Origin of the sequence: Agromyces neolithicus (genome assembly GCF_039529735.1) — a bacterium.
GTDB lineage: Bacteria > Actinomycetota > Actinomycetes > Actinomycetales > Microbacteriaceae > Agromyces > Agromyces neolithicus.
Map to the genome: position 1 here is coordinate 57,147 of NZ_BAAANJ010000004.1, position 54,886 is coordinate 112,032.

General features: G+C 70.5%; 58 protein-coding genes (1 of these 58 running past the window's edge). 31 read left to right on the forward strand and 27 right to left on the reverse strand.

The window, feature by feature from the left end:
* Positions 1-182 precede the first annotated feature (182 nt).
* From ABD164_RS05565 to ABD164_RS05590, 6 genes are all read left to right on the forward strand, one after another.
* Positions 183-641 (forward strand): SRPBCC family protein, encoded by a 459-nt coding sequence (locus tag ABD164_RS05565; RefSeq protein WP_344294282.1) that lies wholly within the window; start codon positions 183-185, stop codon positions 639-641.
* A 247-nt stretch (positions 642-888) separates the two neighbouring features.
* Positions 889-1,137, forward strand: coding sequence for a MoaD/ThiS family protein (locus ABD164_RS05570; protein WP_344294284.1), 249 nt, complete (start codon positions 889-891; stop codon positions 1,135-1,137).
* Positions 1,138-1,151: 14 nt separating this feature from the next.
* The gene (locus ABD164_RS05575; protein ID WP_344294286.1) at positions 1,152-2,447 is read left to right on the forward strand and encodes a molybdopterin molybdotransferase MoeA; all 1,296 of its coding nucleotides are present in this window, start codon (positions 1,152-1,154) and stop codon (positions 2,445-2,447) included.
* Positions 2,448-2,513: 66 nt separating this feature from the next.
* Complete coding sequence (locus tag ABD164_RS05580) at positions 2,514-3,791, forward strand: molybdopterin molybdotransferase MoeA (RefSeq protein ID WP_344294288.1); 1,278 nt, start codon at positions 2,514-2,516, stop codon at positions 3,789-3,791.
* Positions 3,788-4,264: a cyclic pyranopterin monophosphate synthase MoaC gene (gene moaC / locus ABD164_RS05585; protein ID WP_344294290.1), complete on the forward strand. Its 477-nt coding sequence runs from the start codon at positions 3,788-3,790 to the stop codon at positions 4,262-4,264. The genes ABD164_RS05580 and moaC overlap by 4 nt, the downstream gene beginning before the upstream one ends.
* Complete coding sequence (locus tag ABD164_RS05590) at positions 4,261-5,307, forward strand: DUF6457 domain-containing protein (protein WP_344294292.1); 1,047 nt, start codon at positions 4,261-4,263, stop codon at positions 5,305-5,307. The genes moaC and ABD164_RS05590 overlap by 4 nt, the downstream gene beginning before the upstream one ends.
* A 28-nt stretch (positions 5,308-5,335) precedes the next feature.
* On the opposite strand, the gene ABD164_RS05595 is transcribed toward ABD164_RS05590, so the two are convergent.
* Together ABD164_RS05595 and ABD164_RS05600 are read right to left on the reverse strand one after the other, a co-directional pair.
* A complete protein-coding gene (locus ABD164_RS05595; RefSeq protein ID WP_344294294.1) occupies positions 5,336-5,842 on the reverse strand; it encodes a MogA/MoaB family molybdenum cofactor biosynthesis protein in 507 nt (168 codons plus the stop codon).
* A 22-nt stretch (positions 5,843-5,864) separates the two neighbouring features.
* The gene (locus ABD164_RS05600) at positions 5,865-7,082 is read right to left on the reverse strand and encodes an MFS transporter (RefSeq protein WP_344294297.1); all 1,218 of its coding nucleotides are present in this window, start codon (positions 7,080-7,082) and stop codon (positions 5,865-5,867) included.
* A 294-nt stretch (positions 7,083-7,376) separates the two neighbouring features.
* Here ABD164_RS05600 and ABD164_RS05605 point away from each other — a divergent pair, with 294 nt between their 5' ends.
* The 4 genes from ABD164_RS05605 to narI are packed head-to-tail and all read left to right on the forward strand — an operon-like array spanning position 7,377 to position 14,227.
* The gene (locus ABD164_RS05605) at positions 7,377-11,057 is read left to right on the forward strand and encodes a nitrate reductase subunit alpha (RefSeq protein WP_344295062.1); all 3,681 of its coding nucleotides are present in this window, start codon (positions 7,377-7,379) and stop codon (positions 11,055-11,057) included.
* 34 nt (positions 11,058-11,091) lie between these two features.
* Positions 11,092-12,735, forward strand: a complete 1,644-nt coding sequence (narH, locus tag ABD164_RS05610; protein WP_344294299.1) for a nitrate reductase subunit beta — start codon at positions 11,092-11,094, stop codon at positions 12,733-12,735.
* Positions 12,732-13,472: a nitrate reductase molybdenum cofactor assembly chaperone gene (gene narJ / locus ABD164_RS05615; RefSeq protein ID WP_344294301.1), complete on the forward strand. Its 741-nt coding sequence runs from the start codon at positions 12,732-12,734 to the stop codon at positions 13,470-13,472. Before narH ends, narJ begins: the two co-directional genes overlap by 4 nt.
* Entirely contained in the window at positions 13,469-14,227 is a 759-nt protein-coding gene (gene narI / locus ABD164_RS05620) for a respiratory nitrate reductase subunit gamma (RefSeq protein WP_344294305.1), read from the forward strand. Before narJ ends, narI begins: the two co-directional genes overlap by 4 nt.
* Before the next feature lie 43 nt (positions 14,228-14,270).
* Here narI and ABD164_RS05625 read toward each other — a convergent pair whose 3' ends face one another.
* Together ABD164_RS05625 and ABD164_RS05630 are read right to left on the reverse strand one after the other, a co-directional pair.
* Positions 14,271-14,990, reverse strand: a complete 720-nt coding sequence (locus tag ABD164_RS05625; RefSeq protein ID WP_344294308.1) for a phosphatase PAP2 family protein — start codon at positions 14,988-14,990, stop codon at positions 14,271-14,273.
* 92 nt (positions 14,991-15,082) lie between these two features.
* Entirely contained in the window at positions 15,083-16,369 is a 1,287-nt protein-coding gene (locus ABD164_RS05630) for a multidrug effflux MFS transporter (protein WP_344294311.1), read from the reverse strand.
* Between the two features lie 193 nt (positions 16,370-16,562).
* Here ABD164_RS05630 and ABD164_RS05635 point away from each other — a divergent pair, with 193 nt between their 5' ends.
* The 4 genes from ABD164_RS05635 to ABD164_RS05650 all read left to right on the forward strand — a co-directional run bounded on the left by ABD164_RS05635 (position 16,563) and on the right by ABD164_RS05650 (position 21,413).
* A complete protein-coding gene (locus tag ABD164_RS05635) occupies positions 16,563-17,924 on the forward strand; it encodes a GNAT family N-acetyltransferase (RefSeq protein WP_344294313.1) in 1,362 nt (453 codons plus the stop codon).
* 225 nt (positions 17,925-18,149) lie between these two features.
* Positions 18,150-19,211, forward strand: a complete 1,062-nt coding sequence (locus ABD164_RS05640; protein ID WP_344294315.1) for a sugar ABC transporter substrate-binding protein — start codon at positions 18,150-18,152, stop codon at positions 19,209-19,211.
* 127 nt (positions 19,212-19,338) lie between these two features.
* Positions 19,339-20,118 carry an ATP-binding cassette domain-containing protein gene (locus ABD164_RS05645; RefSeq protein WP_344294317.1) on the forward strand — a complete coding sequence of 260 codons (780 nt, stop codon included), beginning with the start codon at positions 19,339-19,341 and terminating at the stop codon, positions 20,116-20,118.
* Positions 20,115-21,413 carry a sugar ABC transporter permease gene (locus ABD164_RS05650; RefSeq protein WP_344294319.1) on the forward strand — a complete coding sequence of 433 codons (1,299 nt, stop codon included), beginning with the start codon at positions 20,115-20,117 and terminating at the stop codon, positions 21,411-21,413. Before ABD164_RS05645 ends, ABD164_RS05650 begins: the two co-directional genes overlap by 4 nt.
* A 61-nt stretch (positions 21,414-21,474) precedes the next feature.
* On the opposite strand, the gene ABD164_RS05655 is transcribed toward ABD164_RS05650, so the two are convergent.
* Positions 21,475-22,599: an AI-2E family transporter gene (locus ABD164_RS05655; RefSeq protein WP_344294321.1), complete on the reverse strand. Its 1,125-nt coding sequence runs from the start codon at positions 22,597-22,599 to the stop codon at positions 21,475-21,477.
* 106 nt (positions 22,600-22,705) lie between these two features.
* Here ABD164_RS05655 and ABD164_RS05660 point away from each other — a divergent pair, with 106 nt between their 5' ends.
* The gene (locus ABD164_RS05660; protein WP_425545910.1) at positions 22,706-24,151 is read left to right on the forward strand and encodes an MDR family MFS transporter; all 1,446 of its coding nucleotides are present in this window, start codon (positions 22,706-22,708) and stop codon (positions 24,149-24,151) included.
* Between the two features lie 154 nt (positions 24,152-24,305).
* Here the strand turns inward: ABD164_RS05660 and ABD164_RS05665 are convergent, their stop codons facing one another.
* The 6 genes from ABD164_RS05665 to ABD164_RS05690 all read right to left on the reverse strand — a co-directional run bounded on the left by ABD164_RS05665 (position 24,306) and on the right by ABD164_RS05690 (position 30,129).
* Positions 24,306-25,742, reverse strand: coding sequence for a lipase maturation factor family protein (locus tag ABD164_RS05665; protein WP_344294323.1), 1,437 nt, complete (start codon positions 25,740-25,742; stop codon positions 24,306-24,308).
* Between the two features lie 136 nt (positions 25,743-25,878).
* Complete coding sequence (locus ABD164_RS05670) at positions 25,879-26,277, reverse strand: nuclear transport factor 2 family protein (RefSeq protein WP_344294325.1); 399 nt, start codon at positions 26,275-26,277, stop codon at positions 25,879-25,881.
* A 75-nt stretch (positions 26,278-26,352) separates the two neighbouring features.
* The gene (locus ABD164_RS05675) at positions 26,353-27,417 is read right to left on the reverse strand and encodes a cation diffusion facilitator family transporter (protein ID WP_344294327.1); all 1,065 of its coding nucleotides are present in this window, start codon (positions 27,415-27,417) and stop codon (positions 26,353-26,355) included.
* Positions 27,414-27,833, reverse strand: coding sequence for an ArsR/SmtB family transcription factor (locus ABD164_RS05680; RefSeq protein WP_344294329.1), 420 nt, complete (start codon positions 27,831-27,833; stop codon positions 27,414-27,416). Before ABD164_RS05680 ends, ABD164_RS05675 begins: the two co-directional genes overlap by 4 nt.
* A 139-nt stretch (positions 27,834-27,972) precedes the next feature.
* On the reverse strand, positions 27,973-29,433 hold the full coding sequence (locus ABD164_RS05685; protein WP_344294331.1) for a phytoene desaturase family protein: 1,461 nt from the start codon (positions 29,431-29,433) through the stop codon (positions 27,973-27,975).
* 3 nt (positions 29,434-29,436) lie between these two features.
* Positions 29,437-30,129 (reverse strand): NUDIX hydrolase, encoded by a 693-nt coding sequence (locus ABD164_RS05690; RefSeq protein WP_344294333.1) that lies wholly within the window; start codon positions 30,127-30,129, stop codon positions 29,437-29,439.
* Positions 30,130-30,187: 58 nt separating this feature from the next.
* Here ABD164_RS05690 and ABD164_RS05695 point away from each other — a divergent pair, with 58 nt between their 5' ends.
* On the forward strand, positions 30,188-31,006 hold the full coding sequence (locus ABD164_RS05695) for an MBL fold metallo-hydrolase (protein ID WP_344294335.1): 819 nt from the start codon (positions 30,188-30,190) through the stop codon (positions 31,004-31,006).
* Between the two features lie 4 nt (positions 31,007-31,010).
* On the opposite strand, the gene ABD164_RS05700 is transcribed toward ABD164_RS05695, so the two are convergent.
* On the reverse strand, positions 31,011-31,580 hold the full coding sequence (locus ABD164_RS05700; protein ID WP_344294337.1) for an NADPH-dependent F420 reductase: 570 nt from the start codon (positions 31,578-31,580) through the stop codon (positions 31,011-31,013).
* Positions 31,581-31,682: 102 nt separating this feature from the next.
* Here ABD164_RS05700 and ABD164_RS05705 point away from each other — a divergent pair, with 102 nt between their 5' ends.
* From ABD164_RS05705 to ABD164_RS05725, 5 genes are all read left to right on the forward strand, one after another.
* Complete coding sequence (locus ABD164_RS05705; protein WP_344294339.1) at positions 31,683-32,204, forward strand: MarR family winged helix-turn-helix transcriptional regulator; 522 nt, start codon at positions 31,683-31,685, stop codon at positions 32,202-32,204.
* Positions 32,205-32,279: 75 nt separating this feature from the next.
* The gene (locus ABD164_RS05710) at positions 32,280-32,903 is read left to right on the forward strand and encodes a ClpP family protease (protein WP_344294340.1); all 624 of its coding nucleotides are present in this window, start codon (positions 32,280-32,282) and stop codon (positions 32,901-32,903) included.
* Positions 32,900-33,490 (forward strand): ClpP family protease, encoded by a 591-nt coding sequence (locus tag ABD164_RS05715; protein ID WP_344294342.1) that lies wholly within the window; start codon positions 32,900-32,902, stop codon positions 33,488-33,490. Before ABD164_RS05710 ends, ABD164_RS05715 begins: the two co-directional genes overlap by 4 nt.
* Before the next feature lie 46 nt (positions 33,491-33,536).
* The gene (locus ABD164_RS05720) at positions 33,537-33,977 is read left to right on the forward strand and encodes a helix-turn-helix transcriptional regulator (protein ID WP_344294343.1); all 441 of its coding nucleotides are present in this window, start codon (positions 33,537-33,539) and stop codon (positions 33,975-33,977) included.
* 10 nt (positions 33,978-33,987) lie between these two features.
* Positions 33,988-34,398, forward strand: coding sequence for a VOC family protein (locus ABD164_RS05725; RefSeq protein ID WP_344294345.1), 411 nt, complete (start codon positions 33,988-33,990; stop codon positions 34,396-34,398).
* A 38-nt stretch (positions 34,399-34,436) separates the two neighbouring features.
* Here ABD164_RS05725 and ABD164_RS05730 read toward each other — a convergent pair whose 3' ends face one another.
* From ABD164_RS05730 to ABD164_RS05750, 5 genes are all read right to left on the reverse strand, one after another.
* Positions 34,437-34,907 carry a helix-turn-helix domain-containing protein gene (locus ABD164_RS05730; RefSeq protein ID WP_344294347.1) on the reverse strand — a complete coding sequence of 157 codons (471 nt, stop codon included), beginning with the start codon at positions 34,905-34,907 and terminating at the stop codon, positions 34,437-34,439.
* A gap of 79 nt (positions 34,908-34,986) precedes the next feature.
* Positions 34,987-35,478, reverse strand: coding sequence for a MarR family winged helix-turn-helix transcriptional regulator (locus ABD164_RS05735; RefSeq protein WP_344294348.1), 492 nt, complete (start codon positions 35,476-35,478; stop codon positions 34,987-34,989).
* A 105-nt stretch (positions 35,479-35,583) separates the two neighbouring features.
* Positions 35,584-35,886 carry a DUF1540 domain-containing protein gene (locus ABD164_RS05740; protein ID WP_344294350.1) on the reverse strand — a complete coding sequence of 101 codons (303 nt, stop codon included), beginning with the start codon at positions 35,884-35,886 and terminating at the stop codon, positions 35,584-35,586.
* A gap of 190 nt (positions 35,887-36,076) precedes the next feature.
* Complete coding sequence (locus tag ABD164_RS05745) at positions 36,077-36,268, reverse strand: hypothetical protein (RefSeq protein ID WP_344294352.1); 192 nt, start codon at positions 36,266-36,268, stop codon at positions 36,077-36,079.
* A gap of 246 nt (positions 36,269-36,514) precedes the next feature.
* Positions 36,515-37,153: an NAD(P)H-binding protein gene (locus ABD164_RS05750; protein WP_344294354.1), complete on the reverse strand. Its 639-nt coding sequence runs from the start codon at positions 37,151-37,153 to the stop codon at positions 36,515-36,517.
* An 84-nt stretch (positions 37,154-37,237) separates the two neighbouring features.
* On the opposite strand from ABD164_RS05750, the gene ABD164_RS05755 reads away from it, so the two are divergent.
* Positions 37,238-37,708 (forward strand): NUDIX hydrolase, encoded by a 471-nt coding sequence (locus ABD164_RS05755; protein WP_344294356.1) that lies wholly within the window; start codon positions 37,238-37,240, stop codon positions 37,706-37,708.
* A gap of 28 nt (positions 37,709-37,736) precedes the next feature.
* On the opposite strand, the gene ABD164_RS05760 is transcribed toward ABD164_RS05755, so the two are convergent.
* Positions 37,737-38,429: an NAD-dependent deacylase gene (locus ABD164_RS05760; protein ID WP_344294358.1), complete on the reverse strand. Its 693-nt coding sequence runs from the start codon at positions 38,427-38,429 to the stop codon at positions 37,737-37,739.
* 219 nt (positions 38,430-38,648) lie between these two features.
* On the opposite strand from ABD164_RS05760, the gene ABD164_RS05765 reads away from it, so the two are divergent.
* Entirely contained in the window at positions 38,649-39,614 is a 966-nt protein-coding gene (locus ABD164_RS05765; RefSeq protein ID WP_344294360.1) for a transposase, read from the forward strand.
* Between the two features lie 12 nt (positions 39,615-39,626).
* On the opposite strand, the gene ABD164_RS05770 is transcribed toward ABD164_RS05765, so the two are convergent.
* From ABD164_RS05770 to ABD164_RS05780, 3 genes are read right to left on the reverse strand one after another with little or no spacing between them, the layout of a single operon-like run.
* Positions 39,627-40,238, reverse strand: a complete 612-nt coding sequence (locus ABD164_RS05770; protein ID WP_344294362.1) for a class I SAM-dependent methyltransferase — start codon at positions 40,236-40,238, stop codon at positions 39,627-39,629.
* A gap of 31 nt (positions 40,239-40,269) precedes the next feature.
* Positions 40,270-41,109 carry an alpha/beta fold hydrolase gene (locus ABD164_RS05775; protein WP_344294364.1) on the reverse strand — a complete coding sequence of 280 codons (840 nt, stop codon included), beginning with the start codon at positions 41,107-41,109 and terminating at the stop codon, positions 40,270-40,272.
* Positions 41,110-41,115: 6 nt separating this feature from the next.
* The gene (locus ABD164_RS05780; RefSeq protein WP_344294366.1) at positions 41,116-41,310 is read right to left on the reverse strand and encodes a hypothetical protein; all 195 of its coding nucleotides are present in this window, start codon (positions 41,308-41,310) and stop codon (positions 41,116-41,118) included.
* A 223-nt stretch (positions 41,311-41,533) separates the two neighbouring features.
* Here ABD164_RS05780 and ABD164_RS05785 point away from each other — a divergent pair, with 223 nt between their 5' ends.
* A complete protein-coding gene (locus tag ABD164_RS05785) occupies positions 41,534-42,664 on the forward strand; it encodes a trans-sulfuration enzyme family protein (protein WP_344294368.1) in 1,131 nt (376 codons plus the stop codon).
* A gap of 69 nt (positions 42,665-42,733) precedes the next feature.
* Complete coding sequence (locus ABD164_RS05790; protein ID WP_425545911.1) at positions 42,734-44,002, forward strand: endonuclease/exonuclease/phosphatase family protein; 1,269 nt, start codon at positions 42,734-42,736, stop codon at positions 44,000-44,002.
* Positions 44,003-44,083: 81 nt separating this feature from the next.
* Here the strand turns inward: ABD164_RS05790 and ABD164_RS05795 are convergent, their stop codons facing one another.
* A complete protein-coding gene (locus ABD164_RS05795; RefSeq protein WP_344294370.1) occupies positions 44,084-45,106 on the reverse strand; it encodes an NAD(P)-dependent alcohol dehydrogenase in 1,023 nt (340 codons plus the stop codon).
* Between the two features lie 146 nt (positions 45,107-45,252).
* Here ABD164_RS05795 and ABD164_RS05800 point away from each other — a divergent pair, with 146 nt between their 5' ends.
* The gene (locus tag ABD164_RS05800; protein ID WP_344294372.1) at positions 45,253-45,948 is read left to right on the forward strand and encodes a TetR/AcrR family transcriptional regulator C-terminal domain-containing protein; all 696 of its coding nucleotides are present in this window, start codon (positions 45,253-45,255) and stop codon (positions 45,946-45,948) included.
* Between the two features lie 352 nt (positions 45,949-46,300).
* On the opposite strand, the gene ABD164_RS05805 is transcribed toward ABD164_RS05800, so the two are convergent.
* Positions 46,301-46,948, reverse strand: a complete 648-nt coding sequence (locus ABD164_RS05805; protein ID WP_344294373.1) for a histidine phosphatase family protein — start codon at positions 46,946-46,948, stop codon at positions 46,301-46,303.
* A 143-nt stretch (positions 46,949-47,091) separates the two neighbouring features.
* Between ABD164_RS05805 and ABD164_RS05810 the strand changes: the two genes are divergently transcribed.
* The 3 genes from ABD164_RS05810 to ABD164_RS05820 are packed head-to-tail and all read left to right on the forward strand — an operon-like array spanning position 47,092 to position 49,338.
* Positions 47,092-47,850 carry a nuclear transport factor 2 family protein gene (locus ABD164_RS05810; protein ID WP_344294376.1) on the forward strand — a complete coding sequence of 253 codons (759 nt, stop codon included), beginning with the start codon at positions 47,092-47,094 and terminating at the stop codon, positions 47,848-47,850.
* Positions 47,851-47,903: 53 nt separating this feature from the next.
* Positions 47,904-48,665, forward strand: coding sequence for an EI24 domain-containing protein (locus ABD164_RS05815; RefSeq protein WP_344294378.1), 762 nt, complete (start codon positions 47,904-47,906; stop codon positions 48,663-48,665).
* A 25-nt stretch (positions 48,666-48,690) separates the two neighbouring features.
* A complete protein-coding gene (locus tag ABD164_RS05820; RefSeq protein ID WP_344294380.1) occupies positions 48,691-49,338 on the forward strand; it encodes a uracil-DNA glycosylase in 648 nt (215 codons plus the stop codon).
* On the opposite strand, the gene ABD164_RS05825 is transcribed toward ABD164_RS05820, so the two are convergent.
* On the reverse strand, positions 49,328-50,074 hold the full coding sequence (locus tag ABD164_RS05825) for an IclR family transcriptional regulator (RefSeq protein WP_344294382.1): 747 nt from the start codon (positions 50,072-50,074) through the stop codon (positions 49,328-49,330). The genes ABD164_RS05820 and ABD164_RS05825 overlap by 11 nt on opposite strands.
* A complete protein-coding gene (locus ABD164_RS05830; RefSeq protein ID WP_344294384.1) occupies positions 50,074-51,249 on the reverse strand; it encodes an adenosylhomocysteinase in 1,176 nt (391 codons plus the stop codon). The genes ABD164_RS05825 and ABD164_RS05830 overlap by 1 nt, the downstream gene beginning before the upstream one ends.
* 132 nt (positions 51,250-51,381) lie before the next feature.
* On the opposite strand from ABD164_RS05830, the gene ABD164_RS05835 reads away from it, so the two are divergent.
* Positions 51,382-52,845 carry an NAD(P)-binding protein gene (locus ABD164_RS05835; RefSeq protein ID WP_344295067.1) on the forward strand — a complete coding sequence of 488 codons (1,464 nt, stop codon included), beginning with the start codon at positions 51,382-51,384 and terminating at the stop codon, positions 52,843-52,845.
* A complete protein-coding gene (locus ABD164_RS05840) occupies positions 52,842-53,957 on the forward strand; it encodes a phage tail sheath family protein (protein ID WP_344294385.1) in 1,116 nt (371 codons plus the stop codon). Before ABD164_RS05835 ends, ABD164_RS05840 begins: the two co-directional genes overlap by 4 nt.
* A gap of 100 nt (positions 53,958-54,057) precedes the next feature.
* Here ABD164_RS05840 and ABD164_RS05845 read toward each other — a convergent pair whose 3' ends face one another.
* Together ABD164_RS05845 and ABD164_RS05850 are read right to left on the reverse strand one after the other, a co-directional pair.
* Positions 54,058-54,549 carry a cupin domain-containing protein gene (locus tag ABD164_RS05845; RefSeq protein WP_344294387.1) on the reverse strand — a complete coding sequence of 164 codons (492 nt, stop codon included), beginning with the start codon at positions 54,547-54,549 and terminating at the stop codon, positions 54,058-54,060.
* 102 nt (positions 54,550-54,651) lie between these two features.
* Positions 54,652-54,886 carry the 3' portion of an epoxide hydrolase family protein gene (locus ABD164_RS05850; RefSeq protein ID WP_344294389.1) on the reverse strand. It continues 929 nt past the right edge of the window, so the window shows 235 of its 1,164 coding nt (coding positions 930-1,164); the start codon falls outside the window, past its right edge; the stop codon is at positions 54,652-54,654.

The following is a 54,886-nucleotide window of genomic DNA, read 5'->3' on the forward strand; positions in this document are numbered from 1 at the left end:
GGTCGTGGTTGGCGCCAAGTATGTACCTCATGACGCGTCTGCGCCGCCGATGGTGGTTCATCTGTCGCTGAAGGAGTCGGCATCGTCCTCGGCGGCGTCCCGCCGGAACCCGATCCGACGAATCCGCTCCAACGGTGACCGTGCGCTCTACAATCGGCCTCAGGCAGAGAACGGGGAATCACATGTCCACCACTGCGTCCGATGGAGTCGCTTCGACGACCCGCACCACGTTCAGTCGCTCCACCCGCATCGCCCAACACATCGACGCCGACGCCGCCACGGTATGGCGACTGCTGACCACTGCAGCAGAGATCCCGAGGTGGAACTCGACGGTCGTCTCCCTGGATGGCCAGATCGCCCTCGGCTCGAAGATCAAGCTCGTCTCAACACTCGACCCGAGCCGCACGTTTTCGTTGAAGATCAAGGAGTTCGAGCCAAACTCGCGCCTGACGTTGGGCAATGCGATGTTCACTCGCACGTGCTCCCTCAGCGGCGAGGCTGGCGGCACGCGAGTGGTCGTCGTCGAGCGCATCGGCGGCCCGTTCTACCCGTTCGTCGCCCGGAAGATCCCGCCCTTGGACGAGAACTTCGAGCAGGTCAACGCCGACCTGAAGAAGGCAGCGGAAGCCGCGGCGTCCTAAGGAACGACCGCGCTCGCCGCGCCGCAGATGGAATCCAGGTCTGCACCCCCGCACCGTCGCCGCGGATCGCGCGAGACCACAACCGATCTCCGTGGCCCTGCGCCATGCGCACGCCGACGTCACCCAAGCAGATACCCAGAGCATGTGTTCGAGGGTTCTGCGCCAGATTCCGGGTGCCGACGTCTCGCGGCGCCGTATTCGCGGTCGACCCGACCGTGGCCATGTCGCGCCGAGTAGCATCATGGCCATGACACTCGTGACCGTTCGGTACTTCGCCGCCGCCGCCGACGCGGCCGGCGTCGAAGAAGAGCGGCTCGAACTCACCGGCGGGGCAACCCTGGGTGCACTGCGCGACGAACTGATCGCGCGCTACGGCACCTCGATGGAACGGGTGCTGCGCTCGGGTTCGTTCCTGGTCGACGGCACGGTGCGGCGCGAGGCGGGACATCCGCTCGCCGACCGGGTCGACATCCTGCCGCCGTTCGCCGGCGGCTGAGCCTCGGAGGCACGATGCGCACGTTCGTCGAACACCAACGCGCGGTGCGCGAGCTGCTCGCCCCGCTGCATGCGTCGCTCGAGGCGGCCGACGATGCAGAGGTGCTCGCGCTCGACGCCGTCGCAGGCCCTCACGGCCGAGTGCGCGCCCATGGGCGGGTACTCGCGCACGACGTGCTCGCCCCCGGCGACCTGCCCGCGTTCGCGAACTCGCAGATGGACGGGTACGCGGTCGCTTCGGCCGACCTCGCGGCCGCCCGGCCCGAGAAGCCCGTCGAACTGCCCGTCGGGCGCACCACCGCGGCGGGGGACCCGATCCGAACGCACGCGCGCGGCACGGCGTCGCCCGTGATGACGGGCGCGGCCGTGCCGCTCGGCGCTGACGCGATCGTGCCCGTCGAGGCGGCCGATCCCGCGCGATTCCCGGGCCTCGGCAACGGCGCCCACGACGTGCCGGCCGGCACCACCGTGCGGTTCGCGCACCCGGTCGAGCCGGGCACGTTCGTGCGCGCGATCGGCACCGACGTCGCCCGCGGCGCCGTGCTGCTTCCCGCGGGCACGCGCCTCGGGCCCGCCCAGCTCGGCACGCTCGCCGCCGCCGGCATCACCGAGGTCGCGTTGCGCCGCCGCATCACGGTGCTGCTGCTGTCGACCGGGCACGAGCTGCGCCCGGCGGGCGCGCCGCTCGAACCGGGGCAGATCCACGATGCGAACACCCCGATGCTTCGCGCCGCGATCGAAGAGGCCGGCGCGCTCGTGCGCGACGCGCTCACGCCCGACGACCCCGACGCCGTCGTCAACGCCCTCGAGGCCGAAGCCGGACTCGTCGACCTCGTGATCACGACGGGCGGAGTGAGTGCCGGTGCGTTCGAGGTCGTGCGCGACGCGCTGGCTGATCGGGGCGTCGAGTTCGTGAGGGTCGGCATCCAGCCAGGGGGCCCGCAGGGACTCGGCCGGGTCATCCTCTCGCCCGGAACCCCCGGCGTGCCCGTCGTGACGTTCCCCGGCAACCCGGTGAGCGCACTCGTCTCGTTCGAGCTGTTCCTGCGACCCGTGTTGCGCGCGTTCGCCGGCCTCGCCCCCGACCGCCCCCGCGCGCACCTCAAGCTCGCCCACCCGGTGACCTCGCCCATGGGCAAGCACCAGGTGCGCCGCGGCGTCATCGACGGCAACGGCGCGGTCGAGGTCGGAGCACCGAGCTCGCACCTGCTGCATGCCTACGCGAATGCGACCGTGCTGGTGCACCTGCCGGTCGGCGTCGACGAACTGCCGGCCGGCGCGCCGGTCGACGTCTGGAGGATCGATGACTGAGTCGCGCCGCTCGATGCCGCCGCGCCTGGTACGACCGCGCCTGGTACGACCGTGCCCGATGCGGCGATGAGCGCCGGCGAGGTCGAGACGGTCGACGCGCACCTCGCGCGCGTGCTCGGCGCCGTGCATCCGCTCGCGCCCGTCGACGAGCCGCTCACCGCGGCCCACGGGCGCGTGCTCGCGGTCGACGTGCGCAGCCGGCTCGACATTCCGCGGTTCGACAACTCGGCCATGGACGGGTACGCCGTGCGGCACTCCGACGTCGCCGCGGCGAGCGCCGGGCACCCGGTGACCCTGCGGGTGGTCGCCGAGGTCGCCGCGGGCGGCGCCGACGATCCTGCGATCGGCCCTGGCGAGGCGGTGCACATCATGACGGGCGCGCCCCTGCCGAGCTCGGCCGATGCCGTCGTTCCCATCGAGCACACCGACGCCGGCCGCGACACGGTGATCGTCTCGGTGCCGCCGAGAATCGGGGCGCACGTGCGACGCGCGGGCGAAGACCTGCGCGCAGGCGACCCCGTACTCGCCGCCGGGGTGCGGCTCACGGCGGCGCGCGTCTCGGCCCTCGCCGCGGCGGGGCACGCACGGGTCGTGGTGCAGGCGACTCCTCGCGTCGGTGTCGTCTCGACGGGAAGCGAACTCGTCACCCCGGGTCATCCGCTCGCACGCGGACAGATCCCCGAATCGAACTCGCTGCTGCTCGCGGGGCTCGTGCGCGGGGCAGGCGGCGACGTCGCGCACATCGCGACCGTGCCCGACGACGAGTCGGTGCTCGACGACGAGCTCGCGCGCTGCCTCGACGCAGGCCTCGACCTCATCGTGCTGTCGGGCGGCGTGAGCGTCGGCGCGCACGATGTCGTCAGGGCAGCCCTCGGCGAGCTGCGCACCGTCGGATTCCACACCATCGCGATGCAGCCCGGCAAGCCGCAGGCGTTCGGGATGCTCCGGCGCGACGACGAGACGCCGATCCCCGTGTTCGGGCTGCCGGGCAACCCCGTCGCCACCGCCGTCTCGTTCGAGGCGTTCGTGCGGCCCGCGCTGCGGCGGCTGCAGGGGGCTGCCGACGTGCACCGGCCGCGCATCGTCGCCGTCGCGGCGGAGAGCTGGCGCGTGCCGCGCGCGAAGGTGCAGTACATGCCGGTCGCGGTCGTCACGCCCGCAGAGGCGGGCCCGCCCGGATCGGCGGTCGATACCCGCCCGCGCGTGCGGCCCGCGACCAGCGGCGGCTCGGGCTCGCACCTCGTCGGGGGCCTCGCCGCCGCCGACGGCTACGCGATCGTGCCCGCCGAGGTCGACGAGGTTCGCGTGGGCGACCCCGTGACTGTCATGCTGGTGACCTCATGAGCGAGCAGCCATTCACCCACCTCGATGCCCGCGGCGAGGCCCGCATGGTCGATGTGACGCAGAAGAGCCCCACCGTTCGCAGTGCCACCGCGACCGGACGCGTCGTGTGCGGCCCCGAGGTCGTCGCGCACTTGCGCGACGGCAGCGCACCCAAGGGCGACGTGCTCGCCGTCGCGCGCATCGCCGGAATCCAGGCCGCGAAACGCACCGCCGAGCTGCTGCCGCTCGCGCACGTCATCGGCGTGCACGGGGTGGTCGTCGACCTCAGCGTCGACGACGTCGGTGTCGCGATCAGCGCGACGGTGCGCACGGCCGACCGCACCGGGGTCGAGATGGAGGCGTTCACCGCCGTGTCGGTCGCGGCCCTCGCGATCGTCGACATGGTGAAGGGCATCGACAAGTCGGTGTCGATCGAGGGCATCCGGCTCGAGGCGAAGACGGGCGGCAAGTCGGGCGACTGGCACCGCGTGTGAGCGATTCATCCGCGAGCTGGTCGTCCATGGGCGGCGACGACGGCCTCGCGTTCGATGCGATCATCCTCGCCGGGGGCAGATCGTCGCGGCTCGGCGGCTCGCCGAAGGCCGAGCTCGTCATCGGGTCGCGACGACTCGTCGACATCGCGGTCGATGCGGCGTCCGCGGTCGGCGCACACCGCACGGTCGTGGTCGGCCCCGACGGGCTCGTCACAGCCCCGGTGATCACCGCCCGCGAACAGCCACCGTTCGGCGGACCCGTCGCCGGCCTCGCCGCGGGGCTCGCCGCACTCGATCGCCTCGACGCCGACGCCGCGGCATCCGCTCGCAGTGAAGCCGAACCCGAACCCGAAACCGCAACCGCAACTGCAACCGACCCCGATGCCGACGCCACCGCCGGTCGCACCGAACCCGCCGACCATTGGGTGCTCGCGCTCACGTGCGACCTGCCACTTGCCGCCGCGGCTGCGGCCGAGCTCGTCGCTGCAGCACGCACCACGACCGGCGCGACGCAGGGCATCTGCCTCGACGACGGGCGACCGCAGTGGTTGCCCACCGTCTACCGACGCGACGTGCTGGCCCGGGCGCTCGCCGAACTCGGCGACCCGCACGGCGCATCGATGCGCGCACTCGCCGACCATCTGGCGCTGACCACCATCCCCGACCCGGGCGGCCTCACCATCGATGTCGACACATGGCAAGATGTCGAACGCGCGAGAACGCCGGCGGAGCCTACTGACGAAGCATCGCCATCACCGCGCGCGGAAGGAGCGGGAATGCCGAACACGTCGCAGTCCCCCGAGTCGCTCGACCGGTGGCTCGCCGCCCTCGCGACCGAGCTCGGCATCGAGCCTGCCGACGTTCCCATCGGCGAGATCCTCGACCTCGCACGCGACGTCGCACACGGCGTCGCACGCCCCGCCGCCCCGCTCAGCGCTTTCGTCGTCGGTCTCGCGGTCGGTGCGGGCAACGGCTCGCTCGCCGAGCTCTCGGCACGCGCGACCGCCCTCGCCGAGGGCTGGTCGTCCGACGAGCCGGCCTGACGCGCACGGCCCGCGGCGCTACGCCGCCTCAGTGATCGCCGCCGTCGAGCTGTGCGATCAGGTGCGGCACCAGAGGGATCAGCACCTCGAGCCCGTCGGCGACGCCGCCCGTCGAGCCGGGCAGGTTCACGACGACCGCGCGCGGTCGGCCGGCCGGCGCGGCGATGCCGACGAGCCCGCGTGAGAGCACGGCAGCGGGCACGGCGGATGCCCCGTGCCGGCGGATCTGCTCGGAGACCCCGGGCAGTTCGGCGGCGAGCAGGGGCCGCGTGCCCTCGGGGGTGAGGTCGCGAGGGCCGACGCCCGTGCCACCCGTCGTGACCACCAGGCGGAACCCCGCCGTGAGCGCCGCAGCGATCGCCCCCTCGACCGAGGCGGCGCCATCAGGCACCACGGCGACCTGCACAGCCTCGAACCCGGCCTCAGTCAGACGGGCGATCGCGGCCGGCCCCGAGGCATCGGCTCGCTCGCCGCTCGCCGACCGGTCGGAGACCGTGATCACGGCCGCCCGCATGCGCTGCGCATCGTCTGCCATGCACCAAGGCTAGGCCGTTCGCTCAGGAGCCGGGCCGCGCGTCGCGCAGCATGCCGGCGACGACGAGCGCGAACGCGCCGACGAGCACGAGCAGCCACAGCCCGAGCGCATAGGAGTTCGTCTCGGGGTTGTACGTGGCGCCCATCACCAGGGGCGGGAAGTAGCCGCCCAAGCCGCCGGCCGCTGCCACGACTCCCGTGACCGCGCCCACCTTGTCTTTCGGCGTCGACGGGCCGACCCAGGCGAAGACTCCTCCCATGCCGAGCCCCATCGCTGCGGCCATCGCGATGAAGACGACCCCGGTGAGCACCCCCTCCGGCGGCTGCTGTCCGACGACATAGGCGAACGCCACGATACCGGCGAGCGACACGAGTGAGACGATCTTGGGCCCGAAGCGGTCGGCGAGCACACCGCCGACCGGGCGGGCGATCACCGCCGCGACGGCGAACATCGCCGTGCGAGTGCCGGCGCCGATCGCATCGACGTCGCCGGGGTAGATCGTGGTGAGGTACTTCGGCAAGAAGGTCGAGAAGGCGACGAAGCCGCCGAAGACGATCGCGTAGAGGAACGACATCTCCCACGTGATCGGCAGCCGCAATGCTCCCATGACCTTCGGAATGAGCGGCTGGCGGCTCGGTTCCCACACCGGCGAGTCCCGCAGGAACAGCCACACCACGATCGCGGTCGCCACCATGATCGCGGCGATGAGCAGGTGGGTCGGCAGATAGCCGATGCTCTCGGCCAGGCGCGGTGTGAAGAACGCCGAGACCGCGGTGCCGATCATGCCCATGCCGAACACGCCCGTCGCGAACCCCCGGCGCCTCGGCTCGTACCAGGCGCTCGAGAACGGCACGCCGACCGCGAAGATCGTGCCGGCCACGCCGAGTACGAAGCCGGCCACCATCAGCAGCGGAAAGCTCTTCAGGATGCCGGCGAGGGCGACAAGCAGCACCGGCGGCACCGAGGCGAGCAGCACGAAGGTGAACATCTTCCGCCCGCCGAAGCGGTCGGTGAGTGCGCCGACGACGATGCGACCGAGTGCACCGACCAGCACCGGCATGGCGAGCATGAGCGAGATCTGCCCCTCGTCGAGTCCCATCTCGGTCGCATACGTCTGCTGCAGCGGCGCGATCAGCATCCACGCCCAGAAGCCGATCGTCGAGGCGAGGGTCGCCAGCAGCACCTGGCCGAACTGGCCTCGCAGCTCGGTGCGTCGAGGTTGCGTCGAAGTCGCCGTCATGTTGCCCCCTCGCTGTGCGAAATCGTTCGGCCGCGCTGCTGGTGCGACCATATCGGCGCGATTCGTGCTCCGCCAGCATCGTCGGCGGGGTTTTTCGCACCGGTTCGCGCGCGACCGGGCGGCGCGCCTTCCGAGGCCCTCGCCCGATGGGCATAATGGGGCGAAGACCGCGGCCGGTGACGCCGAAGTTCCCGGTGACACCCGCCGCCCGTTCAGGGAGGCCCCGTGAGCCACGCGCCGAGCACTTCGAGCCAACCCGCGAACGACGGCCCACTCGCCGACTCCCTGCTGAGGATGGGGCGATTCCTGAGACGCGGCGAGGTCTCGGAGGACATGCGCTCACTGTTCCTCGAGGGCGGGCGGCAGGGCGACATCTTCTACCGCGACCGGTGGTCGCACGACAAGGTCGTGCGCTCCACCCACGGCGTGAACTGCACGGGCTCATGCTCGTGGAAGGTGTACGTGAAAGACGGCATCATCACGTGGGAGACTCAGCAGACCGACTACCCGTCGGTCGGTCCCGACTCCCCCGAGTACGAACCACGCGGATGCCCCAGAGGCGCCGCCTTCAGCTGGTACACGTATTCGCCCACGCGCGTTCGGTACCCGTACATCCGCGGCACGCTGCTCGCGATGTACCGCGAGGCGAAGGAGCGTCTGGGCGACCCCGTGCTCGCGTGGGCCGAGCTCACGGCCGACCCCGAGGCATCCGCTCGCTACCGGCGCGCCCGCGGCAAGGGCGGGCTCGTGCGCGCCACCTGGGACGAGGCGGCCGAGATCGTCGCCGCCGCGCACGTGCACACCATCAAGCGGTACGGCCCCGACCGGGTCGCCGGGTTCTCGCCGATCCCGGCGATGTCGATGGTGTCGCACGGCGTCGGCGCGCGGTTCATGAACCTCATCGGCGGCACCATGCAGTCGTTCTACGACTGGTACGCCGACCTGCCCGTCGCCAGCCCGCAGGTGTTCGGCGACCAGACCGACGTGCCCGAGTCGGCCGACTGGTGGAACGCGAGCTACCTCATGATGTGGGGCTCGAACGTGCCCGTGACCCGCACGCCCGACGCGCATTTCATGACCGAGGCCCGCTACCGAGGCCAGAAGGTCATCACGGTCTCGCCCGACTACGCCGATAACACGAAGTTCGCCGACGAGTGGCTCGCCCCGCATCCCGGCACCGACGGTGCGCTCGCGATGGCGATGGGCCACGTGATCCTGAAGGAGTTCCTCGTCGACCGGCGCACGCCGCGCTTCGCGAGCTACCTCAAGCAGTTTGCGGATGCCCCGTACCTGATCGCCCTCGAAGAGCGCGGTGACGCGTGGGTGCCGGGCAAGTTCCTCACCGCCGCCGACCTCGGCGGTTTCGGGGCCAAGGTGGCCAATGCGTCGTTCAAGACGGTGGTGCTCAATCAGCAGAGCGAACCGGTCGTGCCGAACGGATCGCTCGGCCATCGCTTCGGCCCCGACGACGAGGGCCTCTGGAACCTCGACCTCGGCGACGTCGACCCGCTGCTCTCGATCAGCGACGGAGCAGTGTGGCGCGGGGCATCCGTCGCCGTCGACCTGCCGCGCTTCGACGTCGCGCCCGAGCCGGGCGCCGAGCACGAGGGAGGCGCGGGTTCGGTGCGTCGCGGCGTGCCCGTGGCCACCGTCGAGGGCACGACGGTGACGACGGTGTTCGACCTGCTGCTCGCGCAGTACGGCGTCGGTCGCGAGGGCCTCCCCGGCGAGTGGCCGACCGGCTACGACGACGCGAGCTCCCCCGGCACACCCGCCTGGCAGGAGGAGATCACCAGCGTGCCCGCCGAGAAGGCCGAGCGCATCGGCCGCGAGTTCGCCGACAACGCCGAGCGATCGGGCGGTCGGTCGATGATCCTGATGGGCGCGGGCACGAACCACTGGTTCCACTCCGACACGATCTACCGCACGTTCCTCGCGCTCACCACGATGACCGGATGCCAGGGCGTGAACGGCGGCGGCTGGGCGCACTACGTCGGCCAGGAGAAGGTGCGCCCGCTCACGGGCTACAACCAGTACTCGAGCGCGGCCGACTGGGTGCGGCCCGCACGCAACATGATCGGTACCGCGTTCTGGTATCTCGCCACCGACCAGTGGCGTTATGACGGGCTGCCGGCCGACCAGCTCGCGTCACCGCTGGCGAAGGGCCTCTTCGCCGGCCGCACCACCGCCGACTGCCTCGTCGAATCGACCAAGCGCGGCTGGATGCCGAGCTACCCCACCTTCGACCGCAACCCGCTCGATCTCGTCGACGAGGCGAGGGCCGCGGGCGCAGAACCCGCGCAATACGTCATCGACAGCCTCAATGACGGCACCCTGCACTACTCGGTCGAAGACCCCGATGCTCCAGAGAACTTCCCGCGCGTGCTCAACGTGTGGCGCGCGAACATCCTCGGCTCCTCGGGCAAGGGCAACGAGTACTTCCTGAAGCACCTGCTCGGCACCGATGCCGCGGTGCGGGCACCCGAGGCAGAGGGCGATCGCCGGCCACGCGACATCCGATGGCGCGACGACGCCCCGATCGGCAAGCTCGACCTGCTCGTCACGACCGACTTCCGCATGACCTCGACGACGCTGTTCAGCGACATCGTGTTCCCCGCGGCCACCTGGTACGAGAAGTACGACCTGTCGTCGACCGACATGCACCCCTTCGTGCACTCGTTCAACCCCGCCATCAAACCTCCGTGGCAGACGAAGACCGACTTCGACATCTTCCACACGATCGCCGCGCGCATGAGCGAGATGGCCGTCGAGCACCTCGGCGTGCGGCACGACCTCGTGGCCGTGCCACTGATGCATGACACGCCCGATGCGATGGCGACCCCGCACGGCACCGTGCGCGACGACGCGCCGCTCGTGCCGGGCGTGACGATGCCCAAGCTCGTGGTCGTCGAACGCGACTACCCGGCGCTGGCGGCACGGCTCGGCTCGCTCGGCCCGCTCACGACCAAGCTCGGCATGGTGACGAAGGGCGTCACCTTCGACCCGACGCCCGAGGTCGAACAGCTCAAGGCGTCGAACGGCGTCGTCACGTCGGGGCCGAACATCGGAGCCGTGCGCCTCGACACCGATGCGCGGGCGTGCGAGCTGATCCTCGCCCTGTCAGGCACGACCAACGGCCGGCTCGCGGTGCAGGGCTTCCGCCAGCTCGAGCAGCGCACGGGGCAGGAACTCGCGAGCCTCGCCGTCGACCACGAGGGCTCGCGCATCACGTTCCCCGACGTGCAGTCGCGCCCCGTCAGCGTGATCACGTCGCCCGAGTGGTCGGGCTCGGAGCACGGCGGCCGCCGCTACAGCGCGTTCACCGTGAACGTCGAGCACAAGAAGCCCTGGCACACCCTCACGGGCCGCATGCACTTCTTCCTCGACCACGACTGGATGGCAGAGCTCGGCGAGAACCTTCCCGTCTACCGTCCACCGCTCGACCTGCACCGGCTCTACGGCGATGCGCGCGTCGGCTCGACGGAGCCCACCGGCGCACCCGGGTCGGAGGGCCACGCCGAGGTCGCGGTGCGCTATCTCACGCCGCACTCGAAGTGGTCGATCCACTCGGAGTACCAAGACAACCTGTTCATGCTCTCGCTCTCGCGCGGCGGCCCGACGATCTGGATGAGCCCGCAGGATGCCGCGAAGATCGGCGTGCGCGACAACGAGTGGATCGAGTCGTACAACCGCAACGGCGTCGTCGTCGCCCGAGCGATCGTGTCGCACCGAATGCCAGAGGGCACGGTGTTCATGTACCACGCGAAGGACCGCACGGTCGATGTGCCGCGCACCGAGACGAGCGGCCTGCGCGGCGGCATCCACAACTCGCTGACCCGGGTGCTCCTGAAACCGAGCCACCTCATCGGCGGCTACGCCCAGCTCTCGTTCGCCTTCAACTACCTGGGGCCGACCGGCAACCAGAGAGACGAGGTCACCGTGATACGGCGGCGCAGCCAGGAGGTCACGTACTGATGAGAGAACGCGGTCTGATGAGGGGTGCAGTCTGATGAAGGTCATGGCCCAGATGTCGATGGTGATGAACCTCGACAAGTGCATCGGATGCCACACTTGCAGCGTCACCTGCAAGCAGGCGTGGACCAACCGGTCAGGTGTCGAGTACGTGTGGTTCAACAACGTCGAGACGAGGCCGGGCATCGGCTACCCGCGCGGCTATGAAGACCAGGAGAAGTGGCAGGGCGGCTGGGTGCGCAACAAGCGCGGCCGGCTGAGCCTCAAGGCGGGCGGACGTCTCTCGAAGTTCGCGCGCATCTTCTCGAACCCGAAGCTGCCCGAGATCCACGACTACTACGAGCCGTGGACCTACGAGTACGACATGCTGCTGAACGCCCCCGCGGGCGAGCACACTCCGGTGGCGAAGCCGAAGAGCCTGCTCGACGGCCGCGACATGAAGATCGAGTGGTCGGCGAACTGGGACGACAACCTCGGCGGCTCAGGCGAGACCATGCACGACGACCCGATCCTGAAGCACATGTCCGAGCACGTGGCATCCGAGTTCGAGCAGACCTTCATGTTCTACCTGCCGCGCATCTGCGAGCACTGCCTGAACCCGTCGTGCGTCGCGTCGTGCCCCTCTGGCGCCATGTACAAGCGCGTCGAAGACGGCATCGTGCTCGTCGATCAAGACGCGTGCCGCGGCTGGCGCATGTGCGTGACCGGATGCCCCTACAAGAAGGTCTACTTCAACCACAAGACCGGCAAAGCCGAGAAGTGCACGCTCTGCTACCCGCGCCTCGAGGTGGGGCTGCCGACGGTGTGCTCCGAGACGTGCGTGGGCCGGCTGCGGTACCTCGGGCTCGTGCTCTACGACGCCGACCAGGTCGCCACAGCCGCAGCTGTGAAAGACGAGAAGGATCTGCTCGACGCGCAGCGCTCGGTGTTCCTCGACCCGCACGACCCGGCCGTGGTCGAGGCGGCGCGCGCAGAGGGCATCCCCGAGGACTGGATCGAGGCGGCCCAGGCCAGCCCGATCTGGCGGCTCATCAACGACTACAAGGTCGCCCTGCCGCTGCACCCCGAGTACCGCACGATGCCGATGGTCTGGTACATCCCGCCGCTCTCGCCCGTCGTCGACGTCGTGGCGAGCTCGGGCAACGACGGCGAGGACGCACCGACCCTGTTCGCCGCGATCGACAAGCTGCGCATTCCGATCGAGTACCTCGCCGGGCTCTTCACGGCGGGCGACGTCGCCCCGGTCGAGGGCGTGCTGCGTCGCCTCGCCGCGATGCGGTCGTACATGCGGGGCATCAACCTCGACGAAGGGCGCGACGAGGAGATCGCGAACGCGGTCGACATGACCGGCACCGAGATCGAGGAGATGTACCGCCTGCTCGCGATCGCGAAGTACGAAGACCGCTACGTCATCCCGAGCGCGCACACCGAGCAGGCCGCGCAGCTCGAGGAGCTCGCGTGCTCGCTCGACTACGACGGCGGGCCGGGCATGGGCGGCGGGGGCCCGTTCGGCGCCGCCAGCGGCGGCGAGGTGCCCGTGGCGGTCGAGAACTTCCACGTGCTGAAAGACCGTCAGACGGCCGACCGGCCGTCGACCCCCGGCCGGGTGAACCTGCTCAACTGGGATGGCAACGGCGCACCGCCCGGGCTCTTCCCGCCGACCGGGAAGGATGAGCCATGACCCCCAGGTCGAGCCCTCGGATGCCGCCGCAGATCCAGCTGCGCAACATGCCCGAGCCGCTGCAGCCCGTCACCCTGACCGCCGAGCAACGCGCGCGGGCGCACATGATCGCGTCGCTGCTGCTCGACTACCCCGACGGGGCATTCCATGAGCGGATGCCGCAGCTCGCGGCATCCGTCGCCGGACTGCCTGCACCGATCGAGGCGGCATTCACGGCCTTCATCGAGGCAGCAGATGCCGCGGGGCCTGAGCAGCTCGCGCAGGACTACGTCGTGACGTTCGACCTGAAACGCAAGTGCTGCCTGTACCTCAGCTACTACGCGGCGGGCGACACCCGCAAGCGCGGAACTGCGCTGGTGACGTTCTTGGATGCGTATCGCGCCGCAGGCTGGGAGTTCGACGCCGACGAGCTGCCCGACTTCCTGCCGGCGGTGCTCGAGTTCTCGGCCGTCAGCGACTCGCCCGTCGCCGAGCAGCTGCTCGCGGCGCATCGCGACGGCATCGAGGTGCTTCGGGCCGCACTCCTCGCGCAGCAGAGCCCGTGGGCGCGAGTCGTCGAGGCCGTGTGCCTCTCGCTGCCCGAGATCGACGAGGCCGCGCGCGACCGGGTGCTCGCGCTCGTGAACGAGGGTCCGCCCACCGAGACGGTCGGCCTCAGCTTCGGCGCGCCGACGTTCCTCGGCAACCTCGCACCATTCGCCCCGGGTGGGGCCGCGAACGAGGAGGTGCGGGTGTGAACGCGCTCGACATCCTGCTGTGGGTCGCCTTTCCGTACGCGGCATTCGCCGTGTTCGTGGTCGGCCACATCTGGCGCTACCGCTACGACCAGTTCGGCTGGACCACCCGGTCGAGCCAGGTGTACGAGAACCGGCTGCTGCGCTGGGGCTCGCCGATGTTCCACCTCGGCATCCTGTTCGTGCTCGCCGGGCACGTGATCGGGCTGCTGATTCCCCGGGAGTGGCTGTACGCGATCGGCATCGATGAGCACATCTACCACCTCGGGGCGACGACGCTCGGCACGATCGCCGCCGTCTTCACGGTGGCCGGGCTCGCGATCCTCGTGTACCGACGTCGCACGACGGGTGCCGTGTTCCTGGCGACGACCGTCATGGACAAGGTCATGTACGCGCTGCTCGGCGCGACGCTGGTCTTCGGCTCGATCGCGACGATCATGTTCCAGGTGTTCGGGCCCGGGTACGAGTACCGTGGCACGGTCGGCCCGTGGGTCCGGAGCCTCATCCTGCTGCAGCCGCAGCCCGAGCTCATGGTCGACGTGCCGCTGATGTTCCAGATCCATGTGCTGCTCGCGACGGCATTGTTCGCGCTCTGGCCGTTCACGCGGCTGGTGCACGTGTTCTCGGCACCGGTGGGGTACCTGTTCCGCCCGTACATCGTCTACCGGTCGCGCGACGCGGCGCGCCCCGGACGACCCACCCGTCGCGGCTGGGAGGGCATCGAACAGCCCGACGAGAAGAAGCTGCACCGGCTCTGAGCCCGCCACGCTCGCGCCCCCCAGGGATCGACCGTTCGGGCGATCACCGCACCGGCGGCGTGGCCCGCGGCTGCGCATGAGCGTTCTTGCGCGCCGAGACGCGCTCAGTTCTCGCGTGCCGTTCGCGCTCGAGCGGCACCGCGAACGCGGCCCACAGCACGAGCGCGACACCCGCACCGACGAGCGCACCGCCGATCGTGTCTGAGAGCCAGTGCGCGCCGAGGTACGTTCTGCTGAGCGCCATGAGCACCGTGTAGACGGCGCCGAGCACCCACACCCACACGCGCGGGAAGATCACGCCGAACGCCACTGCGATCGTCGCTGCGTTTGCCACGTGTCCCGATGGGAACGACCCGAAGTCGGAGGCGACGATCATGTCGTCGGGGCGCGCGCGGTCGAAGGAGTTCTTCAACAGTTGCACGACTCCCGCGCTCGCCGCCGAGCCCACGATGAAGTACCCCGCGGCCCAGGGCCGGCGCGCGACGAGCAGCGCGACGGCGGTGCCGACCGGCACGAGGAAGACCGCGACCCGGCCGCCACCGATGAAGTTCATGAAGTACGCGAACACGTCGCCCGCCGGCCCGCGCACACTCACCATCACGGCGGCCCACGCCTCATCGACGGCCACGATGAGACCGGCCGACCCGTACGTGATCGCCAGGCCGAGCAGCACCGCGGCGACGAGCGACGCGATGCCGATGGCGAGCGGCCCTCGCCACCCGTGTCGTCGGAACTGCGTCGCGCGGTCGTCGCGTTCGGTCATGCCCTCACGCTATCGGGGCGCGCACCCGAAAGGCATGAACGGATGCCCCGGCACACGGGCTGCGTCATTCCCCGCGACATCCGCTCGCCGTTTCAGTCGCTGAGCGCAGGAACCGATCGCGGCCGCACGAGCGCCCACAACGCGACGATCGCCACCAGCGCGGCGAGCGCCATGACGAACGCCATCGGCACCGCGCTGCCGACGCCCATGAGGCCGATGAGCGGAGAAATGGCGCCCGCGAGGCCGAAGTTCAGCGCACCGAGCAGCGATGCAGCCGTGCCGGCCTCGGCGCCGTGGTGCGCGAGGGCGAGCACCTGCACCGCGGGGAACGCGAAGCCGCACGCGAGGATGAAGAACCACAGCGGGATCAGGGTGCCCCAGAGCCCGGCGCCAGAGGCGTCGAGCGCCATGATGGCACCGGCCAGCAGGAACTGCGCCGTGGTCGTGCCGGCGAGGATCCACTGCGGTGGAACGGGTCCGCGCATCAGTCGCGAGCTCGTCTGCACGCCGATGATGACGCCGACCGAGTTCACGCCGAAGAGCAGGCCGTATTCCTGCGCGCTGAAGCCGTAGACCTCTTGGAAGAGGAACGACGACGTCGAGAGGTAGCCGAACAGGCCCGTGAAGGTCATGCCGCCGATGAGCGCGGCCCCCAGGTAGACGCGGTCGCGGAAGAGCACGGCGTACCGCTGGCGCAGCGTCGAATGACCGGCGACGTGTCGCTTCGACGCGGGCAGCGTCTCGACGATGAAGAACGCGACGCAGGCGACGACCACGGCGCCGTAGACCGCGAGCACGACGAACACGCCGCGCCAGTCCATGACGGCGAGCAGTTGCGAACCGATCACCGGTGCGAGCACGGGTGCAAGGCCGTTGACGAGCGCGAGCCGCGAGAGCATGCGCACGAGCGGCTTGCCGCCGAACAGGTCGCGCACCATCGCCATGGCGACGACACCGCCCGCGGCCGCACCGAAGCCCTGCAGCAGGCGGAACACGCTGAGCCACACGATGTCGGGCGCGAACGCCGCGCCGACCGAGGCCGCGATGTGCAGCGCGGTCGCGAGGATGAGCGGCAGCCGTCGGCCGACCTTGTCGCTCCACGGTCCGACGATGAGCTGGCCGAGGCCGAAGCCGATCATGGTGCCGGTGAGGGTGAGCTGCACGGCCGTCGCAGAGACGCCCAGCTCGGCCTGCATGACCGGGAACGCCGGCAGGTAGAGGTCGATCGTGAACGGGCCGAGCGCGGTGAGCGCGCCGAGCACGAGCACGTACACGAGTCGCTGCCGCCTCGTGAGCAGCTCACCCGGATGCGACGACACGACGGGGGTCGACCGGGTGTCGTCGGGCCGGATGATGGGAATGGAGCTGGTGACGGACATGCGCGTTCCTGGTGGGGGTGTGGTGCCGGAGACGCGCATCGTCGGGCGCCGGTGGAGTGGGAGAAGACAGCATGCGGCGCCGTCTTCGGATGCGATCGTCGAAAAACTCGACCTCGAATCGATTCGACCGCGGAGTAGTCTACCGCGTTCGATCGACCCGGTCGACGCACGGCGTCGCGGATAGGCTGGGGGGATGTCCTTCGATCTTCGGGCGATACCGCTCGACGCCACGGCGCTGCGCACGCTCGCGGCCAAGGGTCTCGAGTACCGACTGGTCGACACGAACGACGTCGCGGCGGCCACGGCATGGGTCGAGGCCGATTTCCGGGGATTCCACAATGCGCGTCCGCGACAGGTCAGCGTCGACTACGACCTCGCGGTGATCGCCGACCGTCGCGTGCAGGGCGTGTACGACCCCTCGATCGCCGACCCCGCGATCCCGGTCGCGACCGTCTCGAGTTGGCCCACAGGGCTCAGCGTGCCCGGTGGGCGCAGCGTCGACGCCTGGGCCGTCAGCTCGGTCACGGTCTCTCCGACCCATCGCCGGCGCGGCATCGCCCGCGCCCTCATGCTCGCCGAGCTCGAGAACGCCCGCGCCGCGGGTGCCGCGCTTGCGGTGCTCACCGCCAGCGAGGCGACGATCTACGGTCGCTTCGGGTACGCCCCGGCGACGCGTGCGGCCACCGTGCACGTCGACCGTCGCCGCACCCACTGGATCGGGCCCGATGCCCCGGGGCGCGTGCACTTCGTCGCCGCCGAAGACCTTCGCACGATCGCGCCGGCGCTGGCCCGTCGCGCGGTCGCCCGCACAACCGGCGAGATCGACCGGTGGCCCGGCATCCTCGACCGGGCGCTCGGCCTCGTCGACCCTGACAGCGAGAGCTCGCGGCGCAAGCGCGTCGTGCGCTACGACGACGAGCACGGCAATCCGCAGGGCTTCGCCGTGTTCCAGGTGCTGCGCGATCCGAACGAGCACGGCATCGTCGAGTTCGACTTCCTCGCCGCCGCGACCGACGAGGCCGAGCGCGAGCTCTGGCGGTTCCTCGTCGAGCAGGACTTCGTCACGAGCGTGCGCGGCCTCCTGCGCTCGGTCGACGAGCCGCTGCCATGGCTGCTCGAAGACCCCCGGGCCATCACCGTCTCCGACGTGGCCGACCATCTCTGGGTGCGCGTGCTCGACCCCGTCGCCGCGCTCGCCTCGCGCCGCTACGGCACGGCCGGCACGCTCGCCATCGAGGTCACCGATCCGCAGGGCCACGCAGCAGGCCTCTATGAACTCGTCGTCGACGAGCGCGGGCGCGCCGAGGTGGCGCGTATCGACCCCGACCGTGCGTCGGGCACGGGCACGGGCACTGGCTCGGCTTCGGGGTCGGCTCCCGGTATCCGCCTCGGCGTGCACGAACTCGGAGCGATCTACCTGGGCGGCGTGCGACCGTCGGTGCTCGCCCGCGCGGGTCGGGTCGCCTCGTCTGCGGCGTCGGCGGGGCGCGCGATCGAGCTCGCCGACCGCATGTTCCTCGGCCAGCGCACGCCGCACCTCAGCATCTGGTTCTGAGACGTCGGCCGGCGGCCGCACCCCCAGAACGCGGGCTTGCGAGAGAGCGCTCCCCCGCGCATCCGCGTGAGTCCGGGGTTCCAGCGCAGCAGGGTCGCGGTGGTTACACAAGCGTTATCTTTCAAAATGTTCGGCACGGCCACAAATGCGGCATCATGGCCTTGCCTCCGCCAATGCCGACGGAGACACCACGAGGGGTCACCTCACCTTGAGAAGGGGAGAGCCATGAAGAAGCCTTCATTGGTCTCTACTGCGGCGGTCATCGGCGTCTCGGCGTTGCTGCTTGCAGGATGTTCGAACGGCGGGGGCGGTGGAGAGAGCACAGACGACGCGACGGCATCGCGCGCCTGCGTGATCCTTCCCGATGCAGCCTCGTCGCCTCGCTGGGAGAACAACGACCGTCCGTACCTGCAGGAGGGGCTCGAGGCTGCCGGCTTCGAGACCGACATCCAGAACGCGCAGGGCGACACCAACAAGTACGCCACGATCGCCGACCAGCAGCTGAGCAAGGGCTGCGGCGTGATGTTGCTCGTCGACTACAACGGCGCCGGCGCAGCCGTTGCCGAGAAGGCCAAAGCCGAGGGCATCCCGGTCATCGCATACGACCGCCCCATCGAGGGCGCCGACTACTACGTGTCGTTCGACAACTTCGAGGTCGGACGCCTCGAGGGCCAGTCGATCGTCGACGGCCTCGCCGCCGCCGGCAAAGACCCGGCGAGCGCCGTCGTGGTCTACATGGGCGGCGACCCGGCCGACGGCAACGCGAAGATGTTCCACGACGGTGCCGTCGAGGTCATGGAGGCTGCGGGCATCACCCCGGCCGCCGAGCCCCCGGGCATCTGGGACGGCGAGAAGTCGGCGACGAACTTCGAGCAGGCCCTCACCTCGCTCGGCGGCAAGGTCGACGCGGTGTGGGTGGCGAACGACACGAACGCCGCGGGTGTCATCACGATCCTCGACAAGAACGGCCTCGTCGTTCCGGTCTCGGGTCAGGACGCATCGATCGCCGGTCTGCAGAACGTGCTGCTCGGCAAGCAGACCGCCACGGTCTACAAGCCGATCAAGCTCGAGGCAGACGCCGCGGTCGAGCTGGCGGTCGCCCTGCTCGGGGGCGAGACGCCGACCGCTGACCAAGAGCTCGAAGACGGCACACCGTACGTGGCCGTGACGCCGCAGCTCGTCGGCCCCGAGCAGGTCGTCGATGTCGTCGACGCCGGTGACGCCGACCCGGCCGAACTCTGCCAGGGCGAAGTCCAGGCGAAGTGCGCCGAGTTCGGCATCGAATAGTCGCAACGACGCGGGGCCCCGCCTTCGGCAGCTCGATCGCCGCAGAGCGGGGCCTCTCTTCCCCCTCCCGCGTTCGGCACCCGAGTGCCACACTGAGATCCAGACAGCGTCGTCGAAAGGAACCGGCATGAACACTGGCGCAGATCCGGGCGGCGCGGTCGCGCCGATCATCGAACTCGAAAGTGTCGTCAAGAGCTTCGGCCCAGTGAGCGTGCTCAAGGGCGTCGACCTCGTGGCCTACCCCGGAAAGGTCACCGCGCTGGTCGGCGACAACGGTGCCGGTAAGTCGACCCTCATCAAGGGGCTCGCCGGAGTGCAGCCGTACGACGGCGGCGAGGTTCGCTTCGACGGTGAGCCGATCAACCTGCACACCCCGCGCGATGCGGCCCGACTCGGCATCGAGGTCGTCTACCAAGACCTCGCGCTGTGCGACAACCTCGACATCGTGCAGAACATGTTCCTCGGCCGCGAAGAGACCGGCTTCGGCACGTTCGACGAGGGTCGCATGGAGAAGGAGGCGTCCGACACGCTGCGCTCGCTCTCGGTGCGCACCGTCAAGTCGGTGCGCCAGAAGGTGGCGAGCCTCTCGGGCGGTCAGCGGCAGACGGTCGCGATCGCTCGCGCGGTGCTCAAGAAGGCCCGCGTCGTCATCCTCGACGAGCCCACCGCGGCGCTCGGCGTCGCACAGACCGAGCAGGTACTGCACCTCGTCACGCGGCTTGCCGAGCAGGGCGTCGCGGTGATCATCATCAGCCACAACCTCGCCGACGTGTTCGAGGTGGCCGACCACATCAACGTGCTCTACCTCGGGCAGATGGTCGCTTCCCTCGACGCCAAGCAGACGTCGCGCGACGATGTCGTCGGTTACATCACGGGCACCAAGACCCAGCAGGGAGTGACCGCATGAACGCGAACCCGACGCCGCCCGGCACGGTTGCCCCCGCGCCCGACACCTCGGCGAGCGATGTCGCTCCCGACCTGATCGGCAGCGGCCAAGAGGGCACGGTCGGCGATCAGGTTCGCGCCTACTTCCAACGCGTGCGAAGCGGTGACATGGGCGCGCTTCCGGCCGTCGGCGGCTTCGTCGTCCTGACGATCCTGTTCAGCTTCCTCAGCCCGTTCTTCCTCACCGAGCGCAACTTCGCGAACCTGCTGACGCAGGCCGCCACGTTGGTCATGCTGGGTATGGCGCTCGTGTTCGTACTGCTGCTCGGCGAGATCGACCTGTCGGCCGGTGTCACCAGCGGCATGACCATGGCGCTGTTCATCGTGCTCGTGAACGTGCATGCCGTGCCGTGGCCGATCGCGCTGGCCGTCGCGTTCGCCGCCGGCATCCTCACCGGTGCGCTGATCGGGTTCTTCGTCGCGCGGGTCGGCATCCCATCATTCGTCGTGACCCTGGGCTTGTTCCTCGGGTATCAGGGCATCACGCTCATGATCATCGGCGCCGGCGGGCTCTACCGGGTGCAGATCGACGAGATCCAGGCCATCCAGAACCAGAACATGCCCGTGTGGGCCGGCTGGCTGATGCTCGCTGTGATCCTCGCGGTGTCGGCGGCGACCTCGTTCTGGGATCGGGCACGGCGCGCCCGCGCCGGGGTACCCAATCGCACGATCGCGCTCGTGTGGATCAAGCTCGGCGTCATCGCGGTCATCGGCGGCGCCGTGGTCGCGATCCTCAGCCGCAACCGCGGCCAGTCGGTCGGCGTGGTCGAAGGTGTGCCGATCGTCGTGCCGATCGTGCTCGTCATCCTCTGGATCGGCACCTTCGTGCTCGACCGCACCCGGTTCGGCCGGTACCTCTACGCGATCGGCGGCAACGCCGAGGCCGCCCGCCGGTCGGGCGTCAAGGTCATGCTGGTGCGCTGGAGCGCATTCATCGTCTGCTCGACCCTCGCCGTCGTGTCGGGCCTCTTCTCGATCAGCAAGGTCGGCGCGGTCGACGCCGCCGCTGGTCGCGAGATCGTGCTCTCGGGCGTCGCCGCCGCGGTGGTCGGCGGCGTCAGCCTCTTCGGCGGACGCGGTCGCCTGCTGCACGCGGCGATCGGCGCGCTCGTCATCGCGGTGATCACGAACGGCCTCGGCCTGCTCAACCTGCCGGCAGGCGTGAACCTCGTCGTCACGGGCGGCGTGCTGATCTTGGCGGCCACGGTCGACGCGGTCTCGCGGGTTCGCGCGGGCGGCTCGATCATGCGCACCTGAGTCGCGAGCGACATGACCTCTGCCGCGGCGCAGTGCCGCGGCATCGGTCATCTCACGCCGACTAGACGGAATCCTGCCGCGGGAACAGCACCTTCTCGATGACGATGATGAGCGACGCCGCCACGGGGATCGCGACGAGGGCGCCGAGCACCCCCCCGAGCGTGCCGCCCGCGACCGCGGCGATCACGACCAGGGCACCCGGCACGGCGACTGCGCGGCTCATGATGCGGGGACTCAGCACGTAGGCCTCGACCTGCATGTAGATGAGGTAGTAGATGGCCGCGGCGATCGCGGTGGCCGGCGATGCCGCAAGCGAGACGAGGGTGATGATCACCGCGCCGGTGAGCGTTCCGACGAGCGGCACGAGCGAGAACAGGAACGCGATGAAGGCGAGCAGAATGGGGGCCGGCGCGCCGATGATCGTCAGGTAGATGAAGCTCAGCACGCCGTTGACCGAGGCCAGGCTCACCTGGCCGATGACGTAGCGACCGACCGACCCGGTGATCTCTTCTGAGACGTCTCGGTAGCCGCCGCGTGAGCTGGCCGGCACGAACCGCGCCGCGTAGCGCTTCATCGAGTCGAGCGACGCGAGGAAGTACAACGTGAGGATGAGCACGATCGTGGCGCCCGTGAACCCACCGGCGATGCCCGCACCGACGGCGAGGATACCACCGCCGAGGGCGCCGAGGTTCGCCGGGTCGGCGAGCCAGTCCCCGGCCGACGCGATCGCTTCTTCGATCGCATCGTCGCCGATGATCGAATTCAGCCAGATGACGAGATCGCTGCCCTGCGCCGACGCGACGATGTCGTCCCAGTTCTGGATGAGGTTCGTCGTCTCGCGGATGACGATCGGCACGATCGTGGCGATCAGCCCGACGAAGAGGCCGATGACCGCAGCGAAGACGATGAGAATCGCAACCCACCGCGGCATGCCGCGCCGCTGCAGCCAGCTGACAACCGGGTCGAGGCCGAGCGCGAGGAACAGCGCGAGCGCGACGTAGAGGATGACCGTGCCGAGCTGGCCCACGATGCCGCCCAGCAGAATCGCGAGCAGCACGCCCAGCGCACCGACGAAGCCGATCTGGAATGCGCGGATGCGCACCTCGGGCGCGCGCGACCCGCCATCGGTCGTGACCTCGGTGCGGGGTGGCTCGGGTGCCGCCGGCCGCTTCGTTCGAATCCGCATGGTGCAGACGCTACACAGGGGCAGGGGCATCCCTCGGGAATGAAACGGATGCCGCGGCGATTGTGCTGAAGGGGGCGTGCGAGCTGCGCGTCACAAGGGGAGGAACGTGAGCGAGACCACCGCCGTCGGATTCCGGTCGGAGCGCGGGCCCGTGCTCATCGCGGTGATGCTCGCGACCGGGCTCATCGCGATCGACTCGACGATCCTCGCAACAGCCGTACCGTCGATCGTCGACGATCTCGGCGGCTTCGCCCAGTTCCCATGGCTGTTCTCGATCTACCTGCTCGCGCAAGCCGTCTCGGTGCCGGTGTACTCGAAGCTCGCCGACACCATCGGCCGCAAGCCGATCATGCTCTTCGGCATCGGGTTGTTCCTCGTCGGATCGGTGCTCTGCGGGTTCGCGTGGGACATGACCTCGCTCATCGTGTTCCGCGCCGTGCAAGGGCTCGGTGCCGGTGCCGTGCTGCCGGTGTCGATCACGATCACCGGCGACATCTACAGCGTGCGCGAGCGTGCGCGGGTGCAGGGCTACATCGCGAGCGTGTGGGCGATCTCATCGGTGGTCGGGCCGACCCTCGGCGGCGTGTTCGCCGAGTTCGCCTCGTGGCGGTGGATCTTCTTCGTCAACATCCCGCTCTGCCTCATCGCCGCGTTCATGCTGATGCGCAACTACCACGAGTCGGTCGGGCGCGAGAAGCACCGCATCGATTACGCCGGTGCATCGGTGCTCACGGTCGGCCTCACGCTCGTGATCCTCGCCGTGCTCGAGGGCGGGCAGGCATGGGCCTGGCTGTCATGGCAGAGCCTCGCCGCGTTCGGCCTCGGCGGCGTGCTGCTCGTCGCGTTCGTCTTCATCGAGCGCCGGGCCGCCGAGCCGGTGCTGCCACTCTGGGTGTTCTCGCGGCGGCTCATCGTCACGACCTCGCTGATCTCGCTCGGGGTCGGCGCGGTGCTCATCGGCCTGACCTCCTACGTGCCGACGTTCCTCGAGGCGACAGCGGATGCCTCTCCTCTCGTCTCGGGTCTCGCGGTGGCCGCGCTCACGCTGGGCTGGCCGATCGCGGCCTCGAACTCGGGGCGGCTGTTCCTGCGCATCGGCTTCCGCCGCACGGCGCTCATCGGGCTGACCATCACCGTGTCGGGCGCGGCCGCACTGCTCGCGGCGTCGTTCGCCCCGAACGTCTGGACGACCGCGATCGCCTGCTTCATCGTGGGCCTCGGACTCGGACTCGTCGCCTCGCCCACCCTCATCGCCGCGCAGTCGTCGGTGCCGTGGGCCGAGCGCGGCGTGGTGACCGGCGCGAACATGTTCCTGCGCTCGATGGGCAGCGCGGTCGGTGTGGCGATCTTCGGGGCGGTCGCGAACGGCGTGATCGCCCGGTCGGGGCTCGGCGAGCACTCCCCCGTCGCGATCCAGTCGGCGTCGGCTGCGGTGTTCCTCTCGGTCGTGGTCGCGGCCGTCGTCACGATCGCGGCCGCGATCGCGATGCCCGCCGCACACGTCGACGACATCGAGCACCGCGAGGCCGAGCCCGCGTCGGTCGCCGAATAGCACCGGTCGAGTAGCGCCGGTCGAGCAGCGCCGGTCGAGTAGCGCCGGTCGAGTAGCGCCCGACGAAGGAGGACGCGTATCGAGACCCAGCAGCCTGCGACGTTTCACCGGATCTCGAGACGCCCGCTGCGCTCGCTACTCGATCGACGAAGGCTCACCGCAGCGCCGCCGGCCCGATCACCTCGCCCTCGAGGGTGCGCACCCAGCGGTCTCCCGTCGCGCGGCGCTCGGCGCGCGTCGCGAAGCGGTAGTGGTAGGCGTACGCCCGCACCCACGTCGGCGCGACCCCGTCGAACGGATCGTGGGCGAGCAACCTCAGCGTCGGGGCATCCGCTTCGAGCAGTCGCTTCAGCAGCGTCTCGAACCACGGTTCCCACATGCGCCCGAGCGGCAGGAACCACATCAACCAGTCGAGCCGCAGGTGATACGGCGCCCACTGCCTCGGCAGGGCGCGCACGTCACCGGGCTTGCCCTTGAACGCGTACTCCCGCCAGTCGGCGTCGTCGGGCGACACGTCGAGCGTGCCCTCGACGACGATCTCGATGCGGCGCTTCGTGACGGTGCCGAACGCGCCATATGCGTTCACGAGCATGTACCGGTTGAAGCTCGCGTTCATGAGCTGACGTCGCGAGAACAGGTTGCGGACCGGCCACCAGCTGAGCACGAGAATCAGGGCGGATGCCCCGAGCACGACGATGACCCACCACAGCGGCGTCGTCGTGGTGTCGGTGCCGAGGTCTGCCGGAATGGCGGGGATGACGGCGTGCCAGACCGGGTCGGAGATCGCTGAGGCTGCGAGCACCACGGTGATCCAGTTGAGCCACGCGAAGTTGCCCGTGACGATGAGCCAGAGCTGCGTGAGGATCACGATGGTCGCGGCCGCCGAGCCGACCGGACCCGGCACAAAGAGGAAGAACGGCACGACGAGCTGGGCGAAGTGGTTGCCGAGCACCTCACCCTTGTGGAACCACCTCGGCAGCAGGTGAGCCTGTCGGCTGAACGGGTTCGGCATCGGCTGCGTCTCGTGATGGTAGGTGAGCGCGGTCAGGTCGCGCCACTCCCGCCCGCCGCGGATCTTGATCATGCCCGCGCCGAACTCGAGGCGGAACACCAGCCACCAGATCGCCACGACGATCGTGATCGCCGGCGGCTGGTCGTTCGACCCCAGGAACGCCACGGTGAACAGCGCCTCGCACAGCAGCATCTCCCAGCCGAACCCGTAGAACGTCTGGCCGACGTTCACGATCGAGAGGTAGCCGATCCAGAGCGCGAGGAACACGAGCATCGGCACCCACGGAGGGCCCTGCTGCGGCAGGCCGACGACGACCGACGCCGCGAGCACCATGCCGGCGATCGCGAGCGCGACGAGCCGCCGATCGGTGTAGCCCCACCGGAACACGGTCGGCCCGCGCAGTCGCGACGCGCGCCGCAGCAGCTCGGGCACCGGCAGCAGCCCGTGCTCGCCGAGCAGCGGACGGAACTGGTTCAGCGTCGACAGGAACGCGATGAACGCGAGCGCCCCCACCCCGCGCTGCACGATCTGCCGCGCGATCTCGTAGTCGTGCGCGTCGAACCAGGAGGTCCAGTCCACGCCCTCACGCTACTGCCGGTGTCCCCCGCCGGTCGAGTGGCCCGCGCAGCGGGCAGCCCCGCCGGTCGAGTAGCGCCCGACGAAGGAGGACGCGTATCGAGACCCCGCTCTCGCGCAGCCCAGGCGGGCGCGCCGGCTACGCGAACAGCTCGTCGACGGCGTACGGGTCGAAGATGTCGAGCCGGATGTCGCTGAACTTCCCGTTGTGCACGCGCATCACCGCTGCCGCGTCCCAGCTGGCAGACCGTCCGTCGCCCCGTCGCGCCTCGACCGACACGAGCTGGATCGCGTAGTCGTCGTTCGCCACGATGTCGTGCAGCGAACGCGTGAACGACCCACCTTCGCCCAGCAGTTCGTCGATCTTGGCCACCCACTTCCGGATCCCGTCCTTGCCACGGTGAATGCCCGACAGGGCGTTCCGGCCCGGATAGTGGAGCACGACGTCGTCGGTGTAGTGCTCGAGCATGCCCTCGAGATCGCCTCGAAGAGCGGCCTTCATCTCGCTTCGCGCGAGTTCCGCATTCGGATGCGTCATCATCGACCTCCTCGAACCGGTCGGCTGCCGGCAGGAATGCGATGAACGAGAGCCGACCCGATCCACGCGCTCAGGCTACGCCGATGCCTGCCTCGCCGCGTGACGAACCTGCACCGTGACGACGTCGAGCTTCGGAAGCGCGTTGCGCAGGCGTGCCTCGGCGTCGTCGGCGGCCGTGCCGAGCCCGTGGGCTGGTGCATCGTGATCCATCAGCACGACGGCTTCGCTGCTCAGCCGGTGTCCGATCCACCGCAACCGGACCGTGCCGACGCCGGCGACGCCCGCACCGTCGGCGAGCGCCTGCTCGGCCTTGTCGAGCAACTCGGGCTCGATGCCGTCCATCAGGCGGCGACCGACATTCCTGGTGGTGCCCCACAGCAGCACGATGATCGCCGCCGCGATCACGAGGCCCACGATCGGGTCGGCGAGCGGAAAGCCGAGCATCGCCCCGAACGCGCCGACCACCACTGCGAGCGAGGTGAACCCGTCGGTGCGCGCATGCACGCCGTCGGCGACGAGCGCCGCCGAGCCGATGCGGCGCCCCACCCGGATGCGGTAGATCGCGACGGCCTCGTTGCCGAGGAACCCGACGACGCCCGCGGCCACGAGCCAACCGAGGTTTGCCAGCGGTTGGGGATTCAGCAGCCGGTCGATCGACTGCCACGCCGCGACGATCGCCGACACCCCGACCACGAGGACGATGAAGAGACCCGCGAGGTCTTCGGCACGGCCGTACCCGTAGGGGTAGCGGCGCGAGGGCGCTCTCCTGGCGAGCACGAACGCGATCCACAGCGGCCCGGCGGTGAGCGCGTCGGAGAAGTTGTGCACCGTGTCGGCCAGCAGTGCCACCGAGTTGCTGATGAACACGATCGCGAACTGCAGCATGGTCGTGGCGAGTAGCACGAGCAGGCTCACCTTCAGCGCGCGCACGCCCTGCGCACTCGCCTCGAGCGCGTCGTCGACCGAGTCGGCGGCATCGTGCGTGTGCGGCATGAAGACCTCGTGCACGAAACCGCGGATGCCGCTGGGGTGGGCGTGCTCGCGGGGGTGGTCGTGCACGGCGTGGTCGTGCTCACCCGCCCGAGCGTGCTGGTGCTCGTGAGCGTGCGGTTCACGCGCGTTCACGCGCGCAGGTCTCATGATCGTGCCTCGCTTGCGATCTGGTCAACCGCCGCGGCAGTGCCGACCGCACCGGGCGAGGCCGCGTCGGCGTGGTGATGCCGCGGGATGCCCCCGAGCGAGTGCTCGGCCTGGAAGATCGCGTCGGCCACGAGCTGGCGCGCGTGCTCGTTCTCGAGGCGATAGAAGACCTTCGTGCCCTCGTGCCGCGTGGCGACGATGCGTGCGAGCCGAAGTTTCGCGAGGTGCTGCGACACGGCGGCCGGCGCCTTGTCGACGAGGTCGGCGAGCAGGTTCACCGAGAGCTCGCCGTGGTCGCGCAGGGCGAGGATGATGCGAATACGCGTGGCGTCGGCGAGCATCGAGAACACCTCGACGGCGAGCTCGACGTACTCGCCGTCGGGCGAGCGTCCGCATACCTTCGTATCTGCATTCATATGCAGATATGCTACACGATCGGATGCCGCGACACCCGCATTCGCCCCACGTGACGACCTTTCATCAGGTGACGTGCACTGGCGATCGCCCGTTGACCGGCAAAAGGTCGTCACGCAGAGCGGGGGCGAGCGCTAGCGGTCAGTCGATGCCGAAGCGCTCGCGGAGCGCGAGCTTGGCCGCCCACCACCCGTTCATGCCGTGCACGGCCGGGCCGGGCGGCGTCGCGCTCGAGCAGAGGTACACGCCCTCGACGGGAGTGCGCCACGGCGCCGTCGACACCACGGGGCGCTTCACGAGCTGCGTCATCGAGAGCGCGCCGGCGTAGATGTCGCCGCCGACGTAGTTGCGGTTGTACGCCCCGATCTCTGCGGCCGAGCTCGCCGCCGAGGCGAGCACCACGTCGCGGAACCCCGGCGCGAAGCGCTCGATCGCGGCGGTCACCGCCTCGGTCGCATCTTGCCTCGACCCGGCGGGCACGTGCGTGTACGCCCAGAGCACGTGCCTGCCGGCGGGTGCGCGGGTCGGGTCGACGACGCTCGGCTGGGTGACGAGCACATACGGATGCCGCGGGGCTCCGCCGCCCGCGATGCGGGGGTTCAGCCCGGGCTGCAGGCCACGAGCGACGGCGTTCTCGGCGGCGGCCATCTCGCGGCGGCTGCCGCCGACGTGCACGGTCGGCGCGAGCGCGACGGAAGGGTTCGCCCAGGGCACCGGGTCGGTCAATGCGAAGTCGACCTTCGCGACGCCCGATCCGTAGCGGTAGCCGCGCAGGGCGCGCTCGTAGCGCGGCGGCAGGTCGGCCGTCAGCAGCAGGTCGGGCGAGGTGTCGAGCAGCACCGCCCGGGAGTCGGCGGTCACGGCGCCGAGCGCGTCGACCGGGGAATCGGTCACGATCTCGACGCCCCGCTCGACGAGCTCGGCGGCGAGCGCGTCGGCGATCGCCTGGGATCCGCCCTTCGGGAACCCCCAGCCGACGCCGTGCGCGTGCATCGCGAGCAACAGCGCCGCGCCGGCCGAGGCGAGCGAGGGCATGCCACCAGCTGCATGTGCTGCGACGCCGGTGAAGAGCGCGGGGGCGACGTCGCCCGAGAACCGCGTGTTCCACGCACCCGAGCCCTGCTCGAGTGCCCGCAGCCCGAACCGGAGCGCCGCGATCGGGTCGCGCGGCACCCGCAGCAGCTGCCCGCCGGTGAAGTCGACGACGCCGCGCTGACGTGCGAGCAGCGGGGCGATGAGGCGCCGCCACGCGGGACCGTCGGCGCCGAGTCCCTCGACCGTGCGGTCGAGGTCGCGCCACGCGATGCCCGCCCGTCCGCCGGGCAGCGGGTGCGCGTACGACGCCTCGGGCACGATCCACTCGGGGGCGTGCGGCCCGTCGAACAAGCCGAGCTTTCGGAACACCGGCGATGCGAGCCCGGCCGGATGCACCGCCGAGCACACATCGTGGCGGAACCCCGGCAGAGTGAGCTCGGCGGTGCGAACTCCTCCGCCGATCGTCGGCGCGGCCTCGAGCACGCGCACGCTGAGCCCGGCGCGGGCCGCGATGACGGCAGCGACGAGCCCATTGGGCCCGCTGCCGACGACCGTGACGTCAACCACGGATCAGTACGCGTTGAGATAGACCCACGGCAGTGAGTCCATCACGAGTCGGTGGCGAGGGCCGGCATCGCCCTGCGGCGCGGCCGCCGGGTCGTACTCGGCGTCCTCCTGCCAGATCACGAGGCGGCGGGCCTCGTCGCGGCGCGCGCGGTAATCGTGCACGCCCCGGCCGGAGTACTCGGTGAGCACCTCATCGACGGATGTCGCATGCGTCAAGCCGTGCAAGGTGACCCAGGTGGGCGGCCACAGCGTCATGGTGCCGCCGGCATGACGTTCGAGCGCGTCGGCCGGCCGCACCCACTCGGCCGAGACGACCTCATCGGGTGCGAGCACGAGCTCGCCGTCGGGCACGCGCACGGCGAAGAACGTCGTGGTGAGCGGCTTCGGGGCGCCCTTCGGCGGAGTCCATACCGCGATCGGCACGAGCTCGTCGATGTCGACCTCGAGGCCGACCTCTTCGCGGGTCTCGCGCACGGCCGCCCGGCGGGCGGCCTCGATGCCGCCGATACCGTCGCCCGCGACATCCGCTCGCTCGACCACGCCGCCCGGGAAGACCCACGCGCCGGCGAACGAGCCCCGGCCACTGGGCCGCTCGGCCAGCAGCACCTCGACGCCGCGCTCGCCGTCGCGCAGCAGTACGACCGTCGCGGCCCAGCCCGCGCCGTCGTTCGACGGGGGCGGTGCATTGTCGGCCATGCAGTTCAGCCTAGGCCCGGCACGACGTCAGCGCACGGGCGACGGATACACTGCGGGCATGAGCGAGTCCGAGCTTCCCGGCGTGCAGGCAACGACCCTCGCGCGGGTGATGCTCGCGCCGAACCCCGGCCCCATGACGCTCGACGGCACGAACTCCTTCGTACTGCGCGCGCCGGGTTCGCCGAGCGTCGTCGTCGTCGTCGACCCGGGCCCGTCCGACGCCGGGCACCTCGCTCGTCTGGCGGGCTTCGGGCGCGTCGAGCTCGTGCTCGTCACGCACAACCACATCGATCACACCGAGTCGCTCGCCGAATTCGCGCGAATGACGGATGCCCCGGTGCGCGCGATCGACGCCGCGCTCTGCATCGGGGGCGAACCGCTCGTCGACGGTGAGCGCATCGAGGCTGCCGGGCTCGCCATCGAGGTCGTGGCGACGCCCGGTCACACGGCCGACTCGGTGTGCTTCGCGCTGCCCGGCGATGCGCCGCTCGGCGCCGCCGACGCTGCGCACGGCTCGGTGCTCACGGGCGACACGATCCTCGGCCGCGGCACGACGATCATCTCCGACCCCGACGGAGCCCTCGGCCCCTACCTCGACTCACTCGAGCGGCTGCGCGCCCTCGGCACGCACGGCCCGGTCGTGGCCCTCACCGGGCACGGACCGGTGCTGCCCGACCTCGCGGCGATCTGCGACGCGTACCTGGCGCATCGCGCCGAGCGGCTCGACCAGGTGCGCGCGGCGCTGCGCCGGCTCGGCGACGACGCCACGACCGCGCAGGTCACCGACGCCGTCTACGCAGACGCGGATGCCTCGGTGCGATTCGCAGCCGAGGCATCCGTTCGTGCGCAGTTGAAGTACCTGCGCGGCACGGCCTGAGGGGTTACGCGGCGACCGCGAAGCCACCCGTCCACTGGATCTTCTCCTGCACGGCGAGGGTGAGCTGCAGGAAGCCGACGGCCTCGAGCTCGCGGGCGCGCTTGAGCGAACCGGCATCGACGGCGGCGACGCCACCGGCGCGCACGATGTCGATGAGCGTGTTCTTGGCGTCGACGTCGTCACCGGCGACGAGCACCGTGGTGGGGTTGCTGCCGACCTGCTTCGACGCGAGGGTCGCGGCGAAGTTCGTGTTGAAGGCCTTGAGCACGCGCGAGTTCGGCAGGGCGGCGGCGATCTCGCCGGCCTTCGAGCCGTCGGCGGGGGCGACGAGCGAGTCGAAGGTCTCGAAGTTCAGGGGGTTGGTGATGTCGACGACGATCTTGCCGGCGAGCTGCTCGCCGCGCTGCTCGAGGATCTCGGCGACCGAGGGGTGCGCCACGGCGAGCACGACGATCTCGCCGTTGATGTCTGCGGTGTCGCGGGTGATGTACTCGACCGTGTGGCCTGCCGCCGCGACGATGCCGCCGATCGCAGAGCCCATGTTGCCGTTTCCGATGATGCTGACCGTCGTCATGTCTTCCTCTCCGCATCGGATTTCGATGCGATTACTTGTTCCGACAACTATTACTGTACCGCACTTCGGTTGTCGCGTCAACTATTGCGGTAGACTTGCCGCATGACGAGTGAAACGAAGTGGCTCAACACCGAGGAATCCGCCGCCTGGGTGCGCCTCGTCGCGCTCGCAGAACTGCTGCCGGGTGCCCTCGACGCGCAGTTGCTGCGCGACGCCGGGCTCACCCACTTCGAGTACGGCGCGCTCATGGCGATCGCCGACGCCCCCGACCGCACGATGCGCATGACCGAGCTCGCCTCGCGCACGAACGCGACGCTGCCGCGACTCTCGCACGTCGCGCGCCGGCTTGAAGAGCGCGGGCTCATCGAGCGGTACCCGTGTCCCGAAGACCGCCGGGCGACGAACGCCACGATCACCGAGGCCGGCATGCAACTCATCGCCGACGCCGCCCCCGGGCATGTCGCCACCGTGCGCGAGACGGTGCTCGACGCACTCACGCAGGAGCAGCTCGAGCAGCTCTATGCGATCGCAGGCGCCGTGCTCACGAGGCTCGACCCCGACTCGCGCCTCACCGCGACCTCGTGCCAGTTCAGCGAGGGCCCGATCCTCGCCCACGCCGGCTGACCCGCGCTGCTCTGGGCAGTGCTGCCGTGAGCGGCATCGGGCCTGCGGGCGCTGCGGCGCGCGCAGGCTGGGGTCATGACCGATCACGAGACCCCACCGATCCACCCGATCGACGCCGAACTCACCCGACGGCTCTTCCATGAGCGCGTGATCGTGCTCGGCGACGAGCTCGACCAGGCGGGCGGCAACCGCCTCATCGCGCAGCTGCTCACGCTCGCGGCCGACGACCCGCGCCGGGACATCCGCTTCTTCATCAACTCACCGGGCGGTTCGGTGCCCGCCATGCTCGCGATCATGGACGTGATGCGGGCCATCCCGAACGACGTCGCGACCGTCGCGATCGGCTGGGCGGCGAGCGCCGGGCAGTTCCTGCTGACCGCGGGCACGCCCGGCAAGCGGCTCGCGCTGCCGCACGCCCGCGTGCTCATGCACCAGGGCTCTGCGGGCATCGGCGGCACCGCGGTCGACGTCGAGTTGCAGGCCGACGACCTGCGGTACACGCGCGATGTCGTGCTCGGCATCACCGCCGAACTCACGGGCCAGCCGATCGAGCGCATCACGCAGGATTCGCTGCGCGACCGCTGGTACACCGCCGGGCAGGCCGTCGACTACGGCTTCATCGACCGCGTCGTCGACGAGTTCGACGAGCTCTACCCGAGCCCCGCGCACGCGGCTGCAGGATTGCGGGTGCCGGCATGACTGGTTACACGATCCCCTACGTCGTCGAGAAGCGCGGCAACAACGAGCGCTCACTCGACGTCTACAGCCGCCTGCTGTCGGAGCGCATCGTCTACCTCGGCACCGAGATCGACGACGGCGTCGCGAACGTGCTCATCGCGCAGTTCCTGCACCTCGCGTCGGAATCGAGCGAGACGCCGATCAGCCTGTACCTGAACTCCCCCGGCGGGTCGCCGGGCGCGGCCCTCGCGGTCTACGACACCATGGCGCACATCAGGCCGGATGTCGCGACCACGTGCGTCGGGCAGGCCGGCGGGCCGGCCGCCGTGCTGCTGGCGGGCGGAGCCAGGGGGCAGCGCGCGATGCTGCCGCACAGCACGGTGACGCTGCACCAGCCGTCGACCCAGGGCCGCGGCACCGTTCCCGACCTCATCATCCACGCCGACGAGGTCGTGCGGGTGCGCGCCGAGCTCGAAGCTGCGCTGGCTGCCGACACGGGACGCTCGGTCGAGGCGCTGCGCCACGACACCGACCGCGACCTGATCCTGCCCGCCGAGGCGGCCGTCGCCTACGGGCTCGCCGACCACGTGCTCACGGCGCAGGCGTGATCTCGAACGCAGGCACGAGGTCGGCGCCCGGTGCTACCGTCGAAGCATGACCCCGCAGGAGCTCGAGACGCTCGCCCACCTGCGCCGCGCCCGCGACCTCATCGATCGCGAGTACGCGAGGCCGCTCGACGTGCCGACCATGGCCGCGAAGGCGCTCATGTCGCCGGCCCATTTCTCGCGACAGTTCCGTGCGGCCTACGGCGAGACTCCCTACAGCTACCTCATGACGCGCCGCATCGAACGTGCCATGGCGTTGCTGCGGGTCGGGGAGAGCGTCACCGACGCATGCATGACCGTCGGCTGTACCTCGCTCGGCTCGTTCAGTTCGCGGTTCACCGAGATCGTGGGCGAGTCGCCCACGGCCTACCGCCGGCGCAAGCACGACGCGGTCGAGGCGATGCCGCCGTTCGTCGCGAAGATGCAGACGCGCCCGGCCCGAAACCGATCGAGCAGGAATCGAGAAGCAACCGCAGGGGCGGCGGCGTAGCGTCGTCGCCATGACCATCGCACTCCAGTACCTGAACATCACCGTCAACGACGTCGACGAGTCGATTCCCTTCTACCGCGACGCGCTCGGGCTCGAGGTGCAGAACGACGTGGCCTCGGGCGAATTCCGCTGGGTCACGCTCGGCAGCGACGCGCAGCCCGGCCTCGGCCTCGTGCTCTCGGTGCCCCATGCCGGCCGTTCGCAGGCCGACGGCGACGCCCTGCAAGAGCTGCTCACCAAGGGCTCGCTGCCCCTGTTCGTGTTCCGCTCCGACGACGTCGACGCGGCCTTCGAGCGCGTGCGCGCGTGGGGCGCCGAAGTGTTGCAAGAGCCCATGGACCAGGGCTACGGCCCGCGCGACTGCGCCTTCCGCGACCCGTCGGGCAACACCGTACGCATTGCGCAGGCTCCCACAGCCTGATCGCGCCGATGCCGGCACGGCCGCCGTGTTGCGAGCGCTCAGGCAGCCAGCAAGAACGTGTCGGCGGGACGGCTCGCGCCCGCGACATCCGATTCGAACACCACGCGCGGATGCCGCGACCCGGCGTCGAGCCGGAACGCGAGCGACGTCTCGACCGCGAGCCGTTCACGTCGCTCGGCCTCGCGTCGCTCGGCGGCACGGCGGTCGCCGAGCCGCTCGCCCACGCGGTGCACGACCTCGAAGAGATCGAGGCCGAGCGCGTCGGCGACCGAGCCGAGGATCTCGCTCGACGGCTCCTTTCGGCCGCGCTCGATCTCGGAGAGGTACTGCGGCGAGACGCCCGCCGTCGCGGCGACTTCGGTGAGGATGCGCTCCTGATCGCGGCGCTCTGCGCGCAGCACCTCTCCGAGCACGTCGCGCCAGAGCGCCTTCGGCGTGCGCGAGCCGGGCGTGCGCGAGCCGGGCCTGCGCGAGCCGGGCCTGCGCGAGAATTCGACGACGTCACCCATGACGAGAGGCTAACCGCGGGGCGACCCTCCCGAAAGGTCGATCCGCTCAGAGCAGAACGACGGCTCGGTGCGCCGGAGTTCAGCTGGCGGCGGCTTCGCGCTGGTCGTGGTCGCGGTGCATGCGCAGCCGCTCGCGCAGCCGCGCCGAGCCGCTCGCGATCGCCGCCTTCTCGTCGGCGGTGAGCACATCGAGGAAGTGGGTGCGGATCGCCGATGCGTGATCGCGCATCGCACCGAGCAGCGCACGACGCCCGTCAGGCGTGAGGACGATGAGCGAGCCCCGCGCATCGGTGTCGCAGTCGACCCGCTCGACGAGTCCGCGCGCCGCCATGCGCGTGAGCTGGTGCGAGAGGCGGCTCTTCTCCCACCCGATCGCCTCGGCCAGCACGCCCGGGCGCAGCCGCCGATCTTCGGCCTGGAACAGGGTGAGCATCACGGTGTAGTCGCCCTGCGAGATGCCGGCATCGCTCATCAGCCGACGATCGAGCTCACGAGAGAGTTCGCGATGCACGAGCACGTAGTCGGCCCATAACGCCCACTCGGACCCGTCGATCGCAGACACCTCGGACATGGCTCGACTCTACCGACGCCGCCGGCGGCGTCGAGCGCGTTCGCTGTCAGCGCCGATCAGCGAACATCGGCGAACGTCGGCGAACGTCGGCGAACGCCGTACGGTTCAGCTCACCTCGTAGGTGAGGCAGTCGGCACTGTCGGCGCCGGGGCCGATGCGCACCGAGGCGGCCGTGCATTCGAGGTTCGAGTTGTGGATGCACTCGCCGCGCTGGCATGCGCCCACGTGCGTGAGCACCTTGTCGAGCCCGCCCTTGCTGCTCAGCGGGATGAAGGTCGCGCATTCTGCGTGGTCGGCCGTGCCGGCGATGGTGACGGCTGCCGCGTGGCAGTGGGAATGGTCGTTGTAGGAGCATCCGGCCACCGAACACTCGGCAACAGCGGGCAGATCGTCGAGCGTCATGCTCATGGTGACCTCCAGAAGCGGTTTCGACCGTACGTGTATCTGGATGGTAGCCCCGGGCGCGCCGATCCGGCAGGTCAATGCGGGACAGTTTGCGCAGATCACGAAGACTTTTTGCTGAGGCGTGCCTCACCTAACACGCCTGCCGGCCACCTGCAGCGGGCCCTCCCCGCGGCATGCGTCTGCCCGAGGGTCGCTACGCCGGGGCGTTGTCGGGGTCGACGGTCTCGATCATGTCGTCTTCGACGGCGTTGTCGGCGTCGAGGTCGTTCACGTCGTCGCCGCGCTCGATCTCGCCGTCGACCTGGCGATCGGTCGCGGGCACGGTGTGGTTGCCCGGATGGGGCTTCGGTCGACGATCACGTTCGAGGTCTTCGTTGTTCGTCATGCCTCCAGCGTGCTCGGCGAGCGCGACGCCGTCAACGCCCTGAGGTGATCCGGCACTCGCGCTGGCCTGCCGCCCGCGGCCGGTGCAGAATGAGACCACTGACGTGGAGGTGTGCGGTGACAACCGAAATGGTGCTCTGGTCGATCCTCGGACTGATCGGCGTGGTCGGCGGTGTGCTGTTCGTCGCCGCGGGCTGGGCGCTCGTGCGCCGCCCGCCCGAGCGCTGACCTGCCGCGCGCCCGCGCCTCAGCCGATCGCGACGGCGATCGGCGTGTCGCCCGAATTGAAGCGGATCGTTCGCCCGATGGTCGCGGGATTCTGCAGCACCGCCGCGGCGACGGCGGCCACATCGGCGCGGCTGACGCTGCGACTTTCGGATGCCCCGGTGTCGATCATTCCCGTCGGCTCATCGAGCGTGAGCGAGCTCGGCCCGAGGATCGTCCACTCGAGCGCCGTGGTCGCGAGGTGCTCGTCGGCCGCGGCCTTCGCCTCGGCATAGGCGTGGAACGAGTGCGTCTCGGGAACCGAGTGGTCGGGCGAGTCGAAGTACGACACCATCACGTAACGGCGCACGCCGGCCTGCTCGGCGGCGGTCATGCTGCGGATCGCGGCGTCGCGGTCGACCGCCCGGGTGCGCGCGGGGTTGCCACCGCCGGCTCCGGCCGACCAGACGATCGCGTCGCGTCCGCTGAACAGCCCGGCGAGCCCGTCGACGTCGAGCGTCTCGATGTCGGCCACCACCGGGTTCGCCCCTGCCGCGGCGACGTCGGCCGCGTGGTCGGGATTGCGGATCAGGGACTCGACCTCGTCGCCGCGGTCGGCGAGCAGGCGTTCGAGCCGCAGCGCGACCTTGCCGTGACCCCCGATGAGTACGATGCGTGCCATGGCTGACTCCTTCGCAGACGGTGCGCGTGTCGCGTGTGCTCCTCCACGCTATCGGGCGCGCGCGCCGCAGCAGGGCGGCATGCGATGCCGGTGACGAGTGCCGGGATCCTCCTCCACCGCGGTGCCCCTGACCTCGAGGTGTTCATCGCGCACATGGGCGGCCCGTTCTGGACGGCCAAGCACGAGGGCGCCTGGACGATCCCGAAAGGCGAGTACGCCGCCGACTCCGAGGATCCGCTCGCGGCGGCGCGCCGCGAGTTCGCCGAGGAGATCGGCGCCCCGGCTCCCGATGTCGAGCTCCTCGACCTCGGGGGGTTCCGGTACTCGAGCGGTAAGCGCGTGCACGTCTTCGCAGGGGCCGCGCCGGACTTCGAGATCGACGGCGTCGAGAGCAACCTCTTCGAGCTCGAGTGGCCGCCGCGCTCAGGTCGGCGCGAGTCGTTCCCCGAGGTCGACGACGCCCGCTGGGTCGCACTCGACGAGGCGCGCGAGTTGCTCGCCAAGGGGCAGCGCCCGGTGCTCGATGCCCTGCTCGGTCGCCTCGGGCTCGGCTGAGCCGGTGCGCCGCGAGCCCACGCCCCGATCACCCGGCGGCGAGCAGCTCGTCGACCCATTCGGGCACGACGATGCCGGCCGGGCCGTGCCGCACCTCGTCGAAGAGCGGCGTGATCTCGCTCGCGGCCAGGTTGAGTTCGATCGTGCGGGCACCGTGCTCGACCGCGACCATGACGAACCCCGCGGCGGGGTACACCGCGCCCGAGGTGCCGATGGCGGCGAACTCGTCGCACGCGAGCAGGGCCTCGTCGATGTGGTCGAGCTCGTAGGGCACCTCGCCGAACCACACGACATCGGGGCGGAGCATCCGCTCGCCGCATGCAGGGCACTCGGGCCGCTCGATGAGGTTCGCCCGCACCGGCGAGCGCGCACCGCACGCGGCGCAGAGCGCCGACCCGAGCTCGCCGTGCATGTGCACGACCCTGTGCGAGCCGGCGCGCTCGTGCAGGTCGTCGATGTTCTGCGTGACGACCAGCAGGTCATCGCCGAGCTCGGCCTCGAGTCGCGCGAGGGCGACGTGCGCGGGATTCGGCTCGGTGAGCGCCACGGCGTGGCGGCGTGCGTCGTAGAAGCGCTGCACCGTGTCGGGGTCGCGCGCGAACGCCTCGGGCGTCGCGACGTCTTCGACACGATGGCCCTCCCAGAGTCCGCCCGCATCGCGGAACGTGGGCACCCCGCTCTCGGCCGAGATGCCGGCACCGGTGAGCACGACGAGTCGCATTCCCCCATTAGACCGCGTCGCGCCGGTGCGCGATAGCCGTGCCGCCGTTGAACCCCAGTCCGTCCGCCAACGTCCCCGCCGGTGCAGGAAGACCCGCACGACACGCCGACCCGCGGGAGTCGCCGGCCTGCGTGTCCGCCGCAACTTCCTGCATTCGCGTAGAGGAGCCCTTACCGCCGCGGCCTTCTGCGCGAGTGCGCGATCCGACAGGATGGTCGCATGCCCGGCGATGCGCTCACCGAGGTCGCGGCGGAGCTCTACGGCCTCCTCCCCGACGAGTTCACCGCGGCGCGCAACGAGCGCGGCCGAGCTGCGCGCGGCGACGATCGCGATCTCGCCGCGCGCATCCAAGACCTGAAGCGGCCCTCCCCCGCGGCCTGGCTCGTCAACCAGCTCGTACGTCACCGGCCCACCGAGCTCGACGAGGTGCTCGAGCTCGGCGCCGAACTTCGCGCCGCGCAGGACCACCTCGATGCCGCTCAGCTCGCACAGCTCACGAAACAGCGCCGGCAGCTCGTCGCGGCGATCGCGCGCGAGGCGGGCGACCTCGCCGACGAGCTCGGCAACCCTGTGCGCGGCCCCGCGCTCGACGCGGTCGGGCAGACCCTGCAGGCTGCGATGTCGGATGTCGCCGCCACGGCGGCGGTGCGCACCGGCCGTCTCGTGCGCGGACTCGAGGCGGTCGGCCTCGAGGTCGATCTCAAGGGCGCGGTCGCCGGCGAGGTCGAAGGCGCCGGCACGGACGTGCCGGGCTCGGGCACAGGCTCCGGTCGGGCCGGCGACGGGCGCGGCCGAGCGGGCGCCGGCCGCGGGGCGCGCGGTGGTGACGCCGAGCCGAAGGCGCCGCGCGAGTCGCGCGAGGAGCGCGCCGCGAGGGAGGCCGCGCAGGCGCGTGAGCGGGCGGCACGTGCGGCCGAAGAGGCCGAGCAACTCGCCGACGAGGCATCCGGGCAGTTCACCGAACTCGACGCACGCGTCGCCGACCTGCAGCGCACGACCGACGAGCGCACCGCAGCCCGCGACGAACTCGAAGCGCAACTGCGCCGAGCCGAAGACGAACTCGACGAGGTCGAGCGCGAGCTGCGCACCGCCACGCGCGACCGCGACCGCGCGGCCAGGGCTGCGACGGCCGCGCGGCGTGCAGCCGACGACGCGCGAGACGCGCTCGACGCGCTCGACGGGTGAGGCGCGTCGGGCTCACGCGCCGGGTGCGCGCCCGTCGAACAGCAGGGTCGGCACGGGGCCGAACGGCATCGAGCGCACCCGCACGCGGCGTACGTCGGCCGGCTCGAAGCCCGCATCCGCGAGAGCGGCGAAGGTGTCGCGGTCCCAATGGCAGCCGTGGCAGCACCGCGAGGTGATCGGCGTCGCCACCCGCTGGATGGCGCGCTTCAGCGTGCGCGGCGGGGCGACGACGTGGTCGATGAACACCGCCTGCCCGCCGGGAACGAGCACACGGCGCACCTCGGCGAGCGCGGCGGCCTGGTCGGTGACTGAGCAGAGCACGTAGGTGCCGACGACGGCGTCGACCGAGCCATCGGGCAGCGGAATCGACTCGGCGACCGCATCGAGCGGTGCCGAGGTGTGCCCCCACTCGCGGGCCCGAGTCGCGAGCTCGGCGCGACGCTCACGGTCGGGTTCGAGCCCCATCCACAGCACGCTCGGGTCGAACGCGCCGAAGTTCTCGCCCTCGCCGGCGCCGATCTCGAGCACGCGTCCGCGCACGCGCGCCACGAAATCGCGCTCGAACTCCTCGAGCTGCTCATCGTCGATCAGCGCAGGGGCTTCGACGTTCCGGTCTGTTCCCACCCGGCCATGCGAGCACGTCGAGGGGCCCGCGTCAACCCCGCACACCAGGCTTCGCGAGCAACCAGTCGAGTGCCTCGGGCATCGCGTCGAGCACCGAGATGTGCCCGTCGGAGGGGCGCAGCCAGAGCTCGGCACCGGGAATCCACCGCGCCAGCCACTCGCCGTGTGCCGGCGGGATCACCCGGTCGTCAGCTCCCTGCACCACGAGCACGGGCGCGCGAACGTCGCCCAGCTCGAACCCCCATGGCGCGGCAAGGGCGACGTCGTCGTCGACGAGGCCGCCCGGGCCGAAGGCCTCGGAACGCGCCACATCGGCGCCGAGCGACGCCCACTCGCCCTCGAGTGCCGCATAGTCGGCGGCGACGAACTGCTCGGGGTCGAACTCATCGTGCTCGGCGAACGCGGCGCGTGCCGCTCGCCCCTCACGCGCGGAGCGCAGCGCGGCGGGCGCCGCCATGCCGCCGAACCAGTCGAACCGCTCGGTGAACGGGGCAGGGCTGCCGAGAGTGACGACGCCGACGACCCGCCCTGGCGCAAGCGCGGCCGCGGCGAGCGCGTGCGGCCCACCGCCCGAGGCGCCCATCATGGCGAGCCGGTCGAGGCCGAGCGCATCGGCGATCGCCACGACATCGGCGGCCGCCGAGGCCACGTCACGACCGGGTCGTGCCGTGGACCCTCCGTAGCTCGGCCGGCCATACGAGACGACGCGGATGCCCCGCGCCGCGGCCGCGCTCAGCACCGGGTCGAGCGGCGCGCCCGTCTGCGGGGAGCCGTGGTGCCAGACGAGGGTGAACGGCCCCGAGGCATCCGACCCGGAATCGTAGGCGTGCAGCACCCCGCCCGCCCGCTCGACCTCGAACTCGGTGACCATGGCGCTTCACCGTTCGATCGAGCCCTGCGATCGCGAGCGCCCCACCGCCGAACGCAGCACGAAGAAGACGATCAGGGCGACCACGGCCACGATCGCGAGCTTGCCGATGAACCAGAGCAGGCTGAACAGCACATCGACGATGAACCAGGCGATGATCACGGCGACGATGACGCCGATGACGGTCCAGACGGTGCGGCTCATACCCCCAAGGGTAGTCGCGACTTCCGCGCACGAGCCCAGCCGGGCGCCGCAATCCCTGCTCGAGTCACCCCGAATCGTCGCGTGATCGTGCATGACACGACACGTTCGGGTGACTCGGCGCAGGTGGCCGGGTGCGGGGGCACGCCCCGCGTCCTTCGTCGTGCCGCGTATCCTGACGAGGCGAACGGATGTCCCGTGCCGCGAGCCTTTCGAAGGACCCGCCATGACCGACCCCACGACCCCCGCCCCCGCGCTGCGGCCCGAGACCGTGGCGATCGTCGCCGGGCGACCGGCACACGCGCCCGATGAGCCCCTGAACGTGCCGGTGCACCTCGCCTCGACGTACGTCGCCGGCGGCGAGCACGTGTACGGGCGTTACGGCAACCCCTCGTGGACCGCGTTCGAAGACACGCTCGGCGCGCTCGAGGGCGGGCGGTGCGTCGCGTTCGCGTCGGGCATCGCGGCGGTGTCGGCCGTGCTCGATCTCGTGCCCACCGGCCGCCGGGTGGTGGCGCCCCGGCACTCGTACACCGGCACCGTGATGCAGCTCGACGACCGGGCGTCCGCCGGCCGCATCACCGTGGAGTACGTCGACATCACCGACACGGCCGCGGTGGCCGCCGCGTGCGAGGGTGCCGCGATGCTCTGGTTCGAGTCGCCCACGAACCCGGCACTCGAGGTCGCCGACATCCCCACACTGACCGCGGCCGCGCACGCCCACGGCGCGCTCGTCGCCGTCGACAACACCTTCGCGACGCCCCTGCTGCAGCAGCCCCTCACCGACGGCGTCGACATCGTCGTGCACTCGGCGACGAAGTACATCTCGGGTCACAGCGATGTGCTCATGGGTGCGGTGATCGCCGCCGACCCGGCCCACGTCGACGCGATCACGGCCCGACGCTCGCTCGGCGGTGCCATCCCGTCGGCGCTCGAGGCGTTCCTCGCGCTGCGCGGCCTGCGCACCCTGCCCGTGCGCATGGAGCGCGCGCAGGCCACGGCTGCCGAACTCGTCGCACGGCTCGCGGGCCACCCGGCGCTCGACGAGGTGCGCTACCCCGGCTTCGGCGCGATCATCTCGATCGTGGTGCGCGGCGGCGCGGCCCCGGCCGAGGCGCTCGTCGGTCGCACCCGGCTGTGGATCCACGCAACGAGCCTCGGCGGCGTCGAGTCGACCTTCGAGCGCCGCCGGCGCTGGCCGGCCGAGGCGCCGACCATCCCCGAGGGGCTCGTGCGTCTCTCGGTCGGGCTCGAGCATGTCGACGACCTGTACGCCGACCTCACGGGCGCCCTCGACGAGGTGGCCGGTGCCGGCGACTTCGCGGACGACGCCGTGTCGCGGCATCCGCTCACCTGAGGTTCTTCCGCTCGTCACTCGTGAGGCCTACCGTGTCAGGTGAAGCAGCCGCCTCACGAAGGAGAGCGCATGTCCCCGAAACACCGCATCACCACCGCACTGACCGCCACCGCGGTCGGCGTGCTGGCCGCCGCCACGGTCGGCGCGGGTGGCGCGATGGCCGCACCGCCGGCGGGCGCCGGCACCACCGAGCTGCGCGTCGCGACCTACAACCTGTCGCTCAACCGCAACGCCGAGGGCCAGCTCGTCACCGACCTCAGCACCACGACGAACGCCCAGGCGAAGACCGTCGCCGAGATCATCCAGCGGGTGAACCCCGACGTCGTGCTGCTCAACGAGTTCGACTTCGTCGAGGGCGGCGTCGCGGCCGACCTGTTCCGAGAGAACTACCTCGAGCTGTCGCAGGGCGGCGCCGACCCGGTCGTGTATCCCTACGCCTACGTCGCAGAGTCGAACACCGGCATCGCGAGCGGCTTCGACCTCAACAACAACGGCGTGGTCGCCGACACCGTCGGCCAGCCCGGGTACGGCGACGACGCGTTCGGATTCGGGGCGTTCCCGGGCCAGTTCGGCATGGCCGTGCTCTCGAAGTACCCGATCGACACCGACGCGGTGCGCACCTTCCAGAAGTTCCTCTGGAAGGACATGCCGGGCGCGCTGCTGCCCGATGACCCGAACACGGCAGCTCCGGCCGACTGGTACTCGGCCGAAGAGCTCGACGTGTTCCGACTCTCGAGCAAGTCGCACTGGGACGTGCCGATCGACGTGAACGGCCGCACCGTGCACGCGCTCGTCTCGCACCCGACGCCGCCCACGTTCGACGGCGCCGAAGACCGCAACGGCAAGCGCAACCACGACGAGATCCGCTTCTGGGCCGACTACGTCACGCCCGGCACGACAGCGCGGTACATCACCGACGACGCGGGAGCCACGGGCGGCCTCGAGCCGGGCGAATCATTCGTCATCCTCGGCGACCAGAACGCCGACCCACTCGACGGCGATTCAGTCGCGGCGGCGATCGACCAGCTGCTCGACCACCCGCGCATCACCGACCCGCAGCCGATGTCTGCCGGCGCTGCCGAGGCATCGGTGCTGCAGGCCGGGGCGAATCTCACGCACCGGGGCGACCCGTCGACCGACACCGCCGACTTCAACGACAACCCGGCGCCAGGCAACCTGCGTGCCGATTACGTGCTGCCGTCGAAGGACCTCAGCGTGCGCGGCGCCGGCGTGTTCTGGCCGGTGCAGGCCGACCCGCTGTCGGCGCTGACGGGCACGTTCCCGTTCCCGTCGAGCGACCACCGGCTCGTGTGGGTCGACGTGAAGGTGCGCGGTTGACCCCGCGTTCCGAGCGCGACGCATGACGGATGCCGCGGGCTTCGGCTCGCGGCATCCGATCGTCGTCGACCGTGGTGCGCGCTACGCGATGCGCAGCACGACGCTGCCCGTCTTGTGGCCGGTGTCGACGTAGCGGTGCGCCTCGACGACGTCGTCGAGCTCGTACGTGCGGTCGATGACCGGCCGCAGTGCGCCGGCATCGGCGAGCCGCGACAGCTCGGCGAACCGTTCGTGCGTGACGGGCGCGCCCGAGAAGGTCACGAGCTTGCCGCTGCGCCGGCTGTCGCGTGAGGCGCGCAGCATGCCGCGCAGGCTCGTGACCACGAGCAGCAGCGCCCCGCCGGGCTTGATCGAGTCGGCGACCCGGTCGAACGGCGCGTTGCCGACGCAGTCGAAGACGGCGTCGTAGGTCTCACCGTTCTTCGTGAAGTCGTCGGTCGTGTAGTCGATGACGTGATCGGCGCCGAGCGAGCGCACGAGCTCGACGTTGCGCGGGCCGCACACGGCGGTGACCCGCGCACCGCGCTGCATCGCGAGCTGCACGGCGGCGGTGCCGACCGCGCCCGACGCTCCGTTGACGAGCACTTCGTCGCCAGGACCCACGCCGGCCCTGTCGAGGAACGACAGCGCGGTGTGCCCGCCGAACACGAGGGCGACCGACTGCTGCATGTCGAGGCTGCGGGGCTTGCGCGCGATCGCCTTCGACTGCGGCACCCGGGCGTACTCGGCGTGGCCGCCGAACATCGAACCGGGCATCGCGATGACCTCGTCGCCGGGCGCGAACCCTGTGACCTCGTGCCCGACGGCCACGACCACGCCCGCGACGTCCATGCCGAGGATCGGCTTTCGCGGACGGAACACGCCGAGCGAGATCGGCACGAGGAACCCGAGCCCGTCGGGCAGGTCGCGGCTGCGCATGCGGTAGTCGGCGATGCTCACGGTGCTGGCGTGCACGCGGACGAGCAGCTCGTCGGCCCTCGGCTTCGTCGTCGGCCGCTGCTCGATGCGAACGGCCTCGGGGCCGCCGAACCGGTAGGCGACGGCGGCACGCATCCGCGTGCCGGGCTGCATGCCCTGCTGCTCGGCTCGGCGTTCGGTCTCCATCACTGCCTTCCCTTACCTTACGCTGTAAGTCTTACACTGTAAGATAGCGCGTGATCGCCCAGATGTCGAGAGGTTCTCGAACATTCGCTCCGATCGGGCCGGCCGCGGGCCACCGCCTTGTACCGTTGAGCCGAGGGAGGCAGCCGATGTCGTCGATCGCCGAGCAGGGCGCCGCGCGCCGCACGCCGCTCACGCGCGACCGCGTGCTGCAGACCGCCCTCGAGCTCGCCGACACGAGCGGCATCGCGTCGCTCACGATCCGCAGGCTCGCCGAGCATCTCGGCGTCGAGGCGATGTCGCTCTACTACCACGTGGCCAACAAAGAGGCGATCCTCGACGGGGTCGTCGACCTGGTGTTCCGCGAGATCGAGCAGGTCGTCGGCGGTTTCGAAGTCCCTGAATCCGACGCGGCCTGGAAGGCTTCGCTGCGCGCACGCATCCTCGGGGCGCGCCGCGTGATGTTGCGGCATCCGTGGGCCCCGGCCGTCATGGACACGCGCGCCGACCTCGGCCTCACGCAGGCGCGCTACGTCGACTCGGTCGTCGGTACCCTGCGCTCGGGCGGGTTCTCGTACGACCTCGTCCACCACTCGATGCATGCCCTCGGCAGCCGCATGTTCGGGTTCACGCAAGAGCTCGGCGACGACAATGCCTCGAGCGGCGGCGACCTGGCGCAGCTCGCCGAGCACGTGCCGCATCTCGCGAACATGCTCGCGGTCGTGGCGCACACCGACGCCGACTCGACGCTCGGCTGGTGCGACGACCAGTTCGAGTTCGAGTTCGGCCTCGACATCGTGCTCGACGGGCTCGAGCGGGCGCAGCGGCGCGACGCGCGCGACTGAGACCTCACCCCTGTCGCGTCTGTGTCAGCCGGCACACACGACCGATCGAGGACACCCGGTGGACTCCTGAAAACAAGGACGCGCGTTCGGCGGGAATCGACGTCCTTGCTTTCAGGAGTCGCTTGGTCAGCGACGCGCAGGCGAGGCGACGCGAGGCGAGGCGAGGCGAGGCGACGCGACGCTCAGGCGACGCGAGGCGAGGCGAGGCGAGGCGAGGCGACGCTCAGGCGACGCGACGCGAGGCGAGGCGAGGCGAGGCGACGCTCAGGCGAGGCGAGGCGAGGCGAGGCGAGGCGCAGGCGAGCCGACGCGCAGGCGAGGCGAGCAGCGAGCGCATGCCGGGTGCGCCGAGTCAGCTCGCTGGCTGCAGTTCCCCGGCGCGCTCGAGATCGCCGAGCACCTCGTCGAAGGGCACGCCGGCGACGGTGACCACCCGCCACGCGGCATCCGTCGGCTGAATCGAACCCGTCGACGCCGTCGACCGGTTCGACCGCACGTGCGACCACGAGAGGTTGTCGAGCCGCGGGTAGTGCCGCGGGTCGTGGCCGCTGATCGCCGCAAGCGTGTGGCGGATGAGCGTGCCGTGCGCGACGACGAGCACACGCTCGCCGTCGTGATCGCGGGCGACGCGCTCGAGGCCGCGAATGCCGCGCTCGCCGACCAGGTGGTCGGGCTCCTTGCCGGCGAAGTCGCGGTCGGGCCACCGGGTGTCGAGGTCGGCGACGAGCGTGCCCTCGGCCTCGCCGAACTCCTGCTCGATGAGCTCGTCGTAGGCGGCGCCGAGCGGCGCTTCGAGGTGCTCGGCGAGGATCGCGGCGGTCTCGCGCGCGCGGCCGAGCGGCGAGCTCACGACCGCGTGCCACGGTTCGGCGGCGAACGCGGATGCCGCGGCACGCGCCTGCGCACGACCGGTGTCGTTGAGCGGGATGTCGGTGCGGCCCTGCATGCGGGCGGCGAGGTTCCAGTCGGTCTGTCCGTGGCGGATGAGGGCGAGCACCATACCGTCCAGCCTATGCAGGCGATCTGAACGGATGCTCCGCGCGCCGACCCGGGCGCACGAGTCTTGCGGCGGCCGGGCCAGAGGAGCAGAGTATGGCTGGACAGCGCAGACGCTGCCGCCGTTCTGGGGGGATGGGAGACGGCATGGACGCCAAGGAAGTCGTGCTCACGGCCGGCGGCGAACTGTTCGGCGCCAGGGACCTGAGTGCTGTTGACCGCTGGTGGTCAGATGACTATCGCCAGCACAGCAACTTGGCAGGGAGCGGTCGAGAGGCGCTGCGCCAGGCCGTGGCCGGACTTCCTGAGGACTTTCGGTATGACGGCGTCCGCGTCCTGGAGGACGGCGACCTGGTGGCGCTGCACGGCACCTACTACGGCTTCGGACCCGAGCCCATGGTGGCCTTCGACCTCTTCCGGGTCGACTCGGACGACCGGATGGCCGAGCACTGGGACGCGCTGACACCGGTCGTCGAGCGCACGGCCTCGGGCCGCTCGCAAACCGACGGCCCTGCCGCTCCGAGCGACCTGGAGAAGACCGAAGCCAACCGGAGCCTGGTCACCGAGTTCGCTGAGAAAGTGCTCAAGGGCGCCGATTACTCGGTGCTGACCGACTACATCTCCACCGAGACCTACCACCAACACAATCCCGAGGCAGCAGACGGGCTCGACGGCTTCGGCGCTGCCGCCGCCAAGTGGGCCGAGCAGGGCAAGAACCTGGTGTACACCACCATCCACAGGGTCGTCGCCGAGGGCGACTTCGTGCTGCTGCTGTCAGAGGGCGATTTCGGCGGGCCGGTCGCCTACTGGGACCTGTTCCGCGTTGCAGACGGGAAGATCGTCGAGCACTGGGACATCGTCGCCCCGATCCCCGAGCAGATGCCGCACACCAACGGCATGTTCTGAGCGGCGCCTCCGACTGAGGCGTCTCGTCGCTGCACGCGACTTAGGCTGGTGCGGTGATCAGGCGGTTCGCTTCGGGGGTGGGTCTGCTCGCTCGCGGCTTCGCCTTCTGGCGCCGACGCCCCGGGGCGATGGCGCTCGGACTTGTGCCGGCGGCGATCGTGTTCGCGGTCATGGCTGCCGCACTCATCGCTCTCGGCATCAACCTGCTCGGCATCGTCGAGTGGGCGACACCGTTCGCCGACGGCTGGGACGAATTCTGGGCAGGCGCACTGCGGTATGCGATCGCGTTCGTCACGTTCACCGGCTCGGTCGTGCTCGCGGCCATCACCTTCACTGCCCTCACGCTCGCGGTCGGCGACCCCTTCTACGAGCGCATCTGGCGCGCGGTCGAACTCGACCTCGGTGGTGAGGTGCCCGAGCAGGGCGCCGGGTTCTGGAGGGGCGTCGCGGATGCCGCGGGGCTCGTCGCCCTCGGCATCGTCGCCGCGCTCGGGGTCGCGGTGGTGGGCTTCATCCCGCTCGTCGGCGGGGTCGCCGCACCGGTGCTCGGCGTCATCGCGTCGGGGTGGCTGCTCGCCCGCGAACTCACGACGCGGGCGTTCGACGCCCGCGGCATCTCGGCCGCCGATCGCTCCGCGCTCCTCCGCGGCAGCCGCGCGCAGATGCTCGGGTTCGGCGTCGCCACCCAACTCTGCTTCCTGGTGCCGCTCGGGGCGATCGTCACGATGCCGGCAGCCGTCGCGGGCTCGACCATGCTCGCCCGCGGCGTGCTCGACGCTGCGGCCGCAACCGCGCCGCCTCGCCCGCAGCCCTGACCGGAGTCGCCGTAGGATGCGGCTCATGATGCCGGACTCGATCGACGCCTTCGTCGAGCGGGTCGCCGCAACTCGGGCCGACCCGAACAGCACCAACTTCTTCGACGACACCCGCCCCGACAACGCGATCCGCCGCAACAACCTCGCGCGATACCTCGAGCAGTTGGCCGAACGTCGCCCAACGACCCTGCTCGTCGGCGAGGCCCCCGGCTACCGCGGCATGGCGATCACGGGCGTGCCGTTCACGAACACGACGCGCCTGCGGCGCGGTGTGCCGCGTTTCGCCCTGTTCGGCACGGCACAGGGCTACGAGATTCCGGATGACTCCGGCATCGCCGCCGAGCCGACCGCGACCGTCATGTGGAATGCGCTCGTCGAGCTCGACTTCCTGCCGGTCCTGTGGAGCGCGTACCCGCTGCATCCGCACCGCCCGGGCGATCCGCGGTCGAACCGCACGCCCTCGTCGGCGGAAGCCCGGGAGTGGTCGTGGTCGTGGCGAACGCTGATGGATCTGTTCTCGATCAGGTCGGTGGTCGCCGTCGGGAACGTGTCGCGCGACACGCTCGCGCGAGCCGGCCTGTCGGTTCCGCACGTTCGCCATCCGGCGCACGGCGGTCGCGAGCGGTTCACGCAGGGCCTGCGCGAACTGCTCGCCGCGGGTGTCATCGGGTAGCGGGTGCGCCGAGCCGAGCCGAGATCGCGGCAGCCGTGGCCCTCGCGGCGGCCACCACATCTTCGAGGCCGACCGCACTGTAGGACGTGCCGATGTAGGGCACCGTCAGCGCGGCGACCGTGCCACCGGTGGGGCCCGTGACGGCGGCGACCACGTCGGTGATGCCCGCCTGAAGCCGGTCGGCGCGAGTGAGGTACCCCTCGGCGAGCTGTGCGGCCTCGCCGTCGGAGAGAGCCGCCGTCGCGGCATCCGTGCCCACCGACATCACGGCCCCGGTCGCCGTGGTCTCGAGCGGAAAGCGCGCGCCGACCCGCACGTGGTAGCCGAAGTCGGCGGGCGACTCCGCCTGCGCGACGACCCTCACCGCACCGGCGTCGACGACGCTGAGGTTGCACGACTGCCGAATCTCGTCGGCGAGCGCCCGCATCGGGCCGGCCGCCAGCTGCACGAGTCCTCGCAGCGGGGGGTGCCGATGCGCCAGGTCGAACAACGCCATCGACAGCACGTACTGGCCCGACCGCTCGTCGCGGGTGAGGTAGCCGCGCCGCTCGAGCGTGGCCAGCACACGGTAGATCTGGCTGACGTTGCGGCCGACCGCGTCGGCGATCTCGGTCTGGGTGAGCCCGCCCGCGACGCCTGCGAGCAGCTCGAGAATGTCGAGTGCCTTGTCGAGCGCGGGCGCCGAGTAGTCGGTGGCGCGGTCGGTGGCGCGGTCGGCGGCGCGGGCGGAGGCCATCAGCGGTCGGCGCCCAGTGCGCGCACGAAGCGGCGGGCGATCTCGCGCTCGAGGTCGTCGGGCACCGGCTGCGGCCCGGGCGCGAGCGAGTCGGCGGCCGTCGCGACGCGCTCGAGCGAGAGCGACTGCAGGAGGAACCCGAGGTCCATCGCCTCGAGCGAGTTGCCCTTCGGCTCGCGACCGGCCAAGTTCACCATGCGTCCGCCCGCGAGCAGGATGAGCTCGCGGCCGTCGGGCAGGTCGATGCGCTCGATCGCGGCGTCGAGTTCGGTGACGGCGGCGGCCCGGGCGTACAGTGCAGCCGTGTCGATCTCCCACGGGAAGTGCCCGGCGTTCGCAAGCACCGCCCCGCTCGGCATGCGCTCGAAGACCTCCTCGGTGATGATGCCCCGATGCCCCGTGGCGGTGATGAAGAACTCGCCCCACTCGGCGAGGTTGCCGAGCTCGTCGACCCGGTAGCCGTCGAGCGCGGCCTCGAACGCCTTGATCTCGTCGATCTCGGCGACGGCCACCCGCCCGCCGAATGCCCGAAGGTACTGCGCGATCCCCCGGCCGCACCACCCATAGCCCGCCACGACGAACCGGCGGCCCGGGATCATCAGGTTCGTGATGCGCATGATGCTCTCGACGACCGACTGGCCGACGCCGTGCCGGTTCTCGCCGATGGCCTTGAGCGGGCTGTCGTTGATCACGATCGTCGGGAACGTCACCCGCCCCGCGAGTTCAGTACGCAGACGGATGCCGCCGCTGGTGGTCTCTTCGGTGCCGCCGACCACGGATCCCGCGGCGCCCCCTGCGATCACGCCCGCCGCGAGATCAGCGCCGTTGTCGAGCAGAATGTCTGGTCGAGACGCCACGACGGCTGCGACGTTCGCCTCGTGCTCGGCGAGCGTGTCGTCGCGCCGGCCGAACACCGTCATACCCGACCCGCGCAGGTACGCGACGATGTCGTCCTGCGTGGAACCGTGGTTGCCGGTCGCCACGACCTCGGCGCCGCCCGCGGCGAGCACCTCGAGCAGCACGGCGGTCTTCGGCTCGACGTGCAGCGACATGCCGACGCGATGGCCCGCGAAGGGCCGGCGCTCGGCGAACTCCCGACGCGCGGCGGCGAGCAGCGGCATCCGTGACCTGATCCACGTGATACGGGCTGCACCACGTTCGAGGAGTTCGGACATCTCGAGCCAACTTTCATATATGAATCTGCCTTTCACATATGGTAGCTGATTCTCACACGATTTCGTGAGGACACCTCGCAAAACCGCTGGACGCCGCAGGCGCTGCAGTGCTTGAGTGGTTCCGTGACCCGCATGGTCGATGCCGACTATCTCGTGGTCGGCGCCGGCGCCATGGGGATGGCGTTCACCGATGCACTCATCGACCATGCCGACGTGCGCGTGGCGCTGGTCGACCGTCGTCATGGTGTCGGCGGCCACTGGCTCGGGGCCTACCCGTTCGTGCGCCTGCACCAGGCCTCGGCGTTCTACGGTGTTGCGTCGACCATGCTCGGCGGCGGCCGGCTGCAGCGCAACGGACCCGAGGCGGGGCTGCAGGAGCGAGCCACGAGTTCGGAGATCTGCGCGTACTACGAACACATATTGGCCGATCGAATGATCGAGTCGGGCAGGGTCGAGTTCTTCGCGGCCTGCGAGCACCTCGGCGATGGCACCTTCGTCTCACGCATCTCGGGCGAATCATTCACCGTGCCCGAGAGGTGCCGCATCGTCGATGCCCACTACCTCGCTCCCGCGATCGCGGCCGAGAAGCCGCCCCCGTTCGATGTCGCCGACGACGCCCGCGTGATCCCGGTCAACGACCTCGTGCACGTCGACGAGGTGCCGAGCCAGTACGTCGTCGTCGGCGCGGGCAAGACCGCGACCGACGCGTGCGTCTGGCTGCTGTCGCGCGGCGTACATCCCGACGCGATCTGCTGGGTGCGTCCCCGCGATCCGTGGATGCTCAATCGAGCCGTTGTCCAGCCCGATCCGGTGATCTTCCTCGGAATGATCGCCGACATCATGCAGGCGGCCGAGGCGTGTGCGTCGCTGGATGACGTGTTTCTGCGTCTCGAGGATGCCGGCGTCATGCTGCGCATCGACCGGTCGGTGTTGCCGACGATGGCGAAGACTCCCACCCTTGCCGCGTGGGAACTCGAGGCGCTGCGCACGATCGGGCGCGTCGAGCGACATGGGCACATCATGCGGGTCGATCGGGGAAGGATCGAGTTCGCGACCGGATCGGTCACGATCGCCGACGACGCGATCGTGGTGCACTGCGCGGCCGAAGGCCTGCAGTACCGGCCACTCGTGCCCATCTGGGGTTCGAAGGCGATCACCCTCCAGCCGATCCGGGCCGGATTCCCGTGCTTCGGTGCGGCGCTCGCCGGGTACGTCGAGGCGACTCGCGATGACGACCAGGAGAAGAACCGACTGTGCCCGCCGTCGCCGTACCCCGACTCGATGGCCTCGTGGGCTCGCATGACCGTCATGGGCGCACGGAGCGCGAGGTCGTTCGGATCCGAGCCCGACATTGCGGCGTGGGCGTCACAGGTCGCGATCAATCCGGCACGCATCCCGCCCGAACTGGCCGGGTCGGCGAAGATGGGCGACACACTCGATCGCCTGCAGGCCCACACGAAGGCCGGCATCAGCCGGCTCGCGGAGTTCGCCGGCGTCGACGCGGGTGAACCGACGAGAACTGCGTCGATGCCGGCTGAGTCGATGCCGGCTGAGTCGATGCCGGCGCAGACCCGAGAGGCAGGGGGAAGCTCATGACACGACCGATCGGGAGTGTCGGAACGTCGACCGCCGCGTTCGTGGGGCTCGTTCCGGGCGGACCACTCGACTCGCCGGCCAGGTTCGACGGTTGGGGCACCGACGAGGACGCGATCTTCGACGGCCTGCAAGCTCATCGGCTGGGCGGCGCCCTGCGAAGCTTCTTCGAGAACGGCGGCGCGACCGCGGTGGTGGTAGGGGTCGACGACGCGGGCACAGCGGGGGTACGCGCCGGCCTCGTGGCACTCGACGACGTCGACCTCGTCAACCTGCTGGTGCTGCCGGCCGAGTGCGCCGGCCGCGAAGACGCCCGAGCCACCGTCGCCGAGGCGGCCACCTTCTGCGAGCGACGACGGGCGATGCTGCTCGTCGATCCACCGCCATCGTGGACCGATGTGACCGCGATCGAGGCGGCGCTCGCAGGGGGGCTGGAGTCGGCGGTGGGCACCGCGAGCGCGAACGCCGCGCTCTACCTGCCACGGCTCCGCCGGTCCGACCCCGCGCAGGGCGGCGCGGCCGACGTGTTCTCGCCGGCCGGAGCGGTCGCCGGGGTCGTCGCCCGCACCGATGCGGCCGACGGCGTGTGGTCTGCCCCGGCCGGGCTCGACGCGGACGTGCGCGGCGCCGACGCCCTCGAGTTCGACCTCGACGAGCGAACCGCGCACGCCCTCAACAGCGCCGGGGTCAGCACGCTGCGCACCTTCCCGGGCCGACGTGGCCCGGTCGTCTGGGGCGCCCGCACCCTCGCCGGCGCCGACGTCGCGGCGAGCGAGTGGAAGTACGTGCCGGTGCGGCGCACCGCCTTGTTTCTTGAGGAGAGCATCGAGCGCGGCCTGCAGTGGACGCAGTTCGAACCGAACGACGAACGGCTGTGGCGCGAGATCCGCGAGTCGGTCGGGGAGTTCCTGCACAAGTTGTTCCGGGCGGGCGCCTTTCAGGGGCACACGGCTCGCGACGCCTACTTCGTGAAGTGCGATCGCGACACCGTGACACAGCGCGGCGACGGCGGCGGGGACGGCGGCGACGTGCGCGTCGTGGTCGGCTTCGCGCCGATGAAGCCTGCGGAGTTCGTCGTGCTGACCATCCGCGCGAGGGCGCTTGCGTCGGACTGAGCCGATGACGCGAGCCAACCGACGGCGGCACCGCCGAGCCCAACTGACCTCTTCTGGGTATCTATCTCGGTGAAGCAGACGGCGTAGACCGATATCCCGGCTAGAACACCAGCCCGTGCCGCTCGACCAGCGGCATCGTCGCCTCGAAGTCCACCTCGGCGCCGTACGCGGCCGCGAGGGCGGGAAGCGTGTCGGGAGAGTACTCGCCGCCGGGTTCGGCGAGTCGGCGGAACATCGCTTCGATGCCGCCGGGCACGATGATCTCGAGCACGCGGAGCTCGTCATCGCCCGCGTTCCAGAAGGTGTGCCACCGAGCGCGCAGCTTGGTGACGAGATCACCCGGCGATGCCGTGATCTCGATTCCCTCCTCGATCACCCCGAGCGTGCCCGCCAGAACGAACGTGTACTCGTCTTCTCGGCTGTGCCGGTGAATCGGGGCAGCCAACGATTTCGGGGCCAGCACGTGCTCCACGAGCGCGATGCGGCCGCCGGAGGCCGCGCTCTCGAGGAGGTATCGGTCGAGCAGTCCTGGCTCGCCGGTGACGTCGCCCTCACCCGCGCGGAGGACGTGAGGGCCGGCTGGTGTGTCCATGCCGCCGATGCTACGGCCACGGCATCAGTGCCGGTACCCCGGTTCGCTCGATGCCGCGGGCGATCGCCCGCGGCATCCGGTCGCGTCTCGACAGGCGGGCGATCAGCCGCGCAGCCCGGCGAAGAACGCGCGAATGTCGCCGACGACGGCGTCGGGCACTTCGAGTGCGGCGTAGTGACCGCCCTCGTCGAACCGGCTCCAGTGCACGATGTTGGAGTTGTCGCGCTCGGCGAACACCTTGATCGTCTGGAAGTCGTCCTTGAAGACCGCGACCCCGGTCGGCGCGCCGTTCACCTGCGGCCCAGTCTCCTCAGACGCGGCATCAGCCCGTGCGTTC

Bases quoted from the DNA above. Each gene is read 5' to 3' on its own strand.
- ABD164_RS05790 (WP_425545911.1), top strand. From the start codon at position 42,734: ATGTCCCCGAAACACCGCATCACCACCGCACTGACCGCCACCGCGGTC.
- ABD164_RS05565 (WP_344294282.1), top strand. From the start codon at position 183: ATGTCCACCACTGCGTCCGATGGAGTCGCTTCGACGACCCGCACCACG.
- ABD164_RS05595 (WP_344294294.1), bottom strand. From the start codon at position 5,842: ATGGCAGACGATGCGCAGCGCATGCGGGCGGCCGTGATCACGGTCTCC.
- ABD164_RS05835 (WP_344295067.1), top strand. From the start codon at position 51,382: ATGGTCGATGCCGACTATCTCGTGGTCGGCGCCGGCGCCATGGGGATG.
- ABD164_RS05720 (WP_344294343.1), top strand. From the start codon at position 33,537: ATGACCCCGCAGGAGCTCGAGACGCTCGCCCACCTGCGCCGCGCCCGC.
- ABD164_RS05715 (WP_344294342.1), top strand. From the start codon at position 32,900: ATGACTGGTTACACGATCCCCTACGTCGTCGAGAAGCGCGGCAACAAC.
- ABD164_RS05650 (WP_344294319.1), top strand. From the start codon at position 20,115: ATGAACGCGAACCCGACGCCGCCCGGCACGGTTGCCCCCGCGCCCGAC.
- moaC (WP_344294290.1), top strand. From the start codon at position 3,788: ATGAGCGAGCAGCCATTCACCCACCTCGATGCCCGCGGCGAGGCCCGC.
- ABD164_RS05845 (WP_344294387.1), bottom strand. From the start codon at position 54,549: ATGGACACACCAGCCGGCCCTCACGTCCTCCGCGCGGGTGAGGGCGAC.
- ABD164_RS05765 (WP_344294360.1), top strand. From the start codon at position 38,649: ATGCCCGGCGATGCGCTCACCGAGGTCGCGGCGGAGCTCTACGGCCTC.
- ABD164_RS05690 (WP_344294333.1), bottom strand. From the start codon at position 30,129: ATGGCCGACAATGCACCGCCCCCGTCGAACGACGGCGCGGGCTGGGCC.
- ABD164_RS05825 (WP_344294382.1), bottom strand. From the start codon at position 50,074: ATGGCCTCCGCCCGCGCCGCCGACCGCGCCACCGACCGCGCCACCGAC.
- ABD164_RS05800 (WP_344294372.1), top strand. From the start codon at position 45,253: ATGTCGTCGATCGCCGAGCAGGGCGCCGCGCGCCGCACGCCGCTCACG.
- ABD164_RS05840 (WP_344294385.1), top strand. From the start codon at position 52,842: ATGACACGACCGATCGGGAGTGTCGGAACGTCGACCGCCGCGTTCGTG.
- ABD164_RS05700 (WP_344294337.1), bottom strand. From the start codon at position 31,580: ATGACGACGGTCAGCATCATCGGAAACGGCAACATGGGCTCTGCGATC.
- ABD164_RS05725 (WP_344294345.1), top strand. From the start codon at position 33,988: ATGACCATCGCACTCCAGTACCTGAACATCACCGTCAACGACGTCGAC.
- ABD164_RS05570 (WP_344294284.1), top strand. From the start codon at position 889: ATGACACTCGTGACCGTTCGGTACTTCGCCGCCGCCGCCGACGCGGCC.
- ABD164_RS05810 (WP_344294376.1), top strand. From the start codon at position 47,092: ATGGACGCCAAGGAAGTCGTGCTCACGGCCGGCGGCGAACTGTTCGGC.
- ABD164_RS05680 (WP_344294329.1), bottom strand. From the start codon at position 27,833: ATGAATGCAGATACGAAGGTATGCGGACGCTCGCCCGACGGCGAGTAC.
- ABD164_RS05710 (WP_344294340.1), top strand. From the start codon at position 32,280: ATGACCGATCACGAGACCCCACCGATCCACCCGATCGACGCCGAACTC.
- ABD164_RS05755 (WP_344294356.1), top strand. From the start codon at position 37,238: ATGCCGGTGACGAGTGCCGGGATCCTCCTCCACCGCGGTGCCCCTGAC.
- ABD164_RS05760 (WP_344294358.1), bottom strand. From the start codon at position 38,429: ATGCGACTCGTCGTGCTCACCGGTGCCGGCATCTCGGCCGAGAGCGGG.
- ABD164_RS05705 (WP_344294339.1), top strand. From the start codon at position 31,683: ATGACGAGTGAAACGAAGTGGCTCAACACCGAGGAATCCGCCGCCTGG.
- ABD164_RS05735 (WP_344294348.1), bottom strand. From the start codon at position 35,478: ATGTCCGAGGTGTCTGCGATCGACGGGTCCGAGTGGGCGTTATGGGCC.
- ABD164_RS05625 (WP_344294308.1), bottom strand. From the start codon at position 14,990: ATGACCGAACGCGACGACCGCGCGACGCAGTTCCGACGACACGGGTGG.
- ABD164_RS05830 (WP_344294384.1), bottom strand. From the start codon at position 51,249: ATGTCCGAACTCCTCGAACGTGGTGCAGCCCGTATCACGTGGATCAGG.
- ABD164_RS05780 (WP_344294366.1), bottom strand. From the start codon at position 41,310: ATGAGCCGCACCGTCTGGACCGTCATCGGCGTCATCGTCGCCGTGATC.
- ABD164_RS05675 (WP_344294327.1), bottom strand. From the start codon at position 27,417: ATGAGACCTGCGCGCGTGAACGCGCGTGAACCGCACGCTCACGAGCAC.
- ABD164_RS05795 (WP_344294370.1), bottom strand. From the start codon at position 45,106: ATGGAGACCGAACGCCGAGCCGAGCAGCAGGGCATGCAGCCCGGCACG.
- ABD164_RS05805 (WP_344294373.1), bottom strand. From the start codon at position 46,948: ATGGTGCTCGCCCTCATCCGCCACGGACAGACCGACTGGAACCTCGCC.
- narJ (WP_344294301.1), top strand. From the start codon at position 12,732: ATGACCCCCAGGTCGAGCCCTCGGATGCCGCCGCAGATCCAGCTGCGC.
- ABD164_RS05820 (WP_344294380.1), top strand. From the start codon at position 48,691: ATGATGCCGGACTCGATCGACGCCTTCGTCGAGCGGGTCGCCGCAACT.
- ABD164_RS05695 (WP_344294335.1), top strand. From the start codon at position 30,188: ATGAGCGAGTCCGAGCTTCCCGGCGTGCAGGCAACGACCCTCGCGCGG.
- ABD164_RS05575 (WP_344294286.1), top strand. From the start codon at position 1,152: ATGCGCACGTTCGTCGAACACCAACGCGCGGTGCGCGAGCTGCTCGCC.
- ABD164_RS05605 (WP_344295062.1), top strand. From the start codon at position 7,377: ATGGGGCGATTCCTGAGACGCGGCGAGGTCTCGGAGGACATGCGCTCA.
- narH (WP_344294299.1), top strand. From the start codon at position 11,092: ATGAAGGTCATGGCCCAGATGTCGATGGTGATGAACCTCGACAAGTGC.
- ABD164_RS05785 (WP_344294368.1), top strand. From the start codon at position 41,534: ATGACCGACCCCACGACCCCCGCCCCCGCGCTGCGGCCCGAGACCGTG.
- ABD164_RS05730 (WP_344294347.1), bottom strand. From the start codon at position 34,907: ATGGGTGACGTCGTCGAATTCTCGCGCAGGCCCGGCTCGCGCAGGCCC.
- ABD164_RS05740 (WP_344294350.1), bottom strand. From the start codon at position 35,886: ATGAGCATGACGCTCGACGATCTGCCCGCTGTTGCCGAGTGTTCGGTG.
- ABD164_RS05750 (WP_344294354.1), bottom strand. From the start codon at position 37,153: ATGGCACGCATCGTACTCATCGGGGGTCACGGCAAGGTCGCGCTGCGG.
- ABD164_RS05580 (WP_344294288.1), top strand. From the start codon at position 2,514: ATGAGCGCCGGCGAGGTCGAGACGGTCGACGCGCACCTCGCGCGCGTG.
- ABD164_RS05600 (WP_344294297.1), bottom strand. From the start codon at position 7,082: ATGACGGCGACTTCGACGCAACCTCGACGCACCGAGCTGCGAGGCCAG.
- ABD164_RS05630 (WP_344294311.1), bottom strand. From the start codon at position 16,369: ATGTCCGTCACCAGCTCCATTCCCATCATCCGGCCCGACGACACCCGG.
- ABD164_RS05640 (WP_344294315.1), top strand. From the start codon at position 18,150: ATGAAGAAGCCTTCATTGGTCTCTACTGCGGCGGTCATCGGCGTCTCG.
- ABD164_RS05670 (WP_344294325.1), bottom strand. From the start codon at position 26,277: ATGACGCATCCGAATGCGGAACTCGCGCGAAGCGAGATGAAGGCCGCT.
- ABD164_RS05655 (WP_344294321.1), bottom strand. From the start codon at position 22,599: ATGCGGATTCGAACGAAGCGGCCGGCGGCACCCGAGCCACCCCGCACC.
- ABD164_RS05775 (WP_344294364.1), bottom strand. From the start codon at position 41,109: ATGGTCACCGAGTTCGAGGTCGAGCGGGCGGGCGGGGTGCTGCACGCC.
- ABD164_RS05635 (WP_344294313.1), top strand. From the start codon at position 16,563: ATGTCCTTCGATCTTCGGGCGATACCGCTCGACGCCACGGCGCTGCGC.
- ABD164_RS05645 (WP_344294317.1), top strand. From the start codon at position 19,339: ATGAACACTGGCGCAGATCCGGGCGGCGCGGTCGCGCCGATCATCGAA.
- ABD164_RS05745 (WP_344294352.1), bottom strand. From the start codon at position 36,268: ATGACGAACAACGAAGACCTCGAACGTGATCGTCGACCGAAGCCCCAT.